The organism is Caballeronia sp. GAWG1-1 (assembly GCF_023631465.1).
Taxonomy (GTDB): Bacteria; Pseudomonadota; Gammaproteobacteria; order Burkholderiales; family Burkholderiaceae; genus Caballeronia.
The window spans coordinates 112,921-168,367 of sequence record NZ_JALQDB010000030.1 but is presented as its reverse complement, the minus strand read 5'-3'; the positions used below and the strand labels follow the sequence as shown (position 1 = coordinate 168,367).

The window sequence follows — 55,447 nt, the reverse complement described above, 5'->3', positions numbered from 1 at the left end:
CTGGCGACTGAATCCAACCATAGCCTGACGTATGTCGCATGGCAATGCGCAAGGGACGCCGTCTAATGCGCGCTTACCGTACATAAGCTATTCTTCGCGCCGGACCGTCACATTCAAGAGATTCGATTCGGCTACCCTGAGTCGCGCAATGCCGTTAAGCGTCATTCTATGCCTGCGCTCGCGGTAAATATGGTCAACGACGCTCAAGCGAACCTGGGCCAGCCGTACACCGTTCCGTGGTACGCAAGCCGCGGTACAAAGGATAAGAAGAGCTGCACGGCGTTCTTCGTGGAGGAACAGGAAGCGAGTTGCCGAAAGGTTGCTGACCCGGGCGGGGATGCTTGTCCTCAGTGAAGGCGGGTCTCGAGTCGCTCGTCTCTACGTGACGCTCAGACCATTCTTGCCCGGACATGGAAAGGTCCCAAGGGAACCAAACTATCTTATGCTAGCGAGGGAGCAAATCAGGAACCGCGCAGCGACAGAGAGCGCTGCCAGACTCGACGCCTCTGTTTCCTGCGACGAGAACGAGCGAAGTCGACGCCGTTGCTTCTACCTAAAGCAGATGGCGAGATAGTTTTTTCGATGAGGTTGAATGACCGCCATCGCGTGCGGTAGGCATTAGCTAAACTCAGTTGCGTCGTTGTCGAGCCCCAATATCTTCTTTCCACCATTCGCTCCCGACGAACTGTTTCAGCTTCTCTCGAAGCATCGCCATCCAATCGGTTGCAAACCTTGATAGTGAGTTTTCACGCAGAGTAGTTATTGCAACGGTCGACCGTATGGCAGCTTTCGAGCGACGGATTCTCGTTCCCATACTTTTGGACATCGCGAAAAACCATCCTAACCTTCATCTCACAATGACCTTCTCCGACTTCTTCATTGACCCCATGGAAGAAGGCGTCGACTTGGTAATCCGCTTTGGCGAACTTCAGAGTTCCAGCGGGGTGGTGGCGCGTCGACTGACTAGCCAGCGGATGGTGATTGCAGCTTCACCCGGTTACCTTGCACAGCATGGCATGCCAACTCAACTTGACGAATTGGAAACACATCTGTGCGTCGTCGGCTACCGTCGAGGTCAGCCCTTGTCGTGGCGTGTGGAAGTTGACGGTGAAACGAAGCGTATTTCGCCTCCTGGAACCCATCAAATCAGCGATGGCGACTCAATCATCGAAGCTGCGCTGGCCGGCATGGGGCTTTGCCAAATGCCGATGTCACTCATTCGACTGTACCTGGAGTCAGGAGCACTGTCCTCGGTGCTTGATGACATTTCGAGTGCAGTCATCGACGTGCACGCCGTCTGGCCGAAGGTGGCGCATTTGCGGCCAAAGGTGCGTCATGTGGTCGACACTTTGGTGGAACTCGCGGAACAGGCGCGATTGGATTGAAACACCGCACGTACTGTTGGCTCTTTTGAAACCGCGACGCATCTCGTCTTACTCTCTGCTTTGGGCGAGTCGACGAATCATGCGTCACGAACCTGCTGATGGTGCGCCCGCCGCCGCCTCCTTAAGTTGCAAGCGAGCCGTAACGCATTTCTTTCCCATTCAACGCTGAAAGAAGCGCTGGAGGGAAGCTTTACGGGCCGCGGGTCGGCAACTGGGATTGACGAGCAGCGCTGTCGGGAAGGCGGTGACACGGCTCGAAGAGCGCCTTGGGACCAAACTCGTTCATCGCACGACTCGGCGGCTCACGCTAACTAACGAGGGAGAGGCGTATCTCGCAACCTGTCTGCGCGTACTTGGAGAATTTTATGAGACCGAGAGCTTTCTGACCACCGGCCGGCAGGAGCCGGTGGGTCAAGAGTCCGCGCGCGTTCATCCGCACCACGGTGGAAAGCTCAGCGCTAAGCGCAAAGCTGAGGAGCTTGCGCGATGGGCGCGAGAAATGGAGTTCGTGCATGCGCGAGTAGCCGCGCATCGAGCTGCGCAACTTTCGGCGTAAGCGTGTCCTCGTCACAACGTCGTCCAACAACATAGGTTTCACGCTCATGAGCCAGCCGACTGGCTGGGCGGCAGAATCCCGCTGCGCGGTCCACATCGCGCCCAGGTCGTTCTGGTCGCATGAGAAAGCGAACAGCCCACAGCGGGTGATAGCGGTGCCCCTTGTCGGCAATGGAAGAATCAGGGAGGTGCCAGTCGACAGCGTCCAGAATTCGTCACAACTGCGGCGTTGCCTTCGCGTCTACGAGAACCCCCTCCGGAAGGCGCCCATCGATGATGGACGCGCGAATGGCCGTATACCGCTGAAGAATGTGTCGACAATGGTCAGCTCTCTTTCAGCCTGCGCTTCAGCGTCCTTCGAGGCGGGGCGAAACCGATATAACCCCAGGCGCTTCTCAGCGTCGAGCAGAGCATGCAGGGGCCTGCCTAAAGCCGCGGTAAACATCGGGTAACCAGATATCGTGTGCTTGGTGACACTTTCTCGGTACAGAGGACGTGACAAGTCATTTGTGTTGTTACGATGAGGACTTGCGCGATATAAAAAGGTGAAAAAATGCTGCATCTGGACGGGGAGCGGGTTTATTCGGCGTCGGACCTGGTGTCGTTTCTTGAGTGCGAGCACAGCACGACGCTTGCGCTGATGGACCTCGTCACGCCTTTGGAGAGAAATCCCGAGGACGAGCAGCTCGTGCTCGTGCAGGAACGCGGCATCCAGCACGAGAAAGCGTATCTCGAGACGCTGATTGCAGAAGGCAAAAGCGTTGTCGACATCAACGCCATTGCGGGCAAGGACATCCGCTCACGAGTCGCGGCAACGCTAGCAGCAATGCGCGAAGGCTTTGACGTAATCTACCAAGCGGCATTCCTTGACGGTAATCTGCTCGGGTACGCGGACTTTCTGGTCAAGGTGCCGACGCCGTCTGAACTTGGGGCGTTCAGTTATGAGGCGGTCGACACAAAGCTTGCGCTTTCGTCCCGCAGCAAGTTCCTCGTGCAACTGGCGTTTTACTCACACTTACTTGCACGCGCGCAGGGTGCCTATCCCCAGCATATGGCCGTGCAGCTTGGTTCCAACGAGATGCAGACCTACCGCTGTGCAGATTTCCGTTTCTACTTCGACACGGCGCTTGCGCGGTTCCTCGCCCGGGTGAGCCTTGCGAAAGCGGCAGACGTGGCGGCAGCGGCGGTGAGCACCTATCCGGACCCATGCGACAAGTGCTCCCAATGCCATTGGAGCAACCTCTGCGATGCCAGGCGGACCGAGGATGACCACCTGTCTCAGGTGGCCGGAATCACACGCGTACAGGTGCGCAAGCTCTCAGACTCAGGCGTCAACACGCTCGAATTGCTGGCAAAACTGGCGCCCGAAGCCGCGGTTCCTAAAATCGCGCCCGAGACCCTCGACCGACTGCGCTCGCAAGCAAACCTGCAATACCTTTTCCGCCAGGACAACGAGCGGAGGCTTGTCCTGCTCGAAAAAGACCCGGACGACGTTCGCGTGCGAGGCTTCGAACGTCTGCCGCAGCCGAACCCGGGCGACATGTTCTTCGACATGGAGGGCAACCCGCTTGAAACGGGCGGCCTCGAGTATCTCTTCGGCGTCTGGGAAGTTGACGCCGGGGAGGGCGTATTCCGCGATTTTTGGGCGCACAACCGCGCGGACGAAAAACTCGCGTTTGAGCAGTTCATGGACTACGTCGATGCGCGACTTCGGCAGTACCCAGATGCTCACATCTACCACTACGCACCTTATGAGCAAACAGCGCTGAAGAAGCTGATGTCCGTACATGGAACCCGCGAGGAGTCGGTCGACAATCTTCTGCGTCGCGGCAAGCTCATCGACCTGTATGCGGTCGTGCGTGAAGCGTTGCGCGTGTCGGAGCCCAGCTACTCCATCAAGTACATCGAGCGGTTCTACCGGGGCTCGCGTGCGGGCGACGTGACCAATGCCGGCGCCAGCATCGTCTTCTACGAGCGCTGGAAGGCGCTGGTCGCGGAAGCAGGGAAAGAAGCGGCAGCGGCGAAGCTACTGCAGGACATCGCGGACTACAACCGCGATGACGTTGAGTCGACGTACCAGCTTCGCGAGTGGCTGCTGAAGCTTCGGCCCGCAGCGACGCCATGGGCCAACGCGGCAGCGGCAAACGAAGCACTGGCCGAAACGCCAAAGCAGGTGGACCCCGACCGGCTGCGCGTTCAAGAGCTTGTTGAGTCCATTCTTGCAACGCTGCCGGCCAAGGAGAAGGATTGGTCCGAGGCCGACCACTATCGTGCGCTCGTCGGTTACATGGTCCTTTATCACCGTCGCGAAGCGAAGCCGGATTGGTGGGCGATGTTCCACCGGATGGAGATGACCGACGTTGAACTTGTCGAAGATGCGGAAAGTCTGGGCGGACTGGTCCGCGACAAAACGCGTCCCCCGGTTCAGGTCAAACGCTCGAAGCGCTACTTCTACACCGTGCCGCCGCAGGAAACCAAGCTGCGAACAGGCTCCAACGCGACCAACGTGCGCAGCGGCAAAAGCGTGTCCAATCTCCAGGTGGATATGCACGCGCTGACGGTTTCCTTCACCGTCTCTGGGGCCAACGTGCCGGACGATGTGCTCTCGATTGGACCGGGCATGCCGATTTCGACGAAGCATCACGAGGCAGCGCTCGAGCACTTCGCAACCCACATGTTGGCAAAAAGCCCGGGTTACCGAGCGGTCAAGGCCTTGCTCCGATGCGAAATCCCGCGAATCAAGGGCGTTGCGCCCGGCGCCGCGCTGGTCAATGAGCAGCTGGAGCTGATGCCGCAGATGATTCGTGTTGTTGAGAGCATGGACGAGACCTGTCTCTTCCTGCAAGGGCCGCCGGGCGCGGGGAAGACCTACACCGGCTCGCACGTCATTCTCGAGCTGCTCAAAAAGGGCAAGCGTGTGGGCGTGACCTCGAACAGCCACCACGCCGTCAACAACTTGCTGCAGGCGGTTGAGAAGCGCGCCATCGCGGCCGGTGTCCGGTTTGTGGGCATGAAGAAGTCCACCAGTGAGGATAGTCTTCTGGACGGAGGCCTGATTCGGGACGTGACGGACGAGGACGAAATCTTCGCAGGCGAGCCTGACTTGGTGGCGGGAACCTCCTGGCTGTTCGCAAAGGAGCCGATGCGCGAGTCGCTGGACTACCTTTTCGTGGATGAGGCCGGTCAGTTGGCGCTGGCCAATCTCGTCGTTGTTGGTTTGAGCGCGAAAAACATCGTTCTTCTGGGCGACCAGATGCAGTTGGGTCAGCCGAGCAAGGGGATGCATCCGGGCCGCTCAGGCGACTCGACGCTCGACTACCTGCTCGATGGCGCCGCGACGATTCCGCCAGAACAAGGCATCTTCTTGGGCACGACCTACCGGATGCACCCCGATGTTTGTGAATTCATTTCGGACGCTGTCTATGACGGTCGTCTGCATCCGGCAGGGGACACGGCGCAGCGTCTTGTTCACGCGCCGTTCGAGGGTGTCGCGGCCGCACCGATGAACGGCATCCGTTACGTGCCGGTCGTGCACGAAGGCAACGCGCAGTCGAGCGCGGAGGAGGTCGAGAAGGTGCGGAACCTCGTCGACGACCTGCTCAACGGCACGCGGGATGACGGAGATGGCGGCATGGCTCCGATGACGCTCGACGACATCCTCGTCGTCGCGCCTTATAACGTGCAGGTGAACGAGCTCAAGCTCGCGTTGCCGGCAGGCGCACGGGTGGGCACGGTTGACAAGTTTCAGGGGCAGGAGGCGCATGTCGTCATCCTGTCGATGACCACCTCGAACGCTGATTACCTGCCGCGCGATATCGAGTTCTTGTTTAGCAAGAACCGCCTGAACGTAGCGGTCTCGCGTGCGAAGGCGCTGGCCGTCGTTGTCGCCAGTCCCGACCTGTTGAGCGTGCCGTGTAAGAAACCCGAGCAGATGGCGCTCGTCAACACACTCTGCGCTCTGGTGCACTTTTCTGGACGGCAGGCGGGCATCGCTTCGGCACAGGGAGCCCAATCAGCTGTCTGATTCCCGCGACAACTTTCTGCGAGCAAGTGAGGGGTGTGCGCTTTTCGGAGCATTCCGCGCTTGCATAGAATGGCGGCAATCACTAACACGCCTCGCCGCGGCTGATAAGCGGACCGGGCGGATTTCGGGGAAGCACGCGTGAAAAAGCTTCAGGTACCTGATGATTTTGGTTTGCGTTTTGAGGGCAGGTGCCTGCTCGACATTGAATGCAAATCGCGAAAGAACGAGTCGGTCTACCCTTACCTTTGCGAAATGGCCGGCGAGCGGGGACGGCCCGTATTCGCCGTTTCGCTGTCAGGGGACAGCGACGAATACGAGGGCTTTGACTTGCCAGGACTTTTGGGGCTCTTCAAGGACGGCGCGTTCGACCGTGGGGCGCAGCTCAGGATGAAAACGCTAGAGGCTAGTGGTGGAAGCGGCGGGGCACCAAAGAAAGGCGCCATATCGCCGCACTTCTGGTCGCTAGTGGCGAATCTAGGCGTGCCAGCACCTGTTGTAGCGGTCTCAGCCACAACTGCCCCCGTAGCAACAGCGGATGCCGACCGTGCAACGCGAGCGTTGGACGACCTTGCAGCCCCAAGCGACCCTGAGTCAGGCGACCGCGCGCTGACGATTCGGCACGAGTATTTGCGAGACCCTAAAGTGCGTAGGCGCTTAGTCGAGGCCGCGAACGGGCTGTGCGAGTATTGCCGAAAACCCGGGTTCAGGAAGCTCAACGGTGAGCGGTATCTCGAGGCTCATCATGTGATATCGCTTGCTGATAACGGGGATGACTCCGTGGATAACGTTATTGCAGTTTGCCCGGAGCACCACCGCGAGGCTCACTTCGGCGAGAACGGAGAAGCACTCGAGCAAGACTTCATGAAGGTCATCGCCCGTCGGCGCGGGAAGCTGTAGGCGCCGCAGGTCGCCGGTTGTCGGGTGAAGGCCCCGCAACGCGCCCTCCTCATCAGACGGTAGTGAAGGTGTGGTTTGGTGGAATGGCTGCCACACGGAATATGCTGCAAAGCTTGACGACGCCCATCTGCTTTAAGATGAGCGCGGTTTTCCACCAGGCATCCAGCGGCTTCTGCTTGTTGAAATAACGCGCCGTGAAGCTCCCATCGGCGTACGTTATCCACAGCATCACTGGAGTAATCGTTTTCTTAGATTTCATCGTTCGCGCGTTGGATTAGAGGGAACGCTCCAAGTACTAGAACACTTGGGTCAGCGCATCATTGAACCTGCTGAGCTTGTCTTGGGACACGTTGTACAGTTTTCCACACGACTTTCCCGAGGTGTCTTGGAGCTTAAGGCCGATGTCGCGCAGAGTTGCGCTTACCGACTCCACTCCAGCCAACTCTAGCCAGCCTGGGTACACGTAGACGCCGCCGTCGGCATATACGCAGACAGGTCGCTCTTTCCGCGGGAAAAAATAAGGCGAGGGTTGGTCGACGCAGACGAGGTCGACAACTGCACCTTTGAATCAGGACCCTCAGCCCACATCCGCAACCTTTGAAGGCTTGCCAATAGCGCCGGTCCGCCCTTGTCAACGTCGACCACCTTGGGTCTTCCCGTTGATGCGACAAATCGGAAATAGTCATCCACGGTTCTCGGCGCCGCCGCTGCAGCTTTTTGGGTTTTGGCGCGCTCAGTGCGACCGATGACAGTCGGAACATAGGCGACTCGGGTTCCGCACTGGAAGTGCGTGAGCTCGATTCCCACCACCTCCTGGACGCTCAGTCGCTCGTTGAGGTACTCAATGAGCCGCCTAAGGGTGACCGGGATTTCATCAGCGACAAACACGAGTCGGCACTCGCCCGCCGAAAGCTTCGCTTGCACGGTGCTCCAGAAGTCATCGGCACGCCCGCCGGCGAGGAACTCGTCAAATTCTGGCTGTCGGCTTGGGTGGATTTGCGATTGCAAGTTCTCGACGGTCACGGCCTCGAGCGCTGCGGCGTAGTCAATCATCTGCGCGACCACTTTTCTCTTGCTTTCAGGGTTGCCTGAGAGCTTGTCCTCCACAAGAATCGGTGTCCCGGACTGGTCCAGGTACAGGTGGTCGACGAAGATGGCTTGGCCTCGTCCGTCGGGAAGAGAGAATTGAGCTTTCACCTCGAACCAACGCTCTGACTCTTCCACTGAATCGGAGAGGCTATCTGCGAGGAGATTTGGGTTGGCGGAAAGCAGGTCTGTCAGTGTCTGCTCTATCTCCGGCCGCGTGCGAATGAACCTGACCGGCTTGCCGCCTTGGTCTGCCACGTACATGCTTTGCATATTCGTTGTCTCTGGGTGGTTCTGATACCGGCAAAGTATTCTGTCGCGCCCGGCGAAGCTGTTCGACGGGCAACAGACCGCGCGACCGGCCGGGGCGCGTTTAAGCGCGAACGTCCGCGTAAGCCTAGAAGTTGTCTGCCCACCGCTCCCAGAAGCCCGGCTCGTCGTGATACGCGTTCTCCATGGCTTTGTCGAGCGGGAAAATCCAGAACCTGACGCCGTCGTATCGCATGGTGCCGTCCTCAAACTCGAGGAACTGCTGCAACTTCTGATACGTTGGGTCGTCCACGTCGTACGGTACGTCGATATAAATCTGACCCGCGTAGGAACGCATGACGGTCGTACTCGCAACGTGTCCGCACCGCGTCCATTCGACGTGATTCGCCTCGAGCCACTCGACGATGGCGCGCCGGCTGTCGATATCGTCGAAGGGGACTGGATTCGGGCGCTGCTCGGCCAACTCGAACTCGAGGTAAAGCACATCGCGCTTCTTTTTGCGGGCGATGGCATCAATGTGCTAAATAATCTGCGGCATGCAGTGTCTCCGTTCACTTGGCGGGCGTGCACATCACCTTGCCATCAGCCGTAAGCCGAGGCGTGACGCCGTCCCGCACGCGGATGTACTGACAGCCGGTCTCGGTGTCGCGGTAGACGTGCACCCAGTCGTCTGTTTTTACCTTCAGCTCTTCAAAGACTTTCGGACCCTTGCGCGGCGGGTCAAACACGCCTGAGATAAAGAGCATCGCGAACGTGAACGCGACGCAGGCAAACGTGAATCCCAACGTACCCTTCAGCATAAAGTCTCTCTCGGTTTTTGTTATGCAGGTTGCTGCAGCAGCAGGGAGTTCCAGTCCAGCCCGAGCGCCCGGGCCAGGGCCTGCTCACGCGCGCCTTCGGCCCATGTATGCACCTTGCTGAGCACTTTCTTATAGCTTCGGGCGTAGAACCATCCGGTCCGGGTCAGCTCCCACGAAAACTTCAACTGCTCGCCCTCAACCGCGAACACCGGTTGGCTTGCTTTGACGAGAAAGCCCAGCGAGCCAAGCTGTCCAAGACGGCCAAACGCGTGCTCGAGGTTCTCGACGCATTCCGCACCGCGAATGCCGGAGAAGAGCATCATGCCGCCCTTGAGCAGCGCCTCGCGCATGAACGGAAAATCATCCTTCACGCGCTGGAAGCCAGCCAGGTGCCCCGCGACCAGCATGGTGTCGAGGTGGAAGATTTCGTCGATGCGCACGCTGTTGGCGCGAAAGCGCGTGCTGTACTTGTCTTTCGCGAACATTGCTTGGTCTCTCAGGTTCGTTGAGACCTTGATTGTCCACACTTAGAGGACATATCCGGTCCCGTTCTTCCCACCGTATGACGGCTACGTTCGCTAGCAGTCAGCGTACTGCTGTGCAGCCTTACGCGCGTCATCCGCCACCTTCTCGCGCAACCATTGCGGCTCGAGGATTTCGACTGCAGGGCCGAACGAGCGGAGCCACCAGCCGAGCTTCAGGCTATCGACGACTGTGGCACTGATAACAAGGCGTTCGCGCTCGTCATACTCCGGAGGCGACTGGTCAGCCGACACGTGCGACTCGAGCAGGTGGTCGCCGGCATGCTCGGAGAACGCCAAGCGAATGCGAAACGGCTCGCCCTTCACCATGAACTGAAAAGCCTTATCAGTCTTGATGTACTGCTCGAGGCTAAAGTCGGCCGGATAGGTGAAGCTCTCTTTCGTTTCTTCGACCTGGACAATACGGTCCAGCCTGAGCGGCGGGCGCAGCCACTCGAATTTTCCCTTCTCGGGATTCGGCGGAAAATCCATCTCCTGAGCCACGACATACATCAACCCTGCAGACTCGACAAGTGCGAGCGGTGCCACGCGCCTCCACCTGGCCTTAACGTTGTCGCGCTTGTTTCCGGCCGACTGGTAACGCACACGGAGGACGCGTTCGTGGAATGTCGCGTCCTTGATGGTGTTGAAGACATCAGCGTCGAGGTCCGGGCGAAGAAGCGGAAAGAGGGCGTCGACGGTGTCGATTTTGTCGAGCCACCGCTTGTGCATTTGTCGACCGTCGTGCGAAACCTTCAGCCGCTGTTTGGCTGACTGGAAAAGGCCCTCGACGTCCCCAAGTATCGCCTTCGGTAACTTTTCTTTGGTGATTCGCTCGATAAGGCTGAACGTCACTGCCTCAGAAGCCGACATGTGGTCCGCAGACTTGTGACCGCCCACCGGGCTGATTGCGCGCTTCCAGAAAATCGGACGCTTGCCTTCCTCCTCGGTCGAAATAACCTTCTGCGCCGCCTCGAGCTGCCGCATCTGGCGCAACACATACTTCGCCTCTTTGATGTGCCCCCGTTCGGCCAGACGCTTGCGGATGTCCTGCGTGGTCATCCACGTCTTTTCGCGTGCGTCCGGCAGCATGAGCATGATGGACTCGTGGATAAGGGCGTTGCGCATCGAATTCCCCGGTGGTCTTTGTTTCGTATGAAAGGAGTCTATCGCAAACAAAGGACATAAATTGGTCCTTTGTTTGCCGTTAGAGGACCTTTTCCGTGTGCAGGCCCACTTTGGTCGGGCCGCACTCGCGGCGCTTTAACAAGACCCGCGTTGTGTCCTCTCTTGCGCGGAGAATGGGCGGAGACACCTAATCTGACAGGGGACCCATGTCGACAGAAATTCGTCAGCGGACGCTCGAGGAGCTTTACAGCGTTCTCGCGTTTGAGGCGACGCGTCGCAGCCTCAACTGGCTGGCAGGCGTCTTCACTGAGTTCGCGATGGTCCCGTCGCAAGAGGACCGCGCTTTCGCACGGCTCAGCCAGAACAACGCGACCTGATTGTTGCCGTGCTTGAGCTGGTTCGGGCCGGCGAATGTCAGGTCGAAGGCCATACCGTGCTGCTGGTGCCATACCCGGGTTGCCCGCTCCTTGGCGCCAATGTCGACGTGAGCGAAGCCTGCGTGCACGCCGCAATCGACCGTGAGACTGACGGATGCGTGCACCACCCGCGGGCGACGCAGCGATGGTCAAGCTATGCGCGGCTCTCGCAGCTTTGCCCGAATTCTCGTGTGCAGGTCATCCGGCGCTTTACTGGAAGCCAACGGGGACGGACGATTCTCGTCACGATCTCGCGCGTCGCTGCGGTTATCGCACCGCTGGATGTGGTCTACCTTCTTCGATGGGTGGTAAATCTGCGCATCAACCACGTGCTCGTCGTGAGCGGTCGCGAGTACGAGCCGTCAGACGCGACCGCGTGCAATGACTCGCCGACGGCGCTGGTTGCGCATACGGTGGGGTTCTCAGCGTTCGCGCGGGACTACCTGCGCGAGCTTCGTTTTGTTGGTCAGTCGGACACATTCTTTAGAAACTCCGGTATGTCGTATTCTTTCTCATCGTGCGGCTTTGCGAGCCGGCTTCGTGTGCCAATACAGCCGCAGCGCGGCCGCCGCTTGTAAGCGCGCGCCGCGCTCGTCTCCCATCGGTACGGCTCATCCGAGCAACGGCCCGACTTGCAAACTAACCCCGATGAGACCCTTGTCGTCACGAATGCCGAGGAAATTCGCAAGGCTGTGAGCTGGCTGATGGAGGCCGACGGGCTTCTTATTACAGCTGGCGCCGGCATGGGCGTGGACTCGGGTTTGCCGGATTTTCGCGGTAACCACGGCTTCTGGCGCGCGTATCCGGGACTCGAGCACCTTGGCTTTTCATTCGAGGAGATGGCCAACCCGCAGCGTTTTGAGGACGAACCGGAGCTCGCCTGGGGCTTCTACGGGCATCGCCTACAGCTTTACCGCGACACCGTTCCACACGACGGCTTCCGCATCCTGCGCAAATGGGCGGGGCGAATGGCGCGCGGCTCGTTCGTGTTCACCAGCAATGTCGATGGACAGTTCCAGTAGGCGGGCTTCGCGCAGAACCGCATTCACGAAGTCCACGGCACGATTCACCACTTGTAGTGCATCGCGGCGTGCCGAGCCGTCACGTGGCCGCGGACGACTTCCGCCCTTACGTGGACGCGACGACTTCGCGTCTGCGTAACGCGCTCCCACGCTGCCCGCACTGCGGACGGCTTGCCCGCCCGAACATCCTCATGTTCTGGGGTGGCATCTGGGTCGAGCACGAAGCGGACGCGCAGGAGGCGCGCCTGAAGGCATGGTACGCGTCCGTCAACAGGCCGGTAGTGGTGGAGCTTGGCGCAGGCAAAGCGCTGCCTACCGTTCGGCGTTTTAGCGAACGACACGCGCGCCATCGTCTCATTCGTATTAACCTACGGGAGTCCGGCACGGCGCCGCAGAACGGAATCGGACTACCCGCAGGAGCTTTGGAGGCACTTTACCTGCTCGATGAACAGGCAAGCCTCGCTGGGTGGGTCGATTGACACCTCGCTTAAGAGACATGACCGAGAACAAAAAAGACGAGAGCGACATTTACGCGAGCCCTGTGTACGTTCGCGTCATGCCTGACTACATGTCGAACTGCATCTGGCATTTCGACGGGTTGCATATGGACCCAGAAGAGCTGCCGGTCTCAAAAGAGCTGAAAGCCCAGCTGGCGCAGTGGGCCGACTGGTACAACATCAACGACGATTTCAAGCCGGAAGCTGAGCGCAAGAACCGCTTGAACTGGAAGAAATTCAATGCGGAGGGCGTTGAGATTACGCGGGCCATCAAACGCGAACTGCCACACTGGACCGTCGTCTGGCACGATGACAAGAAGCTCACGGCATTGATTCGTGTTGGTGGCGAAAGCCCAGCTCGGAATCTGTACGAGTTCGAAGTTCTGCCGGGCGGCGTGCTCGGGCCGCCGCCGACGCAAGCCCCCGCAGAGTAAAGCGCGCCTGCAGACCGAGAACCCCGTGGCGTTCGAACGCAATCACACACCTGTCCAGACGCACTGATGCTCAGGACGAACCCTAGCGTTATATACGCACCCCTATGACGTCATCTTTTGTCGACGAGTCGCGTGACTTGTCCGAACCTGCCTCGTTCGCGCCTGAGGCCTTCATGCCTGAGCCGGACGCCACTCAACCTGCGGCAGCCCAGCTCACCTCGCGCGGCCCTAGCACTATCTCGCGCTACCTGCTCGACCCAATCCACGATATCTGGGTGGCGGAAGGTTCGCTGTACGTCGCTCGCGTTATCAAAGTGACCCGCGGTGACCCGAACGACAAAGGGTCGTCTTTGCACGGATTCTTCAAGCAAGACGGTTTGAGCGAAATCGCGCAAAGGCCCGGCGTGTACATCCTTGTCGGCACCTACAAAGGAACCGGAGCGCCCGCCATCTACGTGGGCCAAGGCAAACATGTGAGCCATCGGTTGGACGAGCACAACAAAAGAAGCCAGCGACTTCATGACTGGCACACCGTCTATTGCTGCATTGCATGGAATCACTTCATGCACACGTCCCGCAGCATATTGGAAACGAAAATGCATCGCTGGTCGCGTGACCTCTGTAAGAAGCAATTCCACGTGACGAACAGGCAAATCGGCAGGGCGGGGAGCACTCAATTTCAGCAGGACGAGTGCAATCAAGTGTTCGAGCAAATCAAGGACTTGCTCGGTTTTCTTGGTTTTTACGACCATCTCCAGATGCCCTGGTCTGTCGTTCCGACGAGAAGTGAAGGGATGCCAGATGTCCTGACGGCGGATGAGTCTTGAGGGATTGAATCCGCAGGAGGTCGCTGCAATGGCCAGAGCAGTCCGTCTTTCCAAGTCCAAGATATCTGCCGGGTACCGGTGCCAGAAACGCCTGTGGCTAGAGACCCACCGCTGCGAGCAGGCTCAGGTGTCGCGCGGCAGTGAGCACAGCTTTAGGATGGGCCATCTTTTTGGAGACAAGGCGAGAGTGGTTCTGGGGTCGGGTCAACTGATTGGACACGCACGGGATATTGGACAGGCTCTCCGGGAGACGCCCGCCGCGCTTCAGCGGGCTTGCGTGGAGAACACGGCTGTCTATCAGGCCGCGTTCGAGTACCAAGACGTTGTTTCGCGCGCCGACGCGTTTGCGCCTCATACGGGCGGATGGCACCTGACCGAAGTAAAAGCTTCGACGTCGGCCAAGGAATACTTCTACTACGACTGCGCGGTGCAGGTGTGGTTCGTAGCCGCGCCATCTTGAGAGAACATCCTAATTGGAAAGTGATTTGCCACAATGAACGAAAGCTCATGGCACTCGTAATCGTTGGGGACAAAAAACTTGCCTCGAAACAAATTTAAGTTCGAGGTGCTTCGGGACGGCTCACTGGTCGCAGTCGCGGACTAATCACGGCATGTGACTATGTGTAATCCCGTTGCTGAAGACAGAGCAGTGTCGTGAACTCGGCGCGCGACACTGCAAACCCGGCTGAGCGGGCGGTCGCACTGTTAGCGTTTGGCAATCCGGTCCTGCGGCGCTACGTCTGAGGAGAGCTTCCGAAGTTCGCTCATCGGGAAGCTCAAAAGCTTCTCGCCAACATGCTTACGATGTTCGTAGCGCTGCCGCACGATGGCGCCGGGACCGTTGTAGATTTCTTCGAAAGTACCGTCGTAATTCAGCTTCAGACCCAGCATGTAATCCGGCGTTTTTCCGAAAGTCAGGTGGTCTTGAAAGCTTGCTTTGACTTGCACCCTCCGCCCAGAAGAAGTCACGCCGTCGTGACATGGCTCGGACACTTCATCGAGTTTCACGTCGTAAAGCAGTTCGGCGATGATTTCGCCAATGTCTCCAACTAGGCGGCCGTCGATGGTAAAGCGACGGTGCGGAAACTGAACACGGAGCAATTCAATGCCCTCGAAGATACACTTCAATCCTTCTTTAATTTGGGGATGTGACATCTTCTTCGACTCGTTGTTAGCATGGGGCGATTATGAATTCCTGAATTCGGCTATGCAATAGTTCGAGGGAAAGTCCCTAAAACAGAATATGTTCGAGGGATTCTACTTGAACACAAACACTTTGTGTTTGCCCCTCCTGCGTCGCAGGGAGGTCCAATGCATTCGCGCATGTCCAAGGCCCGCGGCCATTGGGGAGCGGGGCTTCTATTTTGAAATGCCGACTTCCGCACAGCACTCAATCGCGATAGAGTTCATCGCGCCGAAGCGCGGCCGAAGCTTTATCCAGTCGCGAAACATCGTCGCAGCTTTTTTGTTTTCCTTTTTCAATTCATCGATAGAGCCATCGCGGACTGACTCGCGGCCCCCCTGCGCCGCGGAACAAATCCGGTCAGTACCAATCTTCACCCTCATACTTCTTCCATTCGTTTGCGCTTACCTCCTGCATACGGATGTAGTCGCGCAACTGAGATGAGCGATTGAGTCTCGCCTTGATGCTGGGGCAACGTCTGTTTCTAGCACTATGTCGAGCAGCGCGGCTGCGTTCGAGCAATTTGTCTCGTAGTCGCATCATTACTAGCCGTGCTTTCAGTGCTGAGCTGTCTTTTCCTTCGCTCTCTTGCTTACGAACATCGAGCTCCAGTTCGATGGAGTCAAAAACGTAGGCATGCGACAGCAAGCCAGTGCGCCCGCCTCGGTGCCTGCGGGCTTCTGCCTTGAGGATGGTCGTCCGAACACCTTTGTACTTTGAGGGCTTCACCCGGCGGCTGAACGACTTTATTTTCTGTTCCATAACTATGCTCATCATGTTTGCGATGTCGTTTGGGTTCAGCGCTCATTATTTAATATGGGAGCGTGAGTGGGCAAGTCTGCGTTTTTGGTCGCTGTCAAAGGCGATATGGCATAGTGCGATGATTCTCACTTGGAGGCATATATGGCTACGCTCAAAAGCTTGCAAGCACGAATCGCGAAGCTTCAATCGCAAGCCCGGACAATGATGAGGAAGCAATCGGCAACAGTCATCGCACAGATTCACTCGCTGATGCATGAGCACGGTCTTACCATGGAAGACATTGGCGCAAAGTTCAGGGCGAAAAGGCCTGGTCCTGAGGCAGCGACGAAGTCGGTTATTGGCAAAAGCGGGGCAGTTGCGAAGTACATGGACCCAAAAACCGGAGCGACTTGGAGTGGTCACGGTCGCGCTCCAGCTTGGATTGCGAGCGCCAGGAACCGCGACCGTTTTCTTGTTGACGGAGCGTCCGGGAACGCGCCGGCTGTAACCAAGAAGGCGGTGAAGCAGGACAATTACGTTCGCGGCGTCCAGCCATCAAAGTACCGAGACCCGAAGACGGGTGCTGAATGGAGCGGTCGTGGGAAAGCGCCGGGTTGGCTCGCTGACGCCAAGGACCGCAGCAAGTTTTTGATTGCAACCGTGCATACTTTAACAGCCAAGGGTAAGTTGGCGACTGTAGAGACAGCAGCTAAGAAGGTCGCCAGTAAAAAGGGCGCATCTACGGTGGCAATGAAGAGCGGGCGCGCTGCGTCGAACGCTGCCAGTCGGAAGTCCTCCGCGAAGCGGGCGGGCAGTAACGCTCTCGCAGCAAAAAAGGTGGACTCGAAGCTAGAGAAGAAGGCGACCGCACCAGCTTCGTCCGAAGGCCTCTCGACGTCGGCATAGAGGCTGCGAGTGTGCTGAATCTGATGAATTTCGTCGAGCGACTGGAACAGGACGGTTTTGCCGTTACCGACTTCGCTTGCCAAGGTGATGAGTTGGCCGGGGCAGTTCAAGAGATTGCTGCCTCGTTAGGTGAAGTCGTCCCGGGTCGTACGGCAGCGGTAGAACTGCTTGAGCCCACGGAAATGCAAGACGCGCACCGCCACTCGCTCAGCGCGCTGTACGGGAAGGGCGACTTTCCGTGGCACATGGACACGGCTCACCGAACTGAGCCCGTCCGCTTTGTTGTTATGGCGTGCGCCGAATGTTCTGAGGCTACGGCGCCAACCGTTATCGCCCCGTGGAGAGAGCAGATTTCGTCGGTTCTGACGAAAACAGAGATTGCGTCCGCTCTGTTTCTCGTAAAGAATGGTCGGTCGTCGTTCTACTCAGGGATGTGGGTCCGCGCCTGCAACTACTTGCGATATGACCCAGGGTGCATGGCACCCGTCAATGAAGACGCTGTGATTGTATTAAAGAAAATGCGCCAGTGGTCTCCCTCAACACAACATTCCGTTGATTGGAAAATGGGGCGCATCTGCGTGTTTGACAATTGGAGAATGCTGCATCGGCGCGGAAGCGTCGACGGCTCTGCGCCGCGAACACTGCTTCGGTGTTACTCTCGTTAAGAGACTTTGTGAATAAAGCCAAATCGCTTCCTTCGTCTATCTCAGCCGAGGCATTACTCGGAAAATCAAAGGCTTTTGCTCGGAAGGCGCTCATCGCTAAAGGTGGAGATGATTCGACCGATTATCAATTATGGGCTTCGCTTGCAATGGAAATCCTGGCGAAGGCCGCGCTTGCGAGTGTTCATCCAAGCTTGATTGTTGGCTCTCAGAAGAACCCTAATTCCATTCTTATTGCGGCCGGCTTCGAAGTGAATCTACGCGTCGCAACCATTGGGGCAGACGGGGCTTACGTACGGCTTAAACACACCGCGGCTCCCCGATTTAACAATGAGGTGTACGAGTTTTGCAAAAGCATGGCGGAGATGCGCAATGCCCACTTGCACTCTGGAGAACTGCCTTTTCAAGGCAGACTAACAGATACGTGGGAGAGTCGCTTTTGGCACGCCTGCGAGATTGTATTGGAATCGATGGATACGAGTCTTGAGGAGTGGCTCGGAGGAAACAACGCTCAACAGCCCAAAGCCTTGATTGCTGCGGCGTATGAGGCAAAATTGGCGGCAGCGAAGCAAAGAATTTTTGAGAGCGCCGCCGCCTTTAAACAGGACCATTCGAAGGTTAAGGACCGCGAACGACTAATAGAGGAATCCAAGAAGGTTAGGCCGCGGTTATACGCAGATTGGTTTCGTCGTCCGCTCGACTTTTACTGGCTGGAGAAGTGCCCCGCTTGCACTGCGTACGCAATTGCGGGCGGCGACCAGATTTTCGAGTCTCTCGCAGATGACCAAGACGACGCAGAAGAGGGGATGGAGTTGGTCGAGCACGGATTCTCGACGGAAGAGCTCCACTGTCCGACTTGCCGCCTTACCTTGAGGGGAGAAGAGGACCTTGCGGCCGCGAATATTGACATTGAACACGTCGAGCAAGAGGAACGCGAAATCCAGTACGAGCCTGAGTATGGCAACGACTGAACGAATTCGCGTCCACAAAGACTGGTGAATGAGCCGGCACTACAATTCGAACGGAGGTTGGTCTGCATTGCGCAGCCGGTCTATGGCGTAGACCTGCTGACGAAACGCGCGTGCGTCGGCTTCAAAACTCGACAAGAAGCCGAGACAGTGGCCGCAAGCCAGCAATACCACCTCTGCTTCGCTCTTTTGGTTGACGTTCTCGATGCCGGACATTTCGGAAGCTTCGCGTATATAGATGTCTTTCACACGCGTGTATTTGCGCTCGCGCTGAGGGGACTGAGCGTATGACCTACAACATTCCGCAGAGCGTTAATCGCGGCGATTAGCTCCCATTCGCCAAACTGATTTTTCCGAAGGCACAGCGCACGGCTTACGTTCATCTTGTCCGCAAAGCTGAGCCTCGCTTCTTCCAAGTGTTCTCGGTGGAAAACAAACTGGTCAATTGTTTTACTGAGAGCTTCTTCGATGAGAAGGTGCCCCTTCAGGAGAACATGGACGGTGTCGTCAACGGAATTCATCTCCTGGACAAAGCGAGCGTGTGCAATGTCAATTTCGGTCATAAATCAGCCTTCGTTTAGTTTTTGAGTCTGCTACGACAAGCTCGCTGGGTGCGGCGAGCGCCCGCAGGTTAGCAATTGCTGACCAAAGCGATGCGCTCTCGGCCAGTCGAGCTTCGTTGTACACACGTTCAAGGAGCCTGCAGATTGCCTGTCGTGAGGTAGGCCAGACTACAGCGACGCTCCAAAGTATGTCAGCGAGCCCTGCGTATGTTTGGGCCATGTCGTCGCGTCTGCAAAAGAGCACTGCCGCCTCGACTAATTCCGCTAGTTGCCTGGAGCGGTCGTCAAGTCCGTCGAATCCTATCGGGGCTTCATCTAGCCTATGTCGTTCGGGCAGGACATTCGCAAGCAATGCGCTACTGAAGACGCAATTCTTATTGTACGTTCGCGTTTTCAATCGGAACCTAAGACCCGTGGATTATATAATCCGGTCAAAACTGGACATCAACAATACACAGTGTATTGTTTTAGGCTACGGACCGCGCTTTAGGGTAAATTCTAACTCGATTGTAAATTCGTTATACTAAAGATAATCTGCAAAAGTCAAGGTATACGAGTAATTTCGTAGGGTTTGCGAAAAGAATTATATTCTCGACAAAAGCCGAAAATCGGCGATTCGTATCTCATTCGTCAAAAATTCCAATTTGCGTCGTCAAGCTAATCTGTCACGTCAAACCCCCTTTTCCCCGTTGCTGAGTCGCCGAGATGAAAGCATTGGACTTCAATGATTTTAGGAGAGGGAGCTGCCATTTTAGACATTAAAAGCAGCGCTTTAGAAAAAAGAGGCTTGAATGTCATGACCGTGATTGGTAACTCACACGGAAAAAGGCTGCATCAATGGCCCATCTTAGGTTGAGTTAGCACGCACCAATCTGGATGTTTATTGCGTAGCACACCGAAGTCATGATTTTAGATTTTGACGAGAGCGATGCTACCGGTATGGGACTGACCGCAACGAGTCAGTCAGAAAAAGCGCCTGGAACAGTCTTGCGATTTTGGGGTGCAAGTGAAGTTGCGCCTGGAAAAATGTTCCTTTAAGACTATGTACCCGAACACTTAGTCGAGGAGAACGATAATGCTGAGGATTTAAAACTTGGCATATTTGCCAGTTAACAGAAAAACGGGCACCAGTGGCTAAACCGAATGCCCGTTACCTTCGGCGCGGCGGCCTTAGGATTGCCTACACACATGGCTATCCTCCGTCCCTTGCGCCTCTTTGTCAAGTGCTTCTTGATAGGGGGCAGGTCATGATTTCGTCCAATGAAATTCGTCTGTGCACGCGGAATTCTGAGAATGGAGACGCCGGAAATCGGCAGCAATTGGTGAGTTTGCCTTACGAATTCGAAAATTCGACGTCCTGCGTTCGAACCAAAGGCGATGCTTATTGCGTTGGTGGGGGTGGGTTCAATCAGAGTTACATCTCACCGAACCCGCAGGTTTTGGTCAATGAAATCAGCACTGACTCATCCCCTCGCGTTCCGCCAGTTACTCGAGCCCTGAGTCTCCGTGGCGGCCGGCCGCCAAAAGTGCTCCTTTTGAATTGGCCGGACGCGCAAATACGCGCGAAGGTGCTGCACAAGTGCGTTCATCCCGTAGAAACCCGGTATTGGAAGACCTCTCCAGACGAAGCGAGATACATTCTCCTGGCAGCGCATGAGCGACCATTAGCCAATCAGTTGATGACTCTGAGGCGAGAGATTTCGTTGTTGCCGCCGTACCGCCGGGTTGCGATTGGAATGGACTGCGCGACGCAGGACCTGGATTGCATTGCGCCTCTCGCATACGAAATCCGCCGACTTGTTCGTCCGAACGTTCGAGTTATTTGCGCGGTTGACGCCCGCGATGACGTTGCATGTGCATTGCATCACGAACTTGTTGCACTGCACATCGTGGTCATCTCCGAGGGCATGCCATGGACGCAGCGGATTACGAATGCCACGTGGAGTGCGGAAGAAGACGAATCTCAGCTGCTCGAGACGAGATGCTCAGTTGCAAGTGATGACCCTCGACGTTGCCAGAACCAGCCCCGCGAGGGGATGACGTCATTGCAAGACAAACGCAGGGTGTTCAAAGTCTTACCGGGTAAGACCGGCTCGCCTCCTGCATCCGCGGGTGGGGACGTAGTGCCTATCGAAGCACGGCAGGTGATAAGTGCAGCGAAAACGCGTGCGGCGCAAGCGGTGAAGTTGCGTGTCGAGCCCTCCAAGAGCGGCGAATTTACCGATTCCTTGACGACTCAGCCTGACATGGAGCAAAAGGCTGTTCCTACTGTCAATCGGCGAAACTCTACTGCGAGCATCAATAAGGCAGCTTCCAATCACTCGACGATGAGCAATCCCACCGACGCAGTGCAAGTCTGGCGAGCAGACAACTCTGAGATGCTTACCGCGAGTAGCCAATGCTCTGTGAGTCTTCGACCCGGGGTTCGCTACGAGAATCGTTCGACTGATATCGTGGACGTCGAATTTCCGCCGCCTAAACCACCGTCGAAGCTTGACGCACCGCGCTTGCTCGAGGCTTGCGCTGTTGGCGCGGGCACTGAGAGTTCCTCCGTTTTCTTAAGCGATGTCACGTACGACGAGACGATTGCAGAAATCCTACTCTTTGACCGAGACTCGGTCGACAGGGCTAGTAACGCAGCCGCCTATCGCAACTCATTCGCCATTCAGCGACTCTTGTGTGAACGGCGACGTCGCTAGTTCGCACGCTTCCGAAAGGTGCAGGGCGGCTCCTGACGAGGAGCCTGCCTACCTCGGCAGATAAAACCCGTGACGTTCTATCGGCCGCACAGCCCTGGTAGTTATAGCGCCACCAGGACCTCGACTTTACAAAGAATCTCTTCGGCGATTCAGATATCTCTCAATCGCCGACAGGATAAAAAGGAGTACGAAATGACATCAAGAACTTTGCAGATGAAGAAAGGAACTCGCGACCGAAAGAAGCGAGAGCTGGAAGCCGCTAAAGCGGAAGGGTTGCACATGCGATGGATTGGAACTCGAGACCTTCCCGGAGCAGGCATAAAGACGCGAATGACTTGCATGAAGACAAGGCTGAGGGAGGTTCATCTGCTGTCTTCCTGCGAGCATGCCGCGCTGCTCGAGTTATGGTGGGATGAGAATGTCATGACTTTCTTTGAGGCAGTACCTCTGCCCCCAGAGGACACTCAGCGAGCCGCGTTGGACGTCGGAGTCGAGCACCCAAAGTATGGAGCAGAAGACGAGCCAGTAGTGCTCAGCACAGACCTTGTCGCGATATATGAGCGTGAAGGGAAGCTACAAATGAAGGCTTTTTCAGTGAAGGCTTACATGCCCGGCAGACGAGGAGAACTTACGCCTCGACAACTAATCGAGCAGCGGTACTGGGAACGCGAGGGCGTAGAGTTCAAAGCCGTCGTGATGGATGGCATGCATAGCCCTCGGTCGAAAAACCTCAGTTGGCTCCTTCGCGCGGAGAACGACATGAGCGGGCGCGAGCTGTCTACAGACGAGCAGCGTGCACAGACCGAATTGACTCGACGGTTGCGAAAAAGGCTGGACGTTATTGTTATCGATGCCTGTCTTCGGGTCGACAAGATACTTTCTTTGCCTCCAGGGTCGGGCGCGCGAGCGTTTCGGCAGCTTGCAGCGTTGCGCCGGGTCAATTTCGACTTGAATGCACGTGACCCTGTCCAACTTCCATCGGCGCAAGTGCGCGTCGTGACGTCAGTCGTCACACGGACGGGGGACTCTCATGTCCGCAAGAGCTAACTGCCCAACTTCGCTGTCGCAAGGCGATGTACTTCAGCTCAAGAGCGATGAGGAGAAGATTTACATCGTCCTTAAGACGGGCGATGGTCAGCGGTGGACACATTTGCTTGACATCGAGTACGGAATACCAGAGGCAAGACACAAGGCGAGCCCGTTTTCTCTGAAAACGGAAGAAGTGCTTCGTCGGCTTGCTGACAACGTCGAACAAGAACTCGCCTTGCAGCTGCTACCAAAGCTACCAATAAGCATAGCCGAGCAGCGCAGACCTGCGCGCCATGTTCCCCACCGGAGGTCCGTTCAAAGCATCGATGCAGTGGAAAATCCAACAAAAAACGCTGGGTGGCAGTTAATTGAAAAATTGCTGACGTTTGACATTCCGTATTTGAAAGAAGGGGACACGCTAAAGGCCGATTTGCACGGGCCCCAACACGAGGAGTTGTTGCACCGAGAAACGAGGGCACATCGCATTCTGCGTTTCATAGAGATACATCCTTATTCCGAAGCGAAGGTGCGACGAGTCCTCCGCCGTTTCTGGCAACGAGGTCTAAGCCATGCGGCCGCGGACTACGATTACCATCTCTGTGGCGGCCGAGGGAAACACAAGAATTTTAGGACAAAACCAGGACGTAAAGCGAGGCAAGGGTGTCTCAGTGGCCCGGTCATGGACCTTGAAGCCCGCCGCCTACTCCAGATTGCGTCAGATTACTACTTTAAGCCGGAGTATAGGAAGGGAAAGCGTCAGCGGAAGTCAATGAAAATGGCGGTTCGATGGCTAGAGTTAAAGCTCGCAAAAAGACGGGTCTTTGACAAAAACCGACGCCTAGTCGACTACGAGACCGACGTCCGGTCATCATTCACAGCGAGACAGTTGCAATATTTCATTCAGCAGACCTACTCGTACCAGGAGAGGCGTGCCCACATAGTCGGCTCGAAGCATTACTTACTCCACGAGCGGGCGCTAACGGGACGGCTATCCGACACCAGAGGGCCCGGGGAGCGGTATCACATCGACGCTACCGTAATCGACCTGTACGGCGTGTGCCGGCGCATGCGCAGTGTGGCTGTCCCGCGGCCCACGTTGTATCTGGTGGTCGATGATTATTCGAGGACAATTATCGGTGTGCATCTGACGTTTGACCCTCCATGCTGGAAGGGTGCAATGGCAGCGTTGTGTAACGCGTTGGATTCGAAGGTCGAGTTTTGTGAAAGGCTTGGAATCGAAATTATTGAAGAAGAGTGGCCACGAGCCCCACTCCCTGAAGAGATTTTCGCTGACCAAGGCGAGATGTCGTCTGTGCATCGCGGCATGCCGATTTCGTTACATTACGGCGTTCAGCTCTCCAATGCGCCGGCTTATCGACCGGACATGCGGAGCGTTATGGAATGCAGATTTCGGATACTCCCGCGGAGCTGGATGCCACTCGTCCCAGGCGCGGTGGAAAAGGTCAGCTTTGAACGCGGCCAGCAGCATCCGGCGCTTCATGCCGCGCTTACGTTTGATGAGATTTATGCAATCGTAGTTCGCGCAATCTTGGACTACAACCTTCGAGCGGTCACTGCATACCCAACCCCACCAGAAATGGTTCAGCGTCAGCTCGCTCCAACACCGATGAACCTTTGGCACTTCGGGATGGAGGTTAATGGCCGTGGCCGCAGTGTTGATGTTGACGAGTTCCGCTTACGAGTTATGCAGTCAAAGAAGGCGAAAATTGGTTTGCGCGGAATTGAGTTCGCGGGGCTTGAGTACGACTGTCCGCTATCTCTTGTTGAACGCCAGAGTCTTAAACGCGCTGAAAACAAGGACACCTGGGTCGACGTTGTCGGTGACACCACCGACAACTCCCGTATCTATCTTTTAGGTCTGGGCGAACCGATTGAATGCGCTTTAGCCGAGAGTGTTCCGGATTTTCTTCGCGGCCTCTCCCATGAAGAAGTAAGAGCTTACAAAGACTTCGATAGCTGGAATCGAGGTGTACAGGAGGCTAATGGGAGAAAGAGTACGGCCATTACGGAATGCAACATCCGCGAGCTAGCCAGAGATGCGGAGACGAAGACTAAGCAGGAGCTTGTTGAGCGAGGAATGGACCATCCCGACATCTCGAGGCTGGATGAGATGCGAGACCTCGAGCGGCAGATGGGTGACGTTCCAGCTAGCCAGTCCGTGCAAGCAACTGAACGCATGGAAACTGAGAAGAGGGAGTCGTCAAAAACGGACAAACGGCGGCAAAAGAATCTCGGGCGACAAGGAACGCGTGACTTGAAAGAATTTTTGAAGCAGCAGCAGACGAAGGCGTCGAACAATTTCGATTTAGACCCAGAGGAGGAAACATCAGTCAACGCTAGCACGATAGCTGAAGAATCTGAATCACATGTGCGCAATGTCTTTGACTCTTATTGAAGCGAGGTCATGATGTTTGAAAAAGCTAAAGCCGAAAGTGGGAAGTCGTCCATCCGGGCCCGACAACAGGCGGCGATTCGCCAGTCTGCGCACGCTCTCGATGCGGTCTACGTCAAGGAAGGTCTGCTTCCCGAACACGCTGAAAATCCGCTCATCTCCTGTCTTGGACAATATTGGACCATGGACGACATCGCGCGGGAAGTGAGTGTCCCGGTTGGTTTCGAAGAGAGTGAACGAAGCCGTTCACGCGAGTATCGCATGCACGCTATCTCAAGGCTCGACCATCTGGTGGTGTCACTACCGGCCCATCTTTCGGTTGTCGATTCTGTTCACCGCATCATCCGACAACACTACTCTCATCAATCTATCGCTGACAACGGTTTGGAATCGATGCGGGACCGGTACACGATGTCGAACGAAGGGCAACTCAGGGCAGTCTATCAGCACGAGAAGAGCCATGCTTCGTGCTGCGCGTTCTTTGGCTTGTCGGGTTCTGGAAAGAGTACCGCTGTTGAGTCGGCTCTGCGTTTGCTTCCAAAGGTCATTCGCCATAAAGAGACGGGAGTTATGCAGGTAGTTCGGATAAAAATCGACTGCCCGCGCAACGCTGGTTTGAAGGATACCCTCAAACTCATCATCCTAACGTTTGATGAACTGCTTGGTACGAATTACACGGGTGAACTTTCAGCGAGAGCGACGGTGGCGGACTATGCAAACAAAGTTCACCGAATCTCCAAACGCCACTTTGTGGGAGTGATAGTACTTGACGAAATCCAAAATGCTCTCCACGCAGCAGCAAAGAGTCAGGACCCTCTGTTCGACTTCTTCGTGAATTTCACCAACATCGTGCGCACCCCTGTCATCGTTTGTGGGACGCCCCGGGCCGAACGACTGTTTAGGAAGACACTGCGACTTGCGCGCCGAGTGAGCAGTCAAGGTGTGACAGTTTGGCGAGGCATTCAGAATCCTTCTGACTGGGATAGGTTTTGCAACAAGCTTTCGATGTATCAGTGGCTGCAGAAAGCGCAGCCTTTGACCGAGTCGGAGAGGAAGTGCTTGTGGGAACTCACGCAAGGTCTTCCAGGTGTCGCAGTTCCGCTGTTTCAGCTCGCACAGTATGCGGCCATCGAGACAGGCAAGGAACAACTCTCGAACGAGGTTTTCAAGATGGTTTTCAAAGAAAAGATGTCCGCACTACAACCGATTTTGGCAGCGATTCGTTCCGGTAAGAAGGCCGCGATGATGAAATTCGACGATGTACTCGGCGATACGATGAAAGATGTTGTAGATGATATGAGAATTACCGCGCAACACAACTTGTTCTACAACGCGGCAATCAACCATGACCGTATAGAAACCAACTTGGACGCGGTCTCGTGCTTGATTGCTTCAGGTATTCCAGGGGAAATCGCATCGTCGATGGTCGGGCTGCTGCAAAAGCAACATCCGAATGCAACACGCGAGCAACTCTGCTACGAGGTTAACGTTATGTACTACAAGACGAAGGACTCTAGGCTGAAATTTGCGAACGCGGGCAAAGTCAAGCCTGAAACGGCTGAAGTGGCTGATTGACGTTTTAGGGTAGGTGGCCGACGTTGTCGGCCGCCGCGTGAAACGATTTCCATTCGATGAGAGGTCAACATGGCTGTTGCGCTTCGGTTGCCTCATTTAGATGAGATGCTGGTCGGACCGCTGGTTGAGTACGTTCAAGAGGAGCGCGTCAGCAACGTGCCCGCTTTCCTAAAGAACCTTTTTGGTTACGATGTGAAAGCGTTTTTCGATATGCTAAGCGGACTGGACCGGCTTTCAGAACAAACGGCTCAATACTGGTCCTGCAGCGCGAAAGCGATTGCGCGGACGCTGACTGCATATCCATACCATACCGCGAGTTGCTCGCCGGCGGTTGCCGCTTCAGTGCTTGAGTTGATGCGAACATCCGTCGGTAACGTCCGTGACCGTCGGGGACTTATGTTCGGGCGATTTGTTCGGCTTGGGGAATTTCGCTACTGTGACCAATGTGTTTATGAAGACAGGCTCGCGGTAAAGCGCGAATACCTTCATCGTTCGCATCAACTTCCCGGGGTAGTTGTTTGCCATGCTCACCGGTGCCTTTTGAACTTCTCGCCGGTCCGAGCGAATTTGCCGTTCCGTCCTACGGCCCGCTCGGAGGGACCCTGCATCGCCGGCGCACCTATAGATATAGGGATTCGTAGCGATGAAGTCACAACGCGTTGGCACGATGTCGCGCGCCGTTCTGCCGATGTCCTTACGTTCGCACTGTCAAGCTCAATGTATTGCTCACGGGACGTATATCGCACCCAGTTGAAAGAATTAGGTTACGTCGTGAAGTCTGGGGACGTTCAGCTAGACGACCTCTCGCGTCACGTGACCGATTACTTTACGACAGGCTATTTGACCCGGATTGGATTAGGAGGCGGGCAGCGCACCCGCGATTGGCTTGCATCGCTACTCTGCGGAAGACAGGCCGTCCCGATGACACTTGTACACATCCTGCTCCAATCGTTCATCGGCTCGAAACTTGGGAAGCCTACTGGGAACGACGGACATTTCTAATGTTTCAAGCTGGCCAACTGATGAAGGTTTTGCGGAAGATGCCTACGGGCAATTTGCGAAGTCCAAGCGCGGAACTAGCTTCAAGTTCGGCTTCGAGTGAGCGCTTGCCCGCATCGAAAGCGTCTCCCAATGAGGTTGGCGATAACGTGTTTAAGCGTTTCCGGAGATTCCGTCAGCTTCTGAGTGGCCGAGTTGAGGATTGCCAAGGTATCTCGGAAGCATCTTGAGCGTCGGAAGGAATGCGTGCGACAAGCTGCTTAAACACGTCGCATAGACGAGATGGAGGAATTTATGGCTATCGCAATGGAACCCTTCTACCCCGGAGAAACGGTACACCACAATGTCTCACGTTATGTGGTGAAGGTAGGCGTTGAGAGTGTTGGTCGGGTATTGAGGCTCACATTTGGGCGCGACACCTGCTACCACAATCGAGTTTTGCCGAGCGGCATCGACCGCCTCTGCGAGGAAGCTCGAGACTATTGGGATAAGAAACCGGATGAAATCATCGCAGAGCACACCGGATTCGAGTATTACCTGTCGCTTGCCGACGAGGAAACCCGAAAAAAGGCTACGACCTTTATATTGCAACCGGCGGGGTCAAAACTAATGAACTTGTGCGTGCGTAGGAAGCGCGATTTCGATAGGTATGCGTATCGTTATTGCGATGAGTGTCTCCATGAGAGTAAGAGAGAGAACAGAGAGCCCTATATCCGCGTTGACCATAACCTGCCGGGCGTCCTTGTCTGTCCAACCCATGGGTGCGCGCTGCGTACGTTTGACCTGGACCCCAATGAACACATGCGCGCTTCTGCTATTACGCTCAAGAGATTTGTGTCCGACGCAAACCGCCGTCCAATCCAAGACTACAGCGACTGCCATAAAAAAGCCGCGATGGACGTCTCACGAAGAAGCGCCGGCATTGATGCGGCTAGTCGTCAAGAGTTTTGTACTTATCCGTATGAAGACAAGTTGAAAGCAGCCGATTTGACGACGTCTGATGGGACCTTAAAGCGGAGGGAAGTGTGGCGAGCTGTTGAAGGATACTTTGGTGAGCAATACTGCTTTGAGACTGGATTGGAAGAGGGGGCTTTCGTGAGAACGTTCTGGAGGGAACATGAAAATCAGAACATTCGGTGCCCTCGACCGCTTCGATATGTTGCCCTTCAATCGATGTTGGACCAACGAATCTCGCAAGGGGCAGGAGTTGTTCCACTGATTTTGGAGACCGCCCCGGTACTTGGGAGCACGATAGCGCTTTGCCGCAAACCGACCCTGGCCGTTCGACGCGGTGTATTTAAGATTACATGTGAGGAAGACTTCGGCGCGCTGGCGCGTGCACATCCATGTAAAGGAAGGCTTCACCGGAAGTCTGACCGCTTTACGAGCATCGAAATCAAACCAAGCGCAGACCGGCTCATTTATTCATGCAGCTGTGGTATCCGGGTCAGCGTCCGACAAGACAGCGACGGAACTGCGACCAAGCTTCTGACGGTTGACTATGGAAAACGATACCGCAACGCCTTCGAGCGGCTCTTTAGGAAGGGGGTCCCGGCAAATGTCGCTGCACGGCAGCTAGGCATAAATGGGGCTGCTGCGCATGGGTGGAAACACAAGCTGCAGGAGGCGAAGGCACCCAGTCGCATCTCCCGCGAGATGGTCGTCGCGAAACGAATAATTTGGGCGAAATTTTTTGATGATTTCCCTGATAAAGGCGTGGAGCAAGCAAAACGGGAGGAGGGCGCCGCGTTCAGCTTTTTGTCCCGATATGACGGCGCATGGCTAAGAAGCTTCAACCAGCAGTTGACGGCTCGCCGTCGCGCGCGGACGCTCGCAAATGAAAAGGCCAGATTGAAGGAGGCAAAGGGGAAGCTGGCGTCGATTGTGCCGCCGATTTGGATAAACCAAGCGACATTGCGCCGTGCTGCGGGATTGCGTCGTCAGCGTGCCGGGCGCGTTGACGCGTGGCAGCGGGACGCCGACCGCTTGTCCGAGTCGCGCGCCGACTTCATCGGACGGACGCTCGCCTTCTGGAAGGAAGAGCTCTGTGACAGACGCTCCGTTCCAAATCTGGAGTTTTTAAAGTTTTGTCATCTGAGGGGTAGCGCACTTTCCCCTGTTCAGCGACGCGACCTAAAGGGCTGGCTCGTAGGAGATAGCTCACGTTGCAATCTTTAGATACTCGCGCAGCGGCACTCCGGTTTCATGGGCGATATGTTGCTGCAATGCAACATGTAAGTGTATTGGCGCTAATTATTTTTTTGGCGCAAACCGCCGCCAGACAAGGTTGCGTCAAACTTTGCGTCTCGTAATCGGGGCGTGTTATGAGCCATTTTCGGCCGAACTGCAAACTGTGTTTTTTCAGTTGCGTACCTGTAGGCATAGCGCCGTGGGTCCTTGGGCGTCATTTTGCTGCAGACTTAGGTGTCTTACTCTACGGTAAATCAGGTGCGCTCTGCGCGCTTCGCCGTGGGCGCTGAGATGCCAGCGCCGGCTTCATCGGAGAGACGTGCGAACATTGGAAGAGACATCAGGACGACTGCCGCCGTCGCCAAAAAGGCGCTCGCTAGTTGCCAGCGTTCGGTCTGAACGCTGCCGGAAATCAGCATCGTGGCTTGAATCGTCCCGGCCGCGACGGTTACACCAAGCGCCTTCATCAACTGCTGCGCGGTGCCCTGAAACGAAGTCGCGGCGGCGAGGCGCGGCTTCGGAACATCGGCGAAAGCGAGCGCGCCCATCGTCGCGAAACTGAGCGAGCGGCCTAATCCGCCGACGAGGAGCAGCACGAAAATGGCGGCTGCGGGCCAAGCCTGCGACATCGTCGAGCACACGACCAGAACCAGCGCAAAGATCACGCTGCCTGCGCACAGAACCGCGCGCACGGAGAATCGCCGGAGTGCGAGCGCGGTCATTGGACGCATGCAAAAAGAGCCGAGCGCGCTTGCAAAAGTCACCAGTCCGCTAGCGGACGCGCTGTAACCGAAGCCGGTCTGTAAGGTGAGCGGCACGAGAAAAGGCAGCGCACCGGCGCCCGCGCGGAAGAGGCTGCCCGCGACCGTGGCCGCGTGAAATGTCGGAATGGCGAGCAGCGAGAAGTCGATGGCAGGATTCTCCACGCGCCGGCAGTGAACGACGGTTGCCCAGAACAGTAGGAGGCCGACCGCGACGCATGCCCAGGGCAACCCTTCGGGCATCACGCCGCGTCCCGCGCTTTCGATTCCGATCATGAACAGACTCAGCGATGTCCCTGAAAGCAGCATGCCGCGCAAATCCGGTGGCGTGCGGCTTTCAGGCGGCGAGGGCGGCAAGAGCTTCCACGTGAGGACGAGACCGATCGCGCCGACTGGCACGTTGACCCAGAAGATGCTGCGCCAGGAGAGCGCATCGGTGAGAAAGCCGCCGAGCGGCGGCCCAAGCAAGGGGCCGACAAGCGCGGGCATGGTGAGCCACGTGGTCGCTTGCAGCAGCTCTTCGCGCTTCACGCCGCGAAAGAGGATCAGGCGGCCGACGGGCACCATCATCGCGCCACCCAGACCTTGCACGATGCGCGCGCCGATGAGTTGCGGAAGATTCGCCGCCGCCGCGCAAGCGATCGACGCGAGCGTGAACGTGGCGATTGCCCACATGAACACGCGCCGCGCGCCGAAGCGGTCGGCCACCCAGCCGCTCGCCGGAATGAAGACCGTGAGCGCAACTAGATAAGCGGTAATGGCGCTGCTCAGATGGACGGGATCGATATGCAGGTCGCGCGCCATCGTGGGAATGGCGGTCGCGACGATGGTGCCGTCCATGTTCTGCATGAAGAGCGCCGAGGCCACGACGGCAGCGGTGATGCGAAAGTTGCCGTCGTTCACGATGCAGTGTGTGCTCGCACGCTGCATGGGCGCTGCAAGGCATTTCGAGTGGATGACGAGTGCATGCCCGCCAGTCTACGCGAAGCCCGCGGAGGCGCGCGGGTCGCCTCTCAATTCCGCAGTGCGATGTCTTCGGCGTATTCCAGATAGTGAGCAAGCGGCGGCGTGCCACGTGCGGCGTCCTTCGCTTCGTCATCCCAGCGGCGCAACGCCAAGGCATCTTCGGCGAACGGGCGCGCCAGAAAATCGCGCGCTTCGTCGGCATCGAATACGCCGCCTTGCAGCTGCAAACTGCGCACCGAATCGGGCGAAAGAAGCGCGTGATATGAGGCATCGACCGCGCAGAGGCAGCGCTTGGCATCCACGTGAAGGCGGATCGGTTCGAGCACGGCATCCGCGAACAGCGGGCGTAAGAACGGCAGCGCGTAATACTGGTGGAGATCGTCGATACCGCGTGTAGTCGGCGTATCGCCCTGCAAATTCAACAGATGCCCGAGGTCGTGCAGCAATGCCGCGACGATCAACTCGCGTTGCGCGCCCGCCTGCTCCGCGAGATACGCTGTCTGCAGCGCGTGTTCGAGTTGCGTGACGGGCTCGCCGCTATAGGCAAGCGCCCCGTAGGTGTCGAAGAGATGCCGGATGTCGTTGAGGGAGAGCGCCATCTTCCTGTGCAGTGCGAGGAGAAACGGTGATTGTCGCGAGTCTTCATGACGTGCCGATGGCATCGCGCACCTGCATAAAACCACTGTTTTTAGCGTGTTACGATGCCCTTCGACCCGTCAATCATTCAATGCAGATGGCAACGTTATACGAAACGCTTGGAGTAGGCGAGCACGCAACCGAGGAAGAGATCAAGCGCGCTTATCGCAAGGCCGCGATGCGCTCGCATCCGGATCGCAACGCGGGTAACGAAGACGCCGCACGCGCGACGTTTCAAGAGATCAAGGAAGCCTACGCCATACTTTCCGATCCCGCGCAACGCGAAGTCTACGATCGCATTTTCGCGGAGGAGGTCGCGCGTCTGCATAAGGCGCAAACAGAGCGCGAAGCGAAGGAGCGTGAAGTACGCGAGGCGCGCTATGCGGAATATGTATCGCTCGCCATGCGGTTCGCATCGCAAGGGCATAACCGCGATGTCGTCTTTGGCGCGCTGCTTGGACAGCAATGCGATGAAGTGCAAGCGCGGCAAATCGCGGATAGCGCGATAGCGCTGCATGATTCGCGACAGACGGCTGACGCCGAGCCAGCCGAAGAACCCGTCGTTGAAAAGAAACTGGCGGGTCCCACGATCAATCCGCTTGGTTCCATGTGGTTCCAGTTTCTCAACAACCTGAAGCTTTAAATCGATGCCGTGCTACGCGGCCAGTCTTTCGCCACGCATGTTACGGTGACGCGGCGCGGGCGGATACACACACCAGTGGCCGTCGTCGTGACGGAAGAAAAACAGCGCGCGCGATGCAGCACCCTGCAGCGTTTCCACACAAACGAAGCGGCGCCGGTCTGCGCGCGTGCGGCTGAATTGCCTGACATGGACCGGCATGCTTCCGGGCGCCAGCCATTTTTCGACCTGATAGCGAAGGGATTGCTCTTTCGTGCATTTCATTCCGAGTCTCCAACACGCGGCATTCATGTTCGGGCTAACGGCCAGATTCGCTCAAGGCTTTACGCCCCGCCACTGAAATAACTATGCCGCAATGCATCACGTACCTGACAAAGCACTTTAACTCTACGCCTGAAAACCAGGCGCCTGCTCCAAGTTTGCGAAATAGCAACACGCTCACTTTGAACTGGCGGAGTACGGCTTCGAGTCGATTGAATGGTCATTCAACGCGATGGACGGGTATGTACGCGAACGGTCATATCAATGAACCGATGCGTGCGCTATCCGTCATTTGTGTAAGAGCCAGTTCCGTGCCGCGGCGCGGCATTTTTTTAGAGCGGCCGTGCGAAACTCAGTTCGTGGCCGTCGGGATCAGTGAGAAGGAAGTAGCGCTCGTTCCAGGGCGCATCGCGCGGCGCGAAGTGCGGTTTCATTCCGCAGGCAAGCGCACGGCGATAAAAAGCATCCACGTCGGAGACATGAATGATGAAGCGGCCCCACCATTGAACGGGACCATGTGTTTCGGTCGTGATGTTGAGAAAGGACGTACCTAGCGCAAAAGAAGTGAATGCCTCGTTCGCGCCGCCATGCACGATACGAAAACCGAGCGCTTCGTAAAAGGCGACGGCACGAGGCATATCGTGCGTGGCGAGCGTAACGGCGCTGAGACTTTCAATGCGCGGTTCGTCTTGATTCGAATCGGTCATGTCATCCAGTGTGATGATGATGCGACACGAGCGGCAGCACGTTCAAATCCGGATGCGTACCATCGACGATACTTCGGCCGACATGCCGCGCGTCGTCGGCTGCGTCGTCGGGAGTCTTGAACGCGTCGTCGCCATCGGAATGGAAATGCACGGCGTCGCCAGGTTTATCCGCATGCGCGCCGGGTCTGCATACATAGGCAATATAAACGTAGCTGTTAGACGCGGATTCAGGCGCTGCCTTGATTTGCGGCAGTGCATGAATCTCGAAGCCTTCGTATTCGAAAACGTGCCACTTCGGCGTGGGGTCGTCGGGCATGATCGCCTCCTTTCCATCTTCGCGCGGGCTATTCAACGTTACTCCTGTTGGCGCGATGAATCCATGTTTAAGCGCGTTGAAACGAACGATACGCTTGCTCCGCAGCGCGTTGGACGTTATGTTGAGCCACGGGCCTTTCGCCCGACGAGACTTCAACCATGACCGTCATCCGTCGCGTAGTGCGTGCGCTGTTTCTCGTGGTTATCGCAAGCTTAGGCTTTGCTACAGGCAACGCCGGTGCGCAGAACGAGAAGCCGTCGCTTGCACTCATCGACTGCACGCTTATCGACGATAACGCCGCGTATAACGATGCCGACACCAACCGCATCCAGAGCCAGCGCCTCGCGATGATCGGCAGCGCGCTGCGCGACGACATGCGTGAGCGTGGCCTGTTCCGCATTGCCGATAACGCGCCCGCCAAGAACCTCATCGCGTCGCTTCAAGGGGCGCAAGACATGAGCGCCTGCAACGGCTGCGAACTGCGCGTTGCGCGCCAACTTGGCGTGGAGCGCGTGGGCATTTGCTGGGTGCAGAAGATCAGTAATCTAATCCTCAACATGAACCTTCGTGTGGAAGATGCCAAGAGCGGCGCCACGCTCTTTCAGCGTTCCGTCGATATACGCGGCAACACGGATCTCTCGTGGCAGCGTGGCGCCAAGGCGCTCGTCGTCCTGCTCGCCGACGATCCTTCGATGAAGCCCTGACGCGGCGATTGAACCCACGGAAACGAATTCGGGAGTTTCTCCCGCCTTCCGGCGTTGCCAGAGCGGCGCATGTTGGGCTAAGTTCCATTCGGGCACGCCCGTTCGACGCGGTCGCGGTGCCTGTCAAAACAAATTCGAATCGAACACGAATCAAAGCCGGAGACGACCATGCAAGCCAGATACAGGGCGGCGCGCTTTGCCTGCGCGTCGGTGCTCGCGCCGACGCTCGTGCTTGCCGCAAGCTCCACGCACGCGGCCACGCCCACCGCCTACGTGACGACCGAGTCCGCCGGTGTCGGCGTCATCGATCTGGGCGATCTCTCGCTCAAGCAAACTTTCGATGTGGGCAAAGACGGTCCGCGCGGCCTGAGTCTCAACAAGGAAGGAACACGCCTTTACGTCGCGAACAAGGAGACAGCGGACCTTTCGGAGATCGATACATCGACGGGTAAGGTCGTGCGGCGCGTGAAGATCGGCAAGAATCCGGAGTTCGTGCGCGTGCGTGGCGGCTTCGCTTACGTGACCTACGAGCCGGGCGAATCCGGCGGTCCTCCGAAGCCCGGTCAACCCGAAAAGGACGATGACGATCCCAATGCGCCGCCCGCCGAGATCGCCATCGTCGATCTCAAGACGCTTAAGGTTCTGCGCTCGGTCAAGAGCGGACACGAAACGGAAGGCGTGGAATTCTCGGCCGATGGCAAGTCCATTCTCGTGACCAATGAAGGTGACGACACGGTGTCGGTGTATCGCGTGGGCAGCGGCAAGTTCGTGCGCACGGTCACGTTGCCGAAAGGTTCGCGCCCACGCGGCATCAAGGTATCGCCGGATGGCAAGCAGTATGTCGTGACGCTCGAGAACACGAACAAGTTCACCGTGCTCGATGCGGCCGATCTCAAGATCGTCAAGACCGTCGACACGAAGACGGGCCCGTATGGCGTATCGTTCGATCCTTCGGGCAAGCGTCTTCTCGTTGCCGCTTCGCGCGACAAGACCTTGCAAGTCTTCGATGGCAAAAGCTTCGAGCACTTAAGCGATGTACCGATTGGTCAACGTTGCTGGCACTTCAGCTTCACGCCCGATGGCTCGAAGATTCTCTTTGCATGTGGACGGTCCAACGCCGTATATGTGCTCGATGCATCGAACTATCAGACGGTCAAGCAGATCGGTGATCTACCGCTCGCATGGGGCATCGTGACGTATCCGCCGAGCGCGGGATCGATCGAAGGGCGTTGAGCTTGATGCATGAAACGTGATGGCCGCCATGCGCGGCCATTTCGGTTTGTGCCTTGCATCGTTTCGTAAAGGAATCCGCGCCGCTCAAGAGAGCGCTGGTAGTATCGGGACAGGCTCGACGGCGAGGTGCACCATGTTCACATTGGCCGAGGCTTTCCAGGAGCTCCTGGATTCGCCCTCACGTAAGCGTCTGTTGATCGCAGCTCAAGGCGGCACTGCCAATTGTCATTGGCTACCCGCATACGTCGGCAAGCATGGCGAGTTTCGTTGCGACCCGCGCGCTGCGAACATCGAAATAGACGACGATGCCGCCGAAGCAATCCGCCTCTTCTCCGCTGGTTCGCTTTCTTCATGCGCGCTCGTCGTGCATCTGGGTGAGCTTGGCGTCGGCGCACTCGTCATGGGTCCCGAATCGCCAAGCGACGCCATGCGCATGCTCGAACAACTCAAGGCCAACGCGCTTGGCCGCTTTGTCGAAAACTATCTGGCGGAATTGCAGCAGCGCAGGCCAGCTAAGGTTTATCCCTTCAAGCCGCGTTGAAAAATAATTCGGATGGCTGATAAAACCATCTTTGACAATTCGAAGCAAGAAGGCGCGGATAATGTCGAGCCGAACCCGACCGCGGAAAAGCCGCTGCGCTCAACATGCCAAAGATATCCGTCGTCATCCCGACTTACAACGCAGAGCGCTTCATCGTCGAAACGCTGCAATCGTTGCTGAATCAGGACGCCGATTTCGAAGTCCTGATTCTCGATGACGCGAGCCATGACGACACGCTCGCGCGCGTGCGCAGCCTGAACGACGCGCGCATTCGCATCTTTTCCCTCGAGCATAATCAGGGGCGCGCGAGCAACGCAAACCGTGGCTTCAATCTATGCCGTGGAGAATACATTGCGCGCATCGATCACGATGACATTGCCGAGCCGGGCAGACTTCGCAAGCAAGCGGAATATCTCGATGCGCATCCGCATGTCACCGTGCTCGGCACGCAAATCCGCCACTTCGGTGAAGATTCCACCGTCAGCAATTTTCCGCTCGAAGACGGCGAGATAAAGGCGCGTTTCATGATCGGCGCGGCTTACCTCGCCAATCCGAGCGTGATGTTCCGGCGCGCGTTCATCCAGCGCTTCGAGATTCGCTACGATCCGAATCTGCACATTGTGGATGATCTCGGCTTCTGGTTCGACTGCATGCTGCATGGCGCGCGCTTCGCCAACCTTGCAGAGCCTTTGACGGCATACCGGATTCATCGAGAGATGACGTCGTTGAATCTCGATGTCGTAAAGCTCTACGAAGCCAAGAAGCGCCTTTTCATGCGTATCTTTTCCACGTTCTTTCCGCGTCTCACCGGACATGACGTGCAACGCCTGTGTACGTTGCACGATTGGCCACTCAAGCCGGAAGCCGAACTCGATACATTGATCGACGCGTATCGCGCGGGCGGCGTCGCCCTTTCGCAGATCGACACGCGCTATGGTGTAAGCGCACTCGAACTCGAGTATCGAATGGTCGATATGCTCGATCGCAAATGGCGGGCGTCAGCACAGACCTATCCTCGTAGCGAAGAGGACAAGTTCCGCTGTCACCGCGCGATTGCGGAAGCGATGAGTCAACTCAAGCATGCTTGAGCGGCACACTCACTTCCACGCATAGCGCATCCCCACCCACACGCCACGCGGCGCGCCAACACCCAGAAATTGCTCGTTGGTGGTATCCGCGCCGTTGAACGTGTGATTCGGTCCGTTGAAGAAGTTCTCGCCAAGAATGGCGAAGTTCGCGTAGCGCTTGTTCAACAGATTCTTTACGGTCGCATAGACCTGCAACTGCTTGGTCACGTTGTAGGTCGTATCGAGATCGATCAGAAAGTAGCCGGCAATGCTGCCATTCGTGTCCTGATTGTTCTCGTCGCCGCGCGCGAAGATGCTGCTGCGATACGTGAGGTTGCTGCCGATATTCCATTGCGGCAGCGCGTTGTAGTCGAGTCGCACCTTGACCGTATTCGCCGGAATGCCCGGAATGCGATCGCCGGAGTGAACGGTGATATTGCCGCCGTCATCCGCGCTCGAATTGCTGGCGCTGCTCTCGGTCCATGTCGAACGATAAGTCGCGTTCACGTAGCTATAGCTCGCGGCCATGCCGACCGGTCCCCATTGCGTGCGGCCCGCGAGTTCGAAGCCTTGCCTGCGCGTCTTGCCCACGTTCTGAAAGTAGCCGAGCGTGCTTGCCGCGCCCTGGCTGCTGACGAACTGGATATCGTCGGAAAGGGTCGTGCTGTAGGCCGCCGCGCTCCATGTCGTCGCGTTGCCAAGGCGTCCACGCGCGCCCACTTCGAAGGTGCGCGAAATCACCGGCTTGAGGTCGGGGTCGGCGATGAAATCGTTCGGCAGCGAGCACGGTGCGGCCGGGTCGGCGCAAGCGAGTTCGATAGCCGTCGGCGAACGCATGCCTTCGTTATACGTGGCGTAGGCGGTGAAGGAGCGCGTCGGATTCCAGTTGAAACCGATAGCCGGATTGAAGCGCGAGAACGTGTGATTGCCATCGAGTAATGGCTGCACGCCGCTCTCGTCACCGATCACCGCCTTAGACCAGTTATAGCGCCCGGCGAGCGTCATGGACCATTGCTGCGTGAAAGAGAAGGTGTTCTCGAAGTAGATGCCCCAGTTCTGATTGCGCGTCTTGGCGTCCGTCTGCGGAACGAACGGACCCATGCCGATGGTCGCGCGGCTATCCGTGAATTCGGCATCCTGCGACGATTGCGAAAAATGCGAGTTGGCGAAGTCGCCCGCCGCACCGATCACCAACTGGTTGTCCTTGCCGAAGAGCTTGTTGAGCAAGGTGAGTTGCAGGCTTGCGCCGTAGCTGTCCGTGACGATCACCGACTGATCGTTGGTGGCCTGCGTGAGATCGATATCGTCGTCATCGTCGCCCTCCACGGTGCCGAAGTCGTCGTTGACGTTGCTGCTCACGTTCTTGTTGCGATAGTGACGGTAGTACAGATTGCCGCTCAACTGGATGTTCGGCGTGATGTAACGATCCGCCGACAGCGTGATATAGCCGACCTGATTCTCGTTGGTATCTGGGAACGTATAGGCTTGCTTGAAGTTGTTGAGGAACGAGCGCGGGATCGTCTGCGAGCCGTTTAGCGTGTTGTCCGCACCGCCCATCGAAAGGGAGATCGTCGTATCGGCGTCGGTGTAGCGCAGCTTGCCGAAGGCCTGGCGCAAGCGGCTCGAATTCTGCGCCGCCCAGCCGTTATCGTTCGTGATGTTGGCCGTGAAGTAGTAGTCGAGATGATCGCCGATCAACCCGCCTTGTTCGAACTGCGCCACCTTGCGGCCGAACGAACCGAAGCTCACATCCACCGCGCCGCCAGGGTTGTCCCGGCCGTTCTTCGTCGTCACCGCGATTGCGCCACCCAGCGTGTTCAAGCCGAACGTCGGGTTCGAGCCGGGAATGATCTGCATCGTGCTGATGGCGGCCTGCGGAATCAGGTCCCAGTTCACGACATCGCCGAACGGCTCGTTGATGCGTACGCCATCCAGAAACACCGAAAGGCCCTGCGGCGTGCCGAGCAGCGGCGAAGCCGTGAAGCCGCGATAGAGAATGTCCGTCTGCGATGGGTTGCCTTGCGCGTCGTTGATATCGACGCTGCCGACGTTCTTCTGCAAATAATCGGTGATGGTCTGGGAATGCTGCGCGTCGATCTGCCTGCCCTTGATGGTCTGCACGTTCGCGGGCACCTTTTCGAGCGGCGTGCCGACGCCGATGAGCGGTGTCGTGCCCACCACGACTACCGTGGGCAAGTCGGTATTCGGCGGCGGACTCGCTTCGACGACCGGTGCCACAACGGCGGGAGGCACCTCTGGAGCGCTTGCCGCCTGCGCCCATGCGCCGACGGTGATGCTGGCGAACGCACCGCCGAACACGAGCCGAAATCCGGCTCGGGGTTTGAACCGATGCGCTGACTTGCGCTCGCGCGGCATGCTTCTCATCGTCGTCTCCTCTTGTTATTGCAATGTCGGCTTGAGGTAAGTTCCTTTCATTGAAAGCGTCGCATAAGAACCCGCGCGCGCACCGGGAGCTTTTCCCGATTCAGCAGGGAAGCGTTCCCAATCGCACAAACGGTGTCGCGCCCGAGGATGAAGCCGTGCGTAGAATGCATTCCGTGATACCAAACGAATCTCTTCCCTCGCTCTCCGAACGCCCGCCCGCGCGTTCCATGCGCTCGACCGTATGGAGCGATCTCGCCTGCGTCGTTCTTATCACGGTGCTGGCCGGCATGCTGTTCGCGGCCTTCGACTTCAACGAGTTCACCTACCGATGGACGCGCAGCGCCGAGCGTTTCCAGCTCGATGAATTGCCCGCCACGCTCGTCGTGCTCGCAATCGGTTTCGCGTGGTTCGCGTGGCGGCGCTACCGTCAGGCGCAGCGTGAAGTTCGGCGGCGCCGGGCGCTGGAGGAAGAGGCGGAGCATCTGCTCGCGGAAAACCGCAGGCTCGCGAGTCAGGCCATTGCCGCGCAGGAAACCGAGCGCCGGCATCTCGCGCGCGAACTGCATGACGAACTGGGTCAGTACCTCAATGCCATTTCGCTCGATGCAGGGCGCATCCGCGATTTATCGCTCGAACGCGAGCCTGAAGTGCATCGTCTTTCGCTTGCGCTCATGCAAAGCGCGACGCATGTGTACCGCGAAATCGGCGGAATGATCCGCAAGCTGCGTCCGATCGGTCTCGATGAATTCGGCTTGCCGACCGCACTCGAACATTGCATGGACGGCTGGCGCGAGCGCTTGCCCGATGCGGTGTTTACGCTAGCCGTCGATGGCGACTTCGACAATCTCAACGATGCGCTCAACATCACGCTCTACCGTCTCGTGCAGGAAGGCCTAACCAACGTGTCGAAATTCGCGCGCGATTCACGCGTCGAGATTTATCTGGCGCGTGCGCCGGCAGGCGAGATCGTGGTGACGATGACCGACGATGGACCGGGCGTCGATCTCTCAAAGCCGCGCATGGGATTGGGTCTCATCGGCATGCGCGAACGCGTGGAAGCGCTCGGCGGCGAATTTCATATCGCCAGTCAACCCGGTGCGGGCTTCCTGTTTTGCGCGCGCGTTCCGGCTCAGGCGGGACTGCCGTTGCCTAGCGAACTGAACGAAGGAGCGAACGGCGCGTCGGTGAAATCGGCGAAATGAAGGCCTAGCCGGTTTGCTATTTGCGCGAGTTGCACGCCGTTATCGGCGCCGAATTTCTGCCGTATCACGGATTGATGGTTCGCCACTGTCTTCTGACTCAAGCCGAGTTTTTCCGCGATACTCGGCAATGTATAGCCTTGGACCAAGAGCCGCAGCACCTCGAATTCGCGTGCCGAAAGCTGACGTCCGGGCGGTCCTTCCTGAATGGTTGCGCGCAACGCCAGCGCCTGTGATATGTCAGGGCTTAGGTAACACACGCGCCGCGCGACGGAGCGTACCGCTTCGACCAGGACATCGGGTGCGCTCGCTTTCGTGACGTAGCCACGCGCGCCCGCATCGAGCGCGCGGCGCACGAAGATGGCTTCCTCGTGCACGCTGAAGATCAGGACATGCGCATGTGGCTCGCGCGCGAGCATGCGGCGCATGGCTTCTATTCCACTCGCGCCGGGCAGCGCGAGGTCCATCACCACGACATCCGGCTGCAAGGCGCAGAATTTCTGATACGCCTCCGCCGCGTTGCCCGCCTCGCCCGCGACGCTCACGTCGGGACTCAATTCGAGCAAGCGCTTGTAGCCTTCGCGCACTACGGCATGATCGTCCACCAGCAGCACGGCGATGTCGGCAGTCATGGTTGTCTCTCTCCGTTCTTGTTCGAATTGTTCTCGCGCGATTCGGCGGCAATGCGCCGCGAATTCGCATCGTTGCGAAACATGATCGGTTTTTCTTCCGGCTCCTGACGCATCGTGGCGGCCCGCACCACTTCGATCACGCGCTCGTGATGCGGGGACTTGTCGCAGACCGGGTCCGCGTTCGCGGGATCTTGCGTCAGCAGATACGCCTGACAGCGGCAGCCGCCGAGATCGATCGCTTTCTCGTCGCAACTGCGGCAGGGTTCTTTCATCCAGCCGAAGCCGCGAAATCGATTGAACGCATCGCTCTCGTACCAGATGTCCTTGAGCGGCGTCTCCGTGACGTTGGGGAACGTAAGGCCAGGCAACGAGCGCGCGGTATGACAAGGCAAGGCGGCGCCATCGGGCGCAATGCCGAGAAACACCGAGCCCCAGCCGTTCATGCAGCGCTTCGGACGACGCTCGTAGTAATCGGGCACGACGAAGTAGATCTTGCACCGGTCGCCAATCTCTTTGCGATAACGCTCGACCACCGCTTCCGCTTCCTGCAGTTGCTCGGCCGTCGGCATGAGCTGCGCGCGGTTCGCGTGCGCCCAGCCGTAATACTGCGTGTTCGCGAGTTCGAGATACTCCGCGCCCATGTCGAGCGCCATGTCGATAATGCGTCCGATATGCGGCAGGTTATAGCGATGCAGCACGCAATTGAGCACCATCGGAAAGTCGTGCGCCTTGATCATGCCGGCCACGCGCTTCTTGAGATCGAACGTCTTCGTGCTGGAAAGGAAGTCGTTGAGTTCCTGCGACGAGTCCTGAAACGAGAGTTGAATGTGATCGAGCCCCGCGTCCTTGAGCGCGGTGAGACGCTTGTCGGTGAGACCGATGCCCGACGTGATGAGGTTCGTATAAAAGCCGAGCTTGCGCGCTTCGCCGACCAGTGTTTCGAGGTCGTCGCGCAAGAGCGGCTCGCCGCCGGAAAAGCCCAGTTGCGCCGCACCCAGCGCACGCGCCTGACGCAACACGTCGAGCCATTGATCGGTGTTGAGTTCGCGCGTGTGATCCGCATAGTTCACCGGGTTGTAGCAGAAGGCGCAATGCAACGGGCATCGATACGTCAGTTCCGCAAGCAACCACAACGGCGGCGGAATGACCGCTGCTTCGGGGTCCGGCTTGGCAATCGGTTCGGACAAGTCAGTCATGCTTCACTCCAGCACTTACGCAAGCCAGCCGCGCGCGCGCGCTCCGGCAATGAAAGCCCGCACGTCGTCACCGAGATTGCTCGCGCCGAACGCTTCTTCGAGATCGGCGACGAGCTTCGGGATATCGCGCGTGCCGTCGCAGCGCAAAAGAATCTGCGCCGCGCTCTGATTGAGCTTTACCATGCCTTCCGGATAAAGCAGCACATGCGCGTCCTGCGCCGGTTCCCACTGCAGACGAAACAGGCGCTTGAGTTGCGGGCGCAACGCGTCGTCCGGCGCTTCGACCGCTTCCGTGATTCGTTGAGGAGGATTGGCGTCGCTCATTGCGGGAAGGCCTTTTCGATCGAATCCAGCATGGTCCAGAGGATGTCGAGCTTGAACTGCAGGATGTCGAGCGCGCGTTGTTGCTGCTCGCGCGTGTCGAATTGCGCGAGCGTGACTTCGAGCCCGTGTTCGACATCGCGCTGTGCAAGCGACACGCGTGAACGAAAATACGCAAGCCCGTCCGGCTCGATCCACTTGTAGTGCTCGGGCCACGTCGCAAGCCGGTCCTTGTGAATCTGCGGCGCGAACATCTCCGTGAGCGACGAACACACCGACTCTTGCCACGGCGCACGACGCGCGAAATTCACGTAGGCATCGACGGCGAAGCGCACACCCGGCGTCACGAACTTGAGCGACCAGAGATCGTCGCGCGAGAGGCCGACGGCATCGCCCAGACGCGCCCACGCCTCGATGCCGCCAGGCTGATCTTCGTAACCGTCGTGATCCAGAATGCGCAGCACCCAGCGGCGGCGCGTCTCGCGATCGGGACAATTCGCCATGACGGCCGCATCTTTCAGCGGGATGTTGATCTGATAGTAGAAGCGGTTCGCCACCCAGCCGCGAATCTGTTCCGGCGAACAGCCGCCGCTATTCATTTTCACGTTGAAGGGATGGTGGATGTGATACGCCGTGCCTTTCGCGCGCAGTTGCTCTTCGAACTGTTCGCGCGTCCAGGCGGGGCCGGCTTCCTTCAACGCGGTGAAGATCGGGCCGGTCGTGGGATTGAGCATCGGCGTGGCGGGAAAATCGGACATCCAGTTTCTCCGGAATTCAAAGCTCGAACGTCATGCCATCATGCGCGACTTCTATGCCGTGCTCGGACAGTATGCGCCGCTCGGGTCCATCCTCGATGAGGATCGGATTGGTGTTGTTGATGTGAATGAGCACTTTGCGCACCTTGCGCGTGTTTTCGCGGTCTATCGAATCCAGCACCTCGATCATGCCGCCCGCGCCGCTTTGCGCGAGGTGGCCCATGTCCGCGCCAGTTTTCTTCGTGAGGCCGAGGCGGATCATCTCGTCGTCGGTCCAGACGGTGCCATCGACGAGCAACAGGTCGGCTTCGCGCATGGCATCGAGCACATGCGGTTCGAGTGTCCCTAAACCCGGCGCATAGAAAGCACGCTTGCCCGTGGCCGTATTCGTGAACATGAGGCCGATGTTGTCGCCACGCTCGGGCGCCTCCCGATGCGGCGAATAAGGTGGCGCCTTGCTCGACAGCGGCAGCGCATCGACGGCAATACGCGGCAGCTCGGGCACCGTGAGCGAAGTGCCATCGAGCGCGATACGCCGCTGCTCCACGCCGCAGTAATGCGAAAGAATCGACGTAATGGGAAAGCCGGTGGAAAGGTCTTGCCACACTGCGTCGGTCGTATAGAGCGGCAGCGGTGCGCCGCGCTCGCGCAACATCAAGAGTCCGGTGACGTGATCGATCTGCGCGTCCATGGTGATCACCGCGGCGATTCCGGTGTCACGCACGCGCCGCGCGGGCTGCAGTTCAGGATTCGCCGCGATCTGCGCGAGAATATCCGGCGATGCGTTCACGAGCAGCCAGTCTTCGCCGTTGTCGCTGACCGCAATCGACGACTGCGTGCGTGCCCGGGCAGCAATGGTCCCGCGCCGCACGCCGTCGCAATTGCGGCAATTACAGTTCCATTGCGGAAATCCGCCACCCGCCGATGAACCCAGCACGCGGATCTTCATAACGCCTCGCTCAAAACCAGTGCCGTCATGGCCACATCCTTCTCAAGAGACCATCGCAGTCGATCAACTGATGCTTCAACGCACCAAGAAAATGCAACACGACCAGCGCGGCCATGATCCACGCCAGATAGCCGTGGATGCCGAAGAACAGGCCGCGCAACGCCTTGTCGTCCCAGCCCCATTGTGGCAGAAGCACACCCCAGAAGCGCGTGCCGAACTTGTTGAACGACGAACCGAGGTATCCGGTGAGCGGCATTGCCACCATGCCAACGTATAAAAGAGCCTGCGTGATGCTCGCGGCGGCGCGTTGCCACGTCTGCATCGGCGGTAGAGGCGGCCGGCCGTAGACCAGTCGCACTACGATTCGAAGCAGCACCAGCAGGAAAACGGTCAGGCCCAGCGACTTGTGGAAGTTGATGAGCGACGACTTGAAGGCCAGCCCGCGCGGCAGGCCGACCATATAGAAGCCGATGCACAGCATCGCGATGATGGCGATGGCGATCAGCCAGTGCAGCGCGATCAGCGGACGGGCGAAATGCTCGTCCGACGCCTCCACGCCGGGGCGTATGGCAGCGGGCGTTTTCGCTGCGCTCATGTCGTCTCTCCGTTGGAAGGGGTTCGGTCTCTTGGTAACGGGTCCACCGGGTCCATTCTTATCGTCTGCTCAACGCTTGGCGATCAGCAATTCCCCGCGTCCGTCGACAGCGAGATCGCCCGCGTAGCGTCGAGGCAACGCGCGCGAGTCGAGTGTCGCAAAAGGCGCCATCTCGCGGGCCAGCATGCGCGTGAAGAGCGCCCAGAAGACATCGAAGCCGTGACCGCCTTCGGTGAACGTCGGCGCTATGCGCGGCTCGTGAAATAGCACGAGCGTGCCGCGCCGCATGCCGTAGGCTGCATGCGCGCCGGTCTTGCCTGCAATACATACGCTACCCGCTACCATGCGCGACGCCGCGAAGTCGCCTGCATTGCCGGCGACGAGCACGGTGCCTCGTCGCATACGGTCTGCAAGACGCGCGCCCGCGTTGCCGTGAATCACGAGCGTGCCGCCGCTCATGCCGTCCATGTCGCCGGCTAAAGCGCCTGCCGCGAAATCGCCTGTATTGCCGCGCACTTCGAGGCGACCGCCTTGCATCTCGCATGCAGTGAATGCGCCCGCGTTGCCATGAACGTGCAACGCACCGCCTGTCATGCCCATGCCCGCGTGATCGCCAGCATCGCCATGCACTTCGATCCTGCCTTCGGCGAGCTTCGCGCCGATGCGATCGAGCCAACGCGCATCGCCTTCGACGAGCAGGGACGGCGTGTTTGCATCGGCTCTAGCGATGTCGAACAGTTCGCCAAGCGCGCAACGTTCACCCGCGCCCTGCAATTCCAGACGCGTCAATTCATCGGTGGATAAGTAAGCAAGCGCCGACGGTAGTAATGTCGATGCATCCACGCGAAAGCCCGGTGCACCTTTTACGCGCAATGTAATGGCGTTCATGCGCGGCTCCCGTCGATGCCCGCCGCCAATTCATGCAGCTTGAAGTGATACGGTCCGAGCTTGCCGCCATAGTTGCCTGCTGAAATGCGCAGCACGCCGCCCGCGCGGCCGATCGATGTTGCGGCTGCCATGCCCGCCGTCATCGCGGCGCCCACGTCCGCATCGGTCAATCCGTCGATGACTATCTCCAGCACGCAAGCCACGTCGCTCGTCAACTCGCTCTTCTTCGACAAGCCGACGAGCGTCGGGCAAAACGCATCGTTGGTCGATGCCGACGCGCCCGCGTACTTCGAGCCGATCTTCGAACCCGAGCGCACCACGCCGCCCGGAAACGGCGTGATGACGTTGGGCAAGCGATGCATCGCCGCGACCGCTGCCTCGGCCGCGGCAAGCGCGCTATTCAGGTCGCGCGCGAGCAACAGCAGATTGCCGCCGCCGACAGCCTTCACCGTCGCCGTGAATTCCTCGCAAACGAATTCGCCATCCATGACGGGCACGCGCCAGTAACGCGTGCCGTCGAGCATCTTCGAGATCTGATAGCCGTCGCCGAAAAAGCGCAAGCCTGCCCCGAGTGGCGCGTTGTCGGAGAGCGGCGCGCGGCTCGTCGCGGGATCGATGCCGCCATAAACCGCCGTCGTAGGACAGGTGAGCACGCACTGACCGACGCGCCGTGCAATCTGCTTGGCGAGCTCCTTCGACGATATCGCGAACATCAACACCGCGACGCCGGGCCTGCCGTCGGGCGTTTCATCGCCGTTCATGTCACGTTCGATGCCCGCCTCGCAGCCGCAATCGATCACGGAGGTCGCAAAGCCGGTCAACGAATTCGCCGCGTGGCGCGCCCACGTCGGCGTGTGCGCGGTGATGACAAGACGCGTCGCCTTCATCGGAAAGGCTTCGGCGAAGGTGTCGTCTATCTGTGTGTCGTTGATGCGAAGCGCGGTCATTCATCGACCCCCGCTTGCGTCGAAGCACGCGACCGGCAAGAGCCGTCCGCCATTGCAGCACGCGCAGATTTCGTCGTCGCCGATGGCTAGCTTCTCGAACTTGCTCGCGAGATTCGCTTCGGCGAATTTGCGCACGCGCTTTTCGATAGCGCGGTCGTATTCGGGCTGCACGTAATGAATGCCGCCCGTGGGCGTGGCGAGCAATGTGCCGTCACGCGCGATCAGTTCGCCGTCCTTGAACACGAAGGCGGGTGACGTGAACATGCGTTCGCGGTCCGCGTCTTCGCGATACACCGCGATATCCGCCGCCGCGCCTTCGCCGAGATGTCCGCGGTCCGTGAGCCCGAGCAGACGCGCGGGGCCGGCGCGCGTGATGATCGCGATATCGTAGAGCGAGAACTCGCGCTCGATGTTTCCAAGCGCGCTGGCGGTTTTGGCATCGGCGTGAAGCTTGGCGAGTTGTTCGTCGCGAAACGACTTGTCCATCAACAAGCGAATCAGATGCGGATAGCTCGTAAAAGGCGCGCCATTCGGATGATCGGTGGTCATCGACACTTGCCACGGATCGTCGACGAGCAAGAAGATTTCGAGGCCGATGATCCATTGCAGCGCATTCACGAAGCTCTCTTCGCGATAACGAAACGGCACGACGCCGCAGCCCGCATCGCATTCGATATCGCCCAGCACCCACTTGCGCGGATGCGCGAGCGGCGCGTTCTTGAACTGCATCATCGTGTCGCCGGAAGCGGTGACGGTCTGGCCGAACATGATCTGCCCGACGTCGATGGTCACGTTGGACCGTGCGTTGACCGCTTCGGCAATCGCGCGAGCGCCCGATGAAAACTTGCGCGGACCTTCCGTGCCGTAGCTATGAAACTGGATATGCGTGAGATGGATTGGCAGGCCTTCGGCGGCATCCATCGTCTTGATGGTCGATTCGAGATTGCCTGGCACGCCGAGATTGCTCGCATGCACATGCAAGGGATGCGGCACCCGCAACTCGGTCAGCGCGCGCGTGAGCGTACGCAGCACTTCGCGTGGCGTGATGCCGTAATGCACGTGCTTTTCATCGACATCGAGCGAGCGCTGATTGAACTTGAACGCCGAGATGCCGCCCGGATTCACCACCTTCACGCCGAGCGCCTTGCTCGCGTTGACGGTCCAGCCCACGTAATCGCGCAGACGTTCGAACTCTTCCCGCGCGGCGAGCATCCGCAGGAACAGTTCGTCGTTGCCCATCATCACGTAGGCGCCGTGATCGATGATCGGTGTATCGCCCATTTCCAGATGCGCGTGGCGCGCGGTGGAGGCGATCATCGCGGGTTCGAACGCGGCCGTGTAGCCCATTTCCGCATAACGGTAGCCGGTGGCGAGCGTGCCGGGCGTGCATGTGCCGCATGAAGGCAGGCGCAGATAACGGCCTTCGTCGTCGTTGCGTCGCGTTGCGAGCGGATCGTTGCGATGATCCTCGGGCAATAGCAGCCGCGACAGATTCGTCTTGCCGCCGCCGATATGCGAATGCAGATCGATGCCGCCCGCCATCACCACCATGCCGCCCGCGTCGAAGTCGCGTTCGGGCGCGATGGATTCGCCCGCTGCATCCGCGACGATGCGGCCATCGCGGATATAGATGTCGCGCTTGTGCCCATCGATTTTGTTGACGGGGTCGAAGACCACGCCGCCGCGCAGACGCGTGAGGCTCATGACGGCCTCCCGGCTTGCGTCAGTTCGCGTACGATGGCCGCAACGGTGGGATAAGCGGCATCGCGCGCGGCAACAAGCGGCGCGACCACGGAACCGTCCACGCGAAACAAGTGCCCGCCACTGTCGATGCCCGGCGTGGCCACGGGGATGAACACGGTAGGCGCGCGACGCGTGCCGACAACCGTCGCACGATGGCCAAGGACGATGGCGGGCACATCATCGTCAAGCGATGCAGGTAGCGCTTCGGGTGCGAAGCTCGACACCCATAACAGCGCATCGATCTCGCCGCGGCTCGCAAGCGTCTCGGTGCGATAGCGCCATGAATCGTGATCGAGCGGCAAGCCGTAGGCCACGCGCGTGCGCAGCGGAAAACCCGAGAGCCATGTGATGGCCTGATTCACCGTGAGTGCGCCATCGTCGCCGCCAAGGGCAAGCGCGCCGGCACGCGTCGTCTTGTTGAGCGCCTTGACGATACGGCTCAACGCTTCGATGGCCAACGCCGCGTGCGGGCCCGGCAGCGCCGCCGGCTCATGGATGATGGCCGTGTATTTCGCGGCCAGAATGCGTTCGGTAAGCGCGGCGAGTTCGCTGGCGGCGCCCGTGTCGTCGTTCAGCGCTGCGGGCTTTCGGCCTTCCACCAGCGCGGACCATATGGCGAGCATGTCGAACGGTTCGGCGTTTTCCAGTCGCGCTTCGACACGCGCGCCCGCTGCGGGATCGACGCCGCACCCGACGAACACGATATCCACGCCGCGATCTTTGGCCGCGATGCGCTCGTAGAAACGCGGATAGCGCCGCGCCGGTTCGCACGCGACAACCACGATGAGGTCGGCACGCGAACGCACTTCCGAGAGCGTCGTGAAGAACGCGCCACGGTCCTGCAACGCGAGGTTCGCGGCGGCGAGGGTATCGCCGTGCAGGTGATCGAGTATCGCGCCGCTCTGGGCGGCGAGTTCATAGAGCGCGCGTGCGCCGGCTACGTCGGTTGCCAGTCCGCCAAAGAGCGGCCGTTTCGCCACGGACAGGATTTGCGCGGCACGCTGGAGCGCCGACGCGAGATCGGTGGCTTGCCCGTCTACCGTCGGCGGGCAGGGCACGCCGGGCGCGTCGAGCGCTGCAAGGGACGAGGCAAGCCGAGGGCAATCGGTGTTTGTCGCCGCGAGTTGTTGATCGCCGGTGCGCTTCAGCGAGATGTCGTCGCATAGCAATGGGCAGAACGGGCAGGTCCAGTTCCGTTGCCCTCTGTCCTCGGGCGACGACTGCGAAGCCGCGTTCGATGTTGTGGGAGATGCGTGCATGGGGCTGCAAAAGAGCAAGGTCCATGCCGATTTCACGCGGTGCTCCTGCGTGGTCGACAGGTCGCGCTGCCGATACTGCATTACCCACATCTGCAACGGCATTGTTCCGCAATGAAACACACTGTCACCCATGCACGCCCGGATGCAACAGCGGCATCCCGCACGCTTACAAAGCTCTGGCGTCGTGTTTGATGAGACATAACGGCGCGTGCCGCGCTTGGCATGGATATTGAGTCAACCTTCCGACGAACGGTGCTGGCCAAATAGCAAGGCCGCATCATGAAGCGCCGAAGCAACGAGCCAGGCCGCGGCGCCGCTGTGCTCCGCAACCACGAGATCATCACGATGACGAATGCCGCCCGCGCCGATGAGTTCGCGCGAACCCGCGAGCGCCTTCACTGCGGCGAACGTGGTCAAGTCCGGTCCCGCGCACGCGCCGACCTGATCGAGCGTCATGACGATGACGCGCGACGGCCACCAGTCGCTGCCCGATGGCGTCGACCCGAGCGCGCGGCCTGCGTGATAGTCGAGCGAGAGGATCGGGTCATGGTTTGCGGCAAGGGCTTCTTCGAGGGCGTTCGGATCGAGCAGGCTTTCGGTGCCGAATACAGGGACGACACGAGAACGGGAGGACGAGCGCCTGAATGAAGCGATGCGCTCGAACAAGGCCTGCATCGGCATGAAGCCGGTATAGCCTGCATCGAGCCAGATGGAAACGCCGTCGCCCAAAGCATCGCAAATGGCGGCTAGCACAGGCGCGTGATCGCCGCGCTCGAGGATCGCGCCGAGGTCCGCGATGTAGAGCGTGCGTGAGCCGGTCGCTTGGATGAGCGCGGTGGCGACATCGACGGGTGCGCTCGTCGTGCACAACGAGGACCGGATGGGCCGATAGCCTGAGCGTTCGCCGCGCACCGCGCGCACCGCGTGGCCGTCGAGCAGATCGAGAACGGGTATCACCTGCATGGATGGCTTTCCTTTGACCAAGATCTTTGTGTTCGAGTATCTCACTGGCGGCGGCATCGATCCCGATGTCGCGGGCGCGGGCAGTCTTGCGGACCTGAGCGCGCTGATCGTCGAGGGCCGCGTGATGCGCGACGCCATCGCAGCCGATCTGCGCGCGTTGCCGGGCATCGACGTGACCATCGCGAGTTCGCGCTTCGAGCATGTCGATGCCGCCTACGCGCACTGCAAGGCCGAGCCGGGCGAATCCGTCACGCGCTTCGTCGCCCGCATGGCGCGCGCCAACGACTACGCGTGCATCATCGCGCCTGAATGCGATGGTTTGCTGCTGCGTCTTTTCGATGCCGTGGGCGCCGCGCGCTGGCTTGGCTGCGCGAAGGAAACGATTCGCGCGGCATCGAGCAAGAGCGCGACGGCCGCTTGTCTCGCGGCGCGCGGCATCGCGGTCACGCCCGCACTCGATCCCGACGATGCATCGCCTGACGACGCATGCCGCTGGGTCGTCAAGCCAGATGACGGCGCAGGCGGCCTCGATACCTACGTCTACGACGAACTCGACGCCGCCCGCGCCGAATACCAAGCGCGCGCGGAAGCGGGCCGCAATCCCGTGCTTCAGGCGTGGGTCGACGGTGATCCGCTCAGCGTCTCGCTGATTTGCGACGACGAAGGCGCGCGCGTGGTCTCGATCAACCGCCAGAACATCGGGCTTTCGCATGCGGCCGGTAAGCACATCGTCCAGTTCGATGGCGTCGATGTAAACCGTATCGATCGGCATGGGCCGCAAGGGCGCGCGCTCGAACGGCTCGCGCTACGTGTGGCGGAAGCGTTTCCGGGGCTGCGTGGCTTCGCGGGCATCGACGTTGTCTGGAACCCGGCGCGCGGGCCCGTGGTCATCGAAGTGAACCCGCGTTTGACGGTTGCTTATGCATGCTTGAGCCACGCGTTCTCGCGCAATCTCGCGGCGGAACTGCTCGCGGCGCATCACGTCGCGGGTTTTGCGGATGAACGCGATTCGGGTCCGTTGCGCGCCTGTCAGGGAGCGTCCTGATGACGCATGGGCAAGCGCCGGTATTCGGCTGGGACGTGGGTGGCGCGCACGTCAAGGTGTCGATGACGACCCGCGAGAACGGACTCGCCGATGTCGCGCAATGGGCGTGTCCATTGTGGCAGGGCATGACGCATCTCGAACGCGCCATCGATCACGTGTTCGAACGCTGGCCCGATGCCGCGCATGCTTCGGCGCGTCACGCGGTCACGATGACAGGCGAAATGGTCGATCTCTTCAGCGACCGCGCCGAGGGCGTGCGCACGCTCACGCGCACCCTTGCGCAGCGGCTCGGCCCGCGCACGCTGTTCTACGCGGGCGAAGCAGGCTGGCTCGCGCGCTCTGCCTGCGCGGATGGCTGGCGCAAGGTGGCATCGGCGAACTGGCTTGCGACCGCGCAATGGGTCGCGTCGTGCGTGCCGAATGCGGTGCTCGTCGATATCGGCAGCACGACCACGGACATCATTCCCATCGTGGCGGGACGCGTGGTTGCGCGCGGCTCGAACGACGCCGAGCGGCTCGTGAGCGGCGAGCTCGTTTATCAGGGTGTCGTGCGCACGCCCTTGTGCGGCGTTGCGCAACGTATCGCATTTCGTGGCGAGACCACCGGCGTGATGAACGAATGGTTCGCGACTTCCGCCGATGTGTATCGCCTGACCGGCGAACTGTGGCCGCAACACGATCAGCATGCAAGCGCCGACAACGGTCCGAAGACCGAGGCCGCGAGCCGCACGCGCATTGCGCGGATGATCGGCCGCGATGCAGCCGACGCGAGCGATGCCGAATGGCGCCGCTTCGCGCACGCGTGGCGCCACGAACAGTTGCGCACGCTCGAAACGAACCTTGCGCGCGTGAGTGCGCAGCATGAAGCGCTGGCTCGTGCACCGATCGTCGGTGCGGGCTGCGGGCGCTTTCTCGCCACGGCACTGGCGCGTCAGGAGGCGCGCGGTTATATCGATTTTGCGCGGCTGGCCGGTGTGGATGACAACGACACCGAGCGTGCCGAATGGGTTTCGACGTGCGCGCCGAGCGTGGCCGTGGGCTTGCTCGCGGCATCGGCGACGGAGCGTGCGACGGCGGGCAGCGTCATGGCATCGACGTGATGGACAGGCGACAAAGAAGAGCGGCGACGAACCGGGTGCGTGGCCCGGCGGCAGCATGAAAGCGGTCAATCTCGAACGAGGATAACGGCCATGTGGGTGGTGAAGATCGGGGGTAGCCTGAGTCACGACCCTGCGCTGCGCGAGTGGCTGACGCAGCTATGGGAAGTGGGTGGCGGGCGGGTCGTGATCGTTCCGGGCGGCGGCGATTTTGCCGATGCCGTGCGGCAGTATCAAAGCGAATGGCATTTCGATGACCTGGCGGCGCACAACATGTGTCTGCTCGCCATGGCGCAGTACGCCATTCTCATGCAAGGCGTGGCGCCCGAACTCGTGCTGGCGTCGAACGAGGAACGCATCCGGCGCGCATTGCGCGATGGCCGCGTGGCGGTGTGGGTGCCAACCGATCTCATGCGCTCCACGCCCGACTCGATGACCAACTGGGACACGACTTCCGACAGTCTCGCCGCATGGCTTTCCGCGAGACTCAATGCGGAGCGGCTGATGATCGTGAAGTCATGCGATGTCGAAGCGAACGCGCCCTTGGAGACGCTCGCAAACGAGGGCATCGTGGACAAGCGCTTTCCGGCCTATGTGCGCGATGCCAACTACGTCGTGGAGATTTTCAGCAAGGGCGATGTGAACGTCATGCGCGACAGGCTCTTGAATCTCGCTGTCTGATGCCTCGAATGCCCGGCGCTTTTATTCCAGGCGCCGGGAATGCATGCGTCAAAGCGTGAGCGCGCGTTCGCCGTGCAGCGCATTGACCCATCGCGTCACGCGCAGCGGATCGAGCCGTCCCGCGCGTCCGGTGTTCTCATCGCATAACGCGCCGCGAAAGCCCGCGATATCGGGCCTCAACGAACGGATGCGTTCGAGATCGTTCCATCCGAGCGAACCCGCGAGCGCGGTCATGCCGCCGCGTCTGCGCATGATGGCCATGCACTCCGCGAGCACGGTGACATCGACACAATCGAACAGCGTGCGTCCGTCCTTGTGAGCGGTATCGAAGACGATACCCACGAAACCGAGTTGCACGGCAAGCGCCGCAAGCGAACGGTCCACGCCTTCGTCGGAGAGCAGCACGGGCACCACGGCCGCTGGCAAGCCCGCCAGATAACGCAAACATTCGGCCGCACCGGGCCCGGCGTTCACGCCGACCTTCACGTAATCGACGCCCGCCGCAGCGACGTCGAGCACACGCGTGGTGATCTCATCGAGTGCGTCGTTGGGCAAGTCGCCGATAGTGGCGCTGATCGGCCGCACCGCGTAACGCGCGCGCAACGCGCCAACGATGCGCGCGATTTCATCGACATTCACACCGCCCAGCGCGCCCGCGTCCGGTTCCTTCAAATCGATCAGTTCCGCGCCTGCCTGCGCGGCATCGAATGCTTCATCGGCCGAGCGGACGCTCGCGAGCAATGCGGTCATGGTCAGACTCCAAGGGGGTGCTTCAGAGAGTAATCAGGAACCAAGGGCCGACGTGCTGAGCGCCCTGGCGCGATATTCATCGATAGCCTGCAAGAGCCAGTTCCATGCCGTGCGCTCCGCATCGCCCGCGGTCTTGTCGATGGCAATGCGCAAGTAAGCGATCTCGCTATCCACCTTCTCCGGCGGCAACATGAAAAGCCGGCTCACGAGCACCGCGCCTTCGACGACTGCCGCTTGAGCGCGATTGAAACCCGCGAACGGCGCATGCGTTTCGCGATAGACGCATTCCATGCGCAGCACGGGACGCGTCTCGTCCTCGCTCATATCGGCGAGTCGCAGTTCGGTATGCGCAAGCGTGTCGGCGAGCCGCACGCTCGGCACCGCATTGGCCGGAACCGTGGGCCAGTCGCGCGCGATGCC

58 protein-coding genes (1 of these 58 cut by a window edge) are annotated in these 55,447 nt (G+C 58.9%); 28 read left to right on the top strand and 30 right to left on the bottom strand.

Translation table 11 applies throughout. From position 1 onward, the window contains the following. Positions 1 to 779: 779 nt before the first annotated feature. The 4 genes from NCT03_RS21230 to NCT03_RS21215 all read left to right on the top strand — a co-directional run bounded on the left by NCT03_RS21230 (position 780) and on the right by NCT03_RS21215 (position 6,861). Positions 780 to 1,385: a LysR substrate-binding domain-containing protein gene (locus NCT03_RS21230; RefSeq protein ID WP_250493799.1), complete on the top strand. Its 606-nt coding sequence runs from the start codon at positions 780 to 782 to the stop codon at positions 1,383 to 1,385. A 244-nt stretch (positions 1,386 to 1,629) separates the two neighbouring features. Continuing rightward, positions 1,630 to 1,941 (top strand): LysR family transcriptional regulator, encoded by a 312-nt coding sequence (locus NCT03_RS21225; RefSeq protein WP_250493798.1) that lies wholly within the window; start codon positions 1,630 to 1,632, stop codon positions 1,939 to 1,941. Positions 1,942 to 2,493: 552 nt separating this feature from the next. Next, positions 2,494 to 5,964 (top strand): TM0106 family RecB-like putative nuclease, encoded by a 3,471-nt coding sequence (locus NCT03_RS21220; RefSeq protein WP_250493797.1) that lies wholly within the window; start codon positions 2,494 to 2,496, stop codon positions 5,962 to 5,964. A 138-nt stretch (positions 5,965 to 6,102) separates the two neighbouring features. Further along, positions 6,103 to 6,861, top strand: coding sequence for an HNH endonuclease (locus NCT03_RS21215; RefSeq protein WP_250493796.1), 759 nt, complete (start codon positions 6,103 to 6,105; stop codon positions 6,859 to 6,861). Between the two features lie 52 nt (positions 6,862 to 6,913). On the opposite strand, the gene NCT03_RS21210 is transcribed toward NCT03_RS21215, so the two are convergent. The 6 genes from NCT03_RS21210 to NCT03_RS21185 all read right to left on the bottom strand — a co-directional run bounded on the left by NCT03_RS21210 (position 6,914) and on the right by NCT03_RS21185 (position 10,636). Continuing rightward, the gene (locus NCT03_RS21210; protein WP_250493795.1) at positions 6,914 to 7,120 is read right to left on the bottom strand and encodes a hypothetical protein; all 207 of its coding nucleotides are present in this window, start codon (positions 7,118 to 7,120) and stop codon (positions 6,914 to 6,916) included. Positions 7,121 to 7,305: 185 nt separating this feature from the next. Continuing rightward, a complete protein-coding gene (locus NCT03_RS21205) occupies positions 7,306 to 8,211 on the bottom strand; it encodes a hypothetical protein (RefSeq protein WP_250493794.1) in 906 nt (301 codons plus the stop codon). 133 nt (positions 8,212 to 8,344) lie between these two features. Further along, entirely contained in the window at positions 8,345 to 8,701 is a 357-nt protein-coding gene (locus NCT03_RS21200; RefSeq protein ID WP_250493793.1) for a hypothetical protein, read from the bottom strand. Positions 8,702 to 8,768: 67 nt separating this feature from the next. Then, on the bottom strand, positions 8,769 to 9,017 hold the full coding sequence (locus NCT03_RS21195) for a DUF6440 family protein (RefSeq protein WP_250493792.1): 249 nt from the start codon (positions 9,015 to 9,017) through the stop codon (positions 8,769 to 8,771). Positions 9,018 to 9,037: 20 nt separating this feature from the next. Then, the gene (locus NCT03_RS21190; RefSeq protein ID WP_250493791.1) at positions 9,038 to 9,502 is read right to left on the bottom strand and encodes a hypothetical protein; all 465 of its coding nucleotides are present in this window, start codon (positions 9,500 to 9,502) and stop codon (positions 9,038 to 9,040) included. Between the two features lie 93 nt (positions 9,503 to 9,595). Beyond that, positions 9,596 to 10,636 carry a helix-turn-helix transcriptional regulator gene (locus NCT03_RS21185; RefSeq protein WP_250493790.1) on the bottom strand — a complete coding sequence of 347 codons (1,041 nt, stop codon included), beginning with the start codon at positions 10,634 to 10,636 and terminating at the stop codon, positions 9,596 to 9,598. A 236-nt stretch (positions 10,637 to 10,872) separates the two neighbouring features. Between NCT03_RS21185 and NCT03_RS21180 the strand changes: the two genes are divergently transcribed. The 7 genes from NCT03_RS21180 to NCT03_RS21155 all read left to right on the top strand — a co-directional run bounded on the left by NCT03_RS21180 (position 10,873) and on the right by NCT03_RS21155 (position 14,322). Then, positions 10,873 to 11,043, top strand: coding sequence for a hypothetical protein (locus tag NCT03_RS21180; RefSeq protein ID WP_250493789.1), 171 nt, complete (start codon positions 10,873 to 10,875; stop codon positions 11,041 to 11,043). 8 nt (positions 11,044 to 11,051) lie between these two features. Continuing rightward, on the top strand, positions 11,052 to 11,660 hold the full coding sequence (locus NCT03_RS21175) for a hypothetical protein (RefSeq protein ID WP_250493788.1): 609 nt from the start codon (positions 11,052 to 11,054) through the stop codon (positions 11,658 to 11,660). Positions 11,661 to 11,714: 54 nt separating this feature from the next. Beyond that, positions 11,715 to 12,104 carry an SIR2 family NAD-dependent protein deacylase gene (locus NCT03_RS34170; protein WP_350030165.1) on the top strand — a complete coding sequence of 130 codons (390 nt, stop codon included), beginning with the start codon at positions 11,715 to 11,717 and terminating at the stop codon, positions 12,102 to 12,104. Positions 12,105 to 12,295: 191 nt separating this feature from the next. Then, a complete protein-coding gene (locus NCT03_RS34165) occupies positions 12,296 to 12,583 on the top strand; it encodes an SIR2 family NAD-dependent protein deacylase (RefSeq protein ID WP_350030163.1) in 288 nt (95 codons plus the stop codon). A 17-nt stretch (positions 12,584 to 12,600) separates the two neighbouring features. Beyond that, the gene (locus NCT03_RS21165; protein ID WP_250493787.1) at positions 12,601 to 13,035 is read left to right on the top strand and encodes an immunity protein CdiI family protein; all 435 of its coding nucleotides are present in this window, start codon (positions 12,601 to 12,603) and stop codon (positions 13,033 to 13,035) included. Between the two features lie 137 nt (positions 13,036 to 13,172). Further along, positions 13,173 to 13,862 carry a GIY-YIG nuclease family protein gene (locus NCT03_RS21160; protein WP_250493786.1) on the top strand — a complete coding sequence of 230 codons (690 nt, stop codon included), beginning with the start codon at positions 13,173 to 13,175 and terminating at the stop codon, positions 13,860 to 13,862. Positions 13,863 to 13,890: 28 nt separating this feature from the next. Next, complete coding sequence (locus NCT03_RS21155) at positions 13,891 to 14,322, top strand: hypothetical protein (protein ID WP_250493785.1); 432 nt, start codon at positions 13,891 to 13,893, stop codon at positions 14,320 to 14,322. Between the two features lie 245 nt (positions 14,323 to 14,567). On the opposite strand, the gene NCT03_RS21150 is transcribed toward NCT03_RS21155, so the two are convergent. The 3 genes from NCT03_RS21150 to NCT03_RS21140 form a co-directional block, all read right to left on the bottom strand. Further along, positions 14,568 to 15,017 (bottom strand): DUF6998 domain-containing protein, encoded by a 450-nt coding sequence (locus NCT03_RS21150; protein WP_250493784.1) that lies wholly within the window; start codon positions 15,015 to 15,017, stop codon positions 14,568 to 14,570. A 204-nt stretch (positions 15,018 to 15,221) separates the two neighbouring features. Then, entirely contained in the window at positions 15,222 to 15,422 is a 201-nt protein-coding gene (locus NCT03_RS21145; protein ID WP_250493783.1) for a hypothetical protein, read from the bottom strand. Continuing rightward, on the bottom strand, positions 15,406 to 15,822 hold the full coding sequence (locus tag NCT03_RS21140) for a hypothetical protein (protein WP_250493779.1): 417 nt from the start codon (positions 15,820 to 15,822) through the stop codon (positions 15,406 to 15,408). Before NCT03_RS21140 ends, NCT03_RS21145 begins: the two co-directional genes overlap by 17 nt. Positions 15,823 to 15,948: 126 nt before the next feature. Between NCT03_RS21140 and NCT03_RS21135 the strand changes: the two genes are divergently transcribed. Genes NCT03_RS21135 through NCT03_RS21130 form a run of 3 tightly spaced genes read left to right on the top strand, consistent with a single transcriptional unit; the run spans position 15,949 to position 18,325 of the window. Next, on the top strand, positions 15,949 to 16,692 hold the full coding sequence (locus NCT03_RS21135; protein WP_250493778.1) for an H-NS histone family protein: 744 nt from the start codon (positions 15,949 to 15,951) through the stop codon (positions 16,690 to 16,692). A 23-nt stretch (positions 16,693 to 16,715) separates the two neighbouring features. Beyond that, a complete protein-coding gene (locus tag NCT03_RS34160) occupies positions 16,716 to 17,357 on the top strand; it encodes a TauD/TfdA family dioxygenase (protein ID WP_350030166.1) in 642 nt (213 codons plus the stop codon). An 8-nt stretch (positions 17,358 to 17,365) separates the two neighbouring features. Continuing rightward, positions 17,366 to 18,325 carry a hypothetical protein gene (locus tag NCT03_RS21130; RefSeq protein WP_250493777.1) on the top strand — a complete coding sequence of 320 codons (960 nt, stop codon included), beginning with the start codon at positions 17,366 to 17,368 and terminating at the stop codon, positions 18,323 to 18,325. Positions 18,326 to 18,364: 39 nt separating this feature from the next. Here the strand turns inward: NCT03_RS21130 and NCT03_RS21125 are convergent, their stop codons facing one another. Continuing rightward, positions 18,365 to 18,538 (bottom strand): hypothetical protein, encoded by a 174-nt coding sequence (locus NCT03_RS21125; RefSeq protein ID WP_250493776.1) that lies wholly within the window; start codon positions 18,536 to 18,538, stop codon positions 18,365 to 18,367. Between the two features lie 29 nt (positions 18,539 to 18,567). Then, on the bottom strand, positions 18,568 to 18,885 hold the full coding sequence (locus NCT03_RS21120; RefSeq protein WP_250493774.1) for a hypothetical protein: 318 nt from the start codon (positions 18,883 to 18,885) through the stop codon (positions 18,568 to 18,570). 2,891 nt (positions 18,886 to 21,776) lie between these two features. Between NCT03_RS21120 and NCT03_RS21115 the strand changes: the two genes are divergently transcribed. From NCT03_RS21115 to NCT03_RS21100, 5 genes are all read left to right on the top strand, one after another. After that, positions 21,777 to 22,631 carry a TnsA endonuclease C-terminal domain-containing protein gene (locus NCT03_RS21115; RefSeq protein WP_250493773.1) on the top strand — a complete coding sequence of 285 codons (855 nt, stop codon included), beginning with the start codon at positions 21,777 to 21,779 and terminating at the stop codon, positions 22,629 to 22,631. Next, the gene (locus NCT03_RS21110; RefSeq protein WP_250493772.1) at positions 22,615 to 25,029 is read left to right on the top strand and encodes an integrase catalytic domain-containing protein; all 2,415 of its coding nucleotides are present in this window, start codon (positions 22,615 to 22,617) and stop codon (positions 25,027 to 25,029) included. The genes NCT03_RS21115 and NCT03_RS21110 overlap by 17 nt, the downstream gene beginning before the upstream one ends. A 9-nt stretch (positions 25,030 to 25,038) precedes the next feature. Then, the gene (locus NCT03_RS21105) at positions 25,039 to 26,601 is read left to right on the top strand and encodes an AAA family ATPase (RefSeq protein ID WP_250493771.1); all 1,563 of its coding nucleotides are present in this window, start codon (positions 25,039 to 25,041) and stop codon (positions 26,599 to 26,601) included. A 69-nt stretch (positions 26,602 to 26,670) separates the two neighbouring features. After that, a complete protein-coding gene (locus tag NCT03_RS34155) occupies positions 26,671 to 27,603 on the top strand; it encodes a TniQ family protein (protein ID WP_350030162.1) in 933 nt (310 codons plus the stop codon). Positions 27,604 to 27,894: 291 nt separating this feature from the next. Beyond that, positions 27,895 to 29,778, top strand: coding sequence for a TnsD family Tn7-like transposition protein (locus NCT03_RS21100; protein WP_250493770.1), 1,884 nt, complete (start codon positions 27,895 to 27,897; stop codon positions 29,776 to 29,778). A gap of 266 nt (positions 29,779 to 30,044) precedes the next feature. Here NCT03_RS21100 and NCT03_RS21095 read toward each other — a convergent pair whose 3' ends face one another. Further along, entirely contained in the window at positions 30,045 to 31,481 is a 1,437-nt protein-coding gene (locus NCT03_RS21095; protein ID WP_284503394.1) for a DHA2 family efflux MFS transporter permease subunit, read from the bottom strand. A gap of 83 nt (positions 31,482 to 31,564) precedes the next feature. Then, the gene (locus tag NCT03_RS21090) at positions 31,565 to 32,116 is read right to left on the bottom strand and encodes a phosphonate degradation HD-domain oxygenase (protein WP_250467563.1); all 552 of its coding nucleotides are present in this window, start codon (positions 32,114 to 32,116) and stop codon (positions 31,565 to 31,567) included. Positions 32,117 to 32,250: 134 nt separating this feature from the next. Here NCT03_RS21090 and NCT03_RS21085 point away from each other — a divergent pair, with 134 nt between their 5' ends. Next, positions 32,251 to 32,796: a DnaJ domain-containing protein gene (locus tag NCT03_RS21085; protein WP_250493769.1), complete on the top strand. Its 546-nt coding sequence runs from the start codon at positions 32,251 to 32,253 to the stop codon at positions 32,794 to 32,796. A 12-nt stretch (positions 32,797 to 32,808) separates the two neighbouring features. Here NCT03_RS21085 and NCT03_RS21080 read toward each other — a convergent pair whose 3' ends face one another. The 3 genes from NCT03_RS21080 to NCT03_RS21070 all read right to left on the bottom strand — a co-directional run bounded on the left by NCT03_RS21080 (position 32,809) and on the right by NCT03_RS21070 (position 34,077). Further along, a complete protein-coding gene (locus NCT03_RS21080) occupies positions 32,809 to 33,057 on the bottom strand; it encodes a hypothetical protein (RefSeq protein ID WP_244828844.1) in 249 nt (82 codons plus the stop codon). A gap of 329 nt (positions 33,058 to 33,386) precedes the next feature. After that, entirely contained in the window at positions 33,387 to 33,761 is a 375-nt protein-coding gene (locus NCT03_RS21075; protein ID WP_250493768.1) for a VOC family protein, read from the bottom strand. A gap of 1 nt (position 33,762) precedes the next feature. Further along, positions 33,763 to 34,077 carry a hypothetical protein gene (locus NCT03_RS21070; protein WP_250493767.1) on the bottom strand — a complete coding sequence of 105 codons (315 nt, stop codon included), beginning with the start codon at positions 34,075 to 34,077 and terminating at the stop codon, positions 33,763 to 33,765. A gap of 158 nt (positions 34,078 to 34,235) precedes the next feature. On the opposite strand from NCT03_RS21070, the gene NCT03_RS21065 reads away from it, so the two are divergent. The 4 genes from NCT03_RS21065 (at position 34,236) to NCT03_RS21050 (ending at position 37,643) form a co-directional block, all read left to right on the top strand. Then, entirely contained in the window at positions 34,236 to 34,781 is a 546-nt protein-coding gene (locus NCT03_RS21065; RefSeq protein ID WP_250493766.1) for a DUF3280 domain-containing protein, read from the top strand. Between the two features lie 168 nt (positions 34,782 to 34,949). Continuing rightward, entirely contained in the window at positions 34,950 to 36,014 is a 1,065-nt protein-coding gene (locus NCT03_RS21060) for a beta-propeller fold lactonase family protein (RefSeq protein ID WP_250493765.1), read from the top strand. A gap of 133 nt (positions 36,015 to 36,147) precedes the next feature. Then, positions 36,148 to 36,555, top strand: coding sequence for a hypothetical protein (locus NCT03_RS21055; RefSeq protein WP_244828839.1), 408 nt, complete (start codon positions 36,148 to 36,150; stop codon positions 36,553 to 36,555). Between the two features lie 104 nt (positions 36,556 to 36,659). Continuing rightward, a complete protein-coding gene (locus NCT03_RS21050) occupies positions 36,660 to 37,643 on the top strand; it encodes a glycosyltransferase family 2 protein (RefSeq protein WP_250493764.1) in 984 nt (327 codons plus the stop codon). A 9-nt stretch (positions 37,644 to 37,652) separates the two neighbouring features. On the opposite strand, the gene NCT03_RS21045 is transcribed toward NCT03_RS21050, so the two are convergent. Then, positions 37,653 to 40,007 carry a TonB-dependent receptor gene (locus NCT03_RS21045; protein WP_502800402.1) on the bottom strand — a complete coding sequence of 785 codons (2,355 nt, stop codon included), beginning with the start codon at positions 40,005 to 40,007 and terminating at the stop codon, positions 37,653 to 37,655. A 164-nt stretch (positions 40,008 to 40,171) separates the two neighbouring features. On the opposite strand from NCT03_RS21045, the gene NCT03_RS21040 reads away from it, so the two are divergent. After that, positions 40,172 to 41,209 carry a sensor histidine kinase gene (locus NCT03_RS21040; protein WP_502800401.1) on the top strand — a complete coding sequence of 346 codons (1,038 nt, stop codon included), beginning with the start codon at positions 40,172 to 40,174 and terminating at the stop codon, positions 41,207 to 41,209. On the opposite strand, the gene NCT03_RS21035 is transcribed toward NCT03_RS21040, so the two are convergent. The 11 genes from NCT03_RS21035 to NCT03_RS20985 form a co-directional block, all read right to left on the bottom strand. Further along, positions 41,137 to 41,838, bottom strand: a complete 702-nt coding sequence (locus NCT03_RS21035; protein WP_250467555.1) for a response regulator — start codon at positions 41,836 to 41,838, stop codon at positions 41,137 to 41,139. The two genes, NCT03_RS21040 and NCT03_RS21035, sit on opposite strands and share 73 nt — an antisense overlap. After that, positions 41,835 to 43,034: a pyrroloquinoline quinone biosynthesis protein PqqE gene (gene pqqE / locus NCT03_RS21030; protein ID WP_250493762.1), complete on the bottom strand. Its 1,200-nt coding sequence runs from the start codon at positions 43,032 to 43,034 to the stop codon at positions 41,835 to 41,837. The genes NCT03_RS21035 and pqqE overlap by 4 nt, the downstream gene beginning before the upstream one ends. Before the next feature lie 15 nt (positions 43,035 to 43,049). Further along, a complete protein-coding gene (gene pqqD, locus NCT03_RS21025; protein WP_250467553.1) occupies positions 43,050 to 43,358 on the bottom strand; it encodes a pyrroloquinoline quinone biosynthesis peptide chaperone PqqD in 309 nt (102 codons plus the stop codon). Then, the gene (gene pqqC / locus NCT03_RS21020; RefSeq protein WP_250493804.1) at positions 43,355 to 44,089 is read right to left on the bottom strand and encodes a pyrroloquinoline-quinone synthase PqqC; all 735 of its coding nucleotides are present in this window, start codon (positions 44,087 to 44,089) and stop codon (positions 43,355 to 43,357) included. Before pqqC ends, pqqD begins: the two co-directional genes overlap by 4 nt. A gap of 40 nt (positions 44,090 to 44,129) precedes the next feature. Then, entirely contained in the window at positions 44,130 to 45,059 is a 930-nt protein-coding gene (gene pqqB / locus NCT03_RS21015; protein ID WP_250467552.1) for a pyrroloquinoline quinone biosynthesis protein PqqB, read from the bottom strand. 25 nt (positions 45,060 to 45,084) lie between these two features. Further along, positions 45,085 to 45,654 carry a cytochrome b gene (locus NCT03_RS21010; RefSeq protein WP_250493761.1) on the bottom strand — a complete coding sequence of 190 codons (570 nt, stop codon included), beginning with the start codon at positions 45,652 to 45,654 and terminating at the stop codon, positions 45,085 to 45,087. Between the two features lie 69 nt (positions 45,655 to 45,723). Then, entirely contained in the window at positions 45,724 to 46,542 is an 819-nt protein-coding gene (locus NCT03_RS21005; RefSeq protein WP_250493760.1) for a formylmethanofuran dehydrogenase subunit C, read from the bottom strand. Then, a complete protein-coding gene (gene fhcD / locus NCT03_RS21000; RefSeq protein ID WP_250493759.1) occupies positions 46,539 to 47,489 on the bottom strand; it encodes a formylmethanofuran--tetrahydromethanopterin N-formyltransferase in 951 nt (316 codons plus the stop codon). The genes NCT03_RS21005 and fhcD overlap by 4 nt, the downstream gene beginning before the upstream one ends. Beyond that, positions 47,490 to 49,193, bottom strand: coding sequence for a formylmethanofuran dehydrogenase subunit A (locus tag NCT03_RS20995; protein WP_250493758.1), 1,704 nt, complete (start codon positions 49,191 to 49,193; stop codon positions 47,490 to 47,492). After that, positions 49,190 to 50,491 carry a molybdopterin-binding domain-containing protein gene (locus NCT03_RS20990; protein ID WP_250493803.1) on the bottom strand — a complete coding sequence of 434 codons (1,302 nt, stop codon included), beginning with the start codon at positions 50,489 to 50,491 and terminating at the stop codon, positions 49,190 to 49,192. The genes NCT03_RS20995 and NCT03_RS20990 overlap by 4 nt, the downstream gene beginning before the upstream one ends. A 234-nt stretch (positions 50,492 to 50,725) precedes the next feature. Next, the gene (locus NCT03_RS20985; RefSeq protein WP_250493757.1) at positions 50,726 to 51,454 is read right to left on the bottom strand and encodes a HisA/HisF-related TIM barrel protein; all 729 of its coding nucleotides are present in this window, start codon (positions 51,452 to 51,454) and stop codon (positions 50,726 to 50,728) included. A gap of 13 nt (positions 51,455 to 51,467) precedes the next feature. Between NCT03_RS20985 and NCT03_RS20980 the strand changes: the two genes are divergently transcribed. From NCT03_RS20980 to NCT03_RS20970, 3 genes are all read left to right on the top strand, one after another. Beyond that, positions 51,468 to 52,499: an ATP-grasp domain-containing protein gene (locus NCT03_RS20980; protein ID WP_250493756.1), complete on the top strand. Its 1,032-nt coding sequence runs from the start codon at positions 51,468 to 51,470 to the stop codon at positions 52,497 to 52,499. Further along, on the top strand, positions 52,499 to 53,599 hold the full coding sequence (locus NCT03_RS20975) for a hydantoinase/oxoprolinase family protein (RefSeq protein WP_250493755.1): 1,101 nt from the start codon (positions 52,499 to 52,501) through the stop codon (positions 53,597 to 53,599). Before NCT03_RS20980 ends, NCT03_RS20975 begins: the two co-directional genes overlap by 1 nt. Positions 53,600 to 53,689: 90 nt before the next feature. Beyond that, entirely contained in the window at positions 53,690 to 54,277 is a 588-nt protein-coding gene (locus tag NCT03_RS20970; protein WP_244828824.1) for an amino acid kinase family protein, read from the top strand. A gap of 48 nt (positions 54,278 to 54,325) precedes the next feature. Here the strand turns inward: NCT03_RS20970 and NCT03_RS20965 are convergent, their stop codons facing one another. Together NCT03_RS20965 and NCT03_RS20960 are read right to left on the bottom strand one after the other, a co-directional pair. Then, positions 54,326 to 55,027, bottom strand: coding sequence for a (5-formylfuran-3-yl)methyl phosphate synthase (locus NCT03_RS20965; RefSeq protein ID WP_250493754.1), 702 nt, complete (start codon positions 55,025 to 55,027; stop codon positions 54,326 to 54,328). Positions 55,028 to 55,060: 33 nt separating this feature from the next. After that, on the bottom strand, positions 55,061 to 55,447 hold the 3' portion of the coding sequence (locus NCT03_RS20960) for a DUF447 domain-containing protein (RefSeq protein ID WP_244829730.1). 198 nt of this gene lie beyond the right edge of the window; the window shows 387 of its 585 coding nt (coding positions 199-585); the start codon falls outside the window, past its right edge; it ends in the stop codon at positions 55,061 to 55,063.

Excerpts from the sequence above, each read along its gene's own strand:
- NCT03_RS20995 (WP_250493758.1), bottom strand. The coding sequence starts at position 49,193 with ATGAGCCTCACGCGTCTGCGCGGCGGCGTGGTCTTCGACCCCGTCAAC.
- NCT03_RS21165 (WP_250493787.1), top strand. The coding sequence starts at position 12,601 with ATGACCGAGAACAAAAAAGACGAGAGCGACATTTACGCGAGCCCTGTG.
- NCT03_RS21115 (WP_250493773.1), top strand. The coding sequence starts at position 21,777 with ATGACATCAAGAACTTTGCAGATGAAGAAAGGAACTCGCGACCGAAAG.
- NCT03_RS21150 (WP_250493784.1), bottom strand. The coding sequence starts at position 15,017 with ATGTCACATCCCCAAATTAAAGAAGGATTGAAGTGTATCTTCGAGGGC.
- NCT03_RS20965 (WP_250493754.1), bottom strand. The coding sequence starts at position 55,027 with ATGACCGCATTGCTCGCGAGCGTCCGCTCGGCCGATGAAGCATTCGAT.
- NCT03_RS21080 (WP_244828844.1), bottom strand. The coding sequence starts at position 33,057 with ATGAAATGCACGAAAGAGCAATCCCTTCGCTATCAGGTCGAAAAATGG.
- NCT03_RS21100 (WP_250493770.1), top strand. The coding sequence starts at position 27,895 with ATGGCTATCGCAATGGAACCCTTCTACCCCGGAGAAACGGTACACCAC.
- NCT03_RS20990 (WP_250493803.1), bottom strand. The coding sequence starts at position 50,491 with ATGCACGCATCTCCCACAACATCGAACGCGGCTTCGCAGTCGTCGCCC.
- NCT03_RS20985 (WP_250493757.1), bottom strand. The coding sequence starts at position 51,454 with ATGCAGGTGATACCCGTTCTCGATCTGCTCGACGGCCACGCGGTGCGC.
- NCT03_RS21045 (WP_502800402.1), bottom strand. The coding sequence starts at position 40,007 with ATGAGAAGCATGCCGCGCGAGCGCAAGTCAGCGCATCGGTTCAAACCC.
- NCT03_RS21180 (WP_250493789.1), top strand. The coding sequence starts at position 10,873 with ATGTCGACAGAAATTCGTCAGCGGACGCTCGAGGAGCTTTACAGCGTT.
- NCT03_RS21005 (WP_250493760.1), bottom strand. The coding sequence starts at position 46,542 with ATGAACGCCATTACATTGCGCGTAAAAGGTGCACCGGGCTTTCGCGTG.
- NCT03_RS21050 (WP_250493764.1), top strand. The coding sequence starts at position 36,660 with ATGCCAAAGATATCCGTCGTCATCCCGACTTACAACGCAGAGCGCTTC.
- NCT03_RS21205 (WP_250493794.1), bottom strand. The coding sequence starts at position 8,211 with ATGTACGTGGCAGACCAAGGCGGCAAGCCGGTCAGGTTCATTCGCACG.
- NCT03_RS34160 (WP_350030166.1), top strand. The coding sequence starts at position 16,716 with ATGAATTTCGTCGAGCGACTGGAACAGGACGGTTTTGCCGTTACCGAC.
- pqqB (WP_250467552.1), bottom strand. The coding sequence starts at position 45,059 with ATGAAGATCCGCGTGCTGGGTTCATCGGCGGGTGGCGGATTTCCGCAA.
- NCT03_RS21135 (WP_250493778.1), top strand. The coding sequence starts at position 15,949 with ATGGCTACGCTCAAAAGCTTGCAAGCACGAATCGCGAAGCTTCAATCG.
- NCT03_RS21085 (WP_250493769.1), top strand. The coding sequence starts at position 32,251 with ATGGCAACGTTATACGAAACGCTTGGAGTAGGCGAGCACGCAACCGAG.
- pqqD (WP_250467553.1), bottom strand. The coding sequence starts at position 43,358 with ATGAGCGACGCCAATCCTCCTCAACGAATCACGGAAGCGGTCGAAGCG.
- NCT03_RS21075 (WP_250493768.1), bottom strand. The coding sequence starts at position 33,761 with ATGACCGATTCGAATCAAGACGAACCGCGCATTGAAAGTCTCAGCGCC.
- NCT03_RS21060 (WP_250493765.1), top strand. The coding sequence starts at position 34,950 with ATGCAAGCCAGATACAGGGCGGCGCGCTTTGCCTGCGCGTCGGTGCTC.
- NCT03_RS21190 (WP_250493791.1), bottom strand. The coding sequence starts at position 9,502 with ATGTTCGCGAAAGACAAGTACAGCACGCGCTTTCGCGCCAACAGCGTG.
- NCT03_RS21140 (WP_250493779.1), bottom strand. The coding sequence starts at position 15,822 with ATGATGAGCATAGTTATGGAACAGAAAATAAAGTCGTTCAGCCGCCGG.
- NCT03_RS21065 (WP_250493766.1), top strand. The coding sequence starts at position 34,236 with ATGACCGTCATCCGTCGCGTAGTGCGTGCGCTGTTTCTCGTGGTTATC.
- NCT03_RS21120 (WP_250493774.1), bottom strand. The coding sequence starts at position 18,885 with ATGACCGAAATTGACATTGCACACGCTCGCTTTGTCCAGGAGATGAAT.
- NCT03_RS34165 (WP_350030163.1), top strand. The coding sequence starts at position 12,296 with ATGTTCTGGGGTGGCATCTGGGTCGAGCACGAAGCGGACGCGCAGGAG.
- NCT03_RS21035 (WP_250467555.1), bottom strand. The coding sequence starts at position 41,838 with ATGACTGCCGACATCGCCGTGCTGCTGGTGGACGATCATGCCGTAGTG.
- NCT03_RS21220 (WP_250493797.1), top strand. The coding sequence starts at position 2,494 with ATGCTGCATCTGGACGGGGAGCGGGTTTATTCGGCGTCGGACCTGGTG.
- pqqE (WP_250493762.1), bottom strand. The coding sequence starts at position 43,034 with ATGACTGACTTGTCCGAACCGATTGCCAAGCCGGACCCCGAAGCAGCG.
- fhcD (WP_250493759.1), bottom strand. The coding sequence starts at position 47,489 with ATGACCGCGCTTCGCATCAACGACACACAGATAGACGACACCTTCGCC.
- NCT03_RS21095 (WP_284503394.1), bottom strand. The coding sequence starts at position 31,481 with ATGCAGCGTGCGAGCACACACTGCATCGTGAACGACGGCAACTTTCGC.
- NCT03_RS21230 (WP_250493799.1), top strand. The coding sequence starts at position 780 with ATGGCAGCTTTCGAGCGACGGATTCTCGTTCCCATACTTTTGGACATC.
- NCT03_RS21010 (WP_250493761.1), bottom strand. The coding sequence starts at position 45,654 with ATGAGCGCAGCGAAAACGCCCGCTGCCATACGCCCCGGCGTGGAGGCG.
- NCT03_RS21110 (WP_250493772.1), top strand. The coding sequence starts at position 22,615 with ATGTCCGCAAGAGCTAACTGCCCAACTTCGCTGTCGCAAGGCGATGTA.
- NCT03_RS34155 (WP_350030162.1), top strand. The coding sequence starts at position 26,671 with ATGGCTGTTGCGCTTCGGTTGCCTCATTTAGATGAGATGCTGGTCGGA.
- NCT03_RS21040 (WP_502800401.1), top strand. The coding sequence starts at position 40,172 with ATGCATTCCGTGATACCAAACGAATCTCTTCCCTCGCTCTCCGAACGC.
- NCT03_RS21185 (WP_250493790.1), bottom strand. The coding sequence starts at position 10,636 with ATGCTCATGCTGCCGGACGCACGCGAAAAGACGTGGATGACCACGCAG.
- NCT03_RS21105 (WP_250493771.1), top strand. The coding sequence starts at position 25,039 with ATGATGTTTGAAAAAGCTAAAGCCGAAAGTGGGAAGTCGTCCATCCGG.
- NCT03_RS21070 (WP_250493767.1), bottom strand. The coding sequence starts at position 34,077 with ATGCCCGACGACCCCACGCCGAAGTGGCACGTTTTCGAATACGAAGGC.
- NCT03_RS21055 (WP_244828839.1), top strand. The coding sequence starts at position 36,148 with ATGTTCACATTGGCCGAGGCTTTCCAGGAGCTCCTGGATTCGCCCTCA.
- NCT03_RS21210 (WP_250493795.1), bottom strand. The coding sequence starts at position 7,120 with ATGAAATCTAAGAAAACGATTACTCCAGTGATGCTGTGGATAACGTAC.
- NCT03_RS21125 (WP_250493776.1), bottom strand. The coding sequence starts at position 18,538 with ATGTCCGGCATCGAGAACGTCAACCAAAAGAGCGAAGCAGAGGTGGTA.
- NCT03_RS21090 (WP_250467563.1), bottom strand. The coding sequence starts at position 32,116 with ATGGCGCTCTCCCTCAACGACATCCGGCATCTCTTCGACACCTACGGG.
- pqqC (WP_250493804.1), bottom strand. The coding sequence starts at position 44,089 with ATGCTCAATCCCACGACCGGCCCGATCTTCACCGCGTTGAAGGAAGCC.
- NCT03_RS20970 (WP_244828824.1), top strand. The coding sequence starts at position 53,690 with ATGTGGGTGGTGAAGATCGGGGGTAGCCTGAGTCACGACCCTGCGCTG.
- NCT03_RS21155 (WP_250493785.1), top strand. The coding sequence starts at position 13,891 with ATGGCCAGAGCAGTCCGTCTTTCCAAGTCCAAGATATCTGCCGGGTAC.
- NCT03_RS20975 (WP_250493755.1), top strand. The coding sequence starts at position 52,499 with ATGACGCATGGGCAAGCGCCGGTATTCGGCTGGGACGTGGGTGGCGCG.
- NCT03_RS21195 (WP_250493792.1), bottom strand. The coding sequence starts at position 9,017 with ATGCTGAAGGGTACGTTGGGATTCACGTTTGCCTGCGTCGCGTTCACG.